Source organism: Aeromonas sp. 600282 (genome assembly GCF_049175755.1).
In the GTDB taxonomy this organism is placed as follows: Bacteria; Pseudomonadota; Gammaproteobacteria; order Enterobacterales; family Aeromonadaceae; genus Aeromonas; species Aeromonas veronii_A.
In genome coordinates this window covers 173,015-230,685 of the sequence record NZ_JAAKVR010000004.1, presented here as the reverse complement: position 1 = coordinate 230,685, position 57,671 = coordinate 173,015, and the positions used below count along the sequence as shown (strand labels likewise).

Below are 57,671 nucleotides of genomic sequence, written 5' to 3'. Positions count from 1 at the left end.
TTCGTCGATGCCGATCTCGCGCTCGCGCACCACGTCGGCAGTCAGGTCGGCCGGGAAGCCGTAAGTGTCATAGAGCTTGAACACCACTTCACCCGGAATAACCTTGGCATCGCCCAGGTTGGCCAGAGCGTCTTCCAGCAGCAGCAGACCGCGATCCAGCGTGCGGACGAACTGCTCCTCTTCGATGCGCAGCACGCGCTCGACCAGCGGCAGCTGGGCGATCAGCTCGGCAGCGACATCCTTCATCTGCACTGCCAGCTCGGCAGCCAGTTTGTAGAAGAAGACATCGGTAGCGCCCAGCTTGCGACCGTGACGCACGGCGCGGCGGATGATGCGGCGCAGCACATAGCCACGACCTTCGTTGGACGGCATCACGCCATCTGCCACCAGGAAGGCGCAGGAGCGGATGTGGTCAGCGATGACGCGCAGGGACTGGTTGCTCAGATCGGTAGTGCCGACAATCTCGGCCGCTTTCTTGATCAGCGCCTGGAAGATGTCGATTTCGTAGTTGGAGTGCACACCCTGCATGATGGCGGAGATACGCTCCAGACCCATGCCGGTATCCACGGACGGACGCGGCAGCGGCTCCATGGTGCCGTCAGCCTGACGGTTGAACTGCATGAACACCACGTTCCAGATCTCGATGAAACGGTCGCCATCCTCTTCCGGTGAGCCGGGACGGCCACCCCAGATGTGATCGCCGTGGTCATAGAAGATCTCGGTGCAGGGACCGCACGGGCCGGTGTCACCCATCGCCCAGAAGTTGTCGGAAGCGTAAGGGGCACCCTTGTTGTCACCGATGCGCACGATGCGATCGGCCGGGACACCGACCTCTTTTTCCCAGATATCGAAAGCTTCATCATCAGTCGCGTAGACGGTCACCAGCAGGCGATCTTTCGGCAGTTGCAGCACCTCGGTCAGGAAGCCCCATGCAAACTTGATGGCATCCTGTTTGAAGTAGTCACCGAAGCTGAAGTTGCCCAGCATTTCGAAGAAGGTGTGGTGACGAGCGGTATAGCCGACGTTTTCCAGATCGTTGTGCTTACCACCGGCACGCACGCAACGCTGGGAAGTCGTCGCGCGATTGTAGGCACGCTTGTCTGCGCCAAGGAACACGTCCTTGAACTGGTTCATACCCGCGTTGGTAAACAACAGGGTCGGGTCGTTATGCGGTACCAGCGAGCTGGAGGAGACAACCTGGTGCCCCTGGGAACGGAAATACTCGAGAAACGCAGCGCGAATCTCTGACGTGGACATATACATGGAAAATCCTGCTTGATTCGAATACGGACTTTTAACCGCATTAATGTAAGTTTTCTGCGGGGTAAAGTAAAACGGACAGGGCCGCCACGGGCGAAAAAGCGCACATAAACGGGCCAGAAAAGAGCGGCACTGCTCACAGTGGCTTTTTTCACTGTCGAGAGGCAAAAAAGCAGCGCATAAAGAGGAATGAGATGAACAAAAGACGGCTTTTTCGGAATTGCGCTCGCAACCTACTGAGCCGGCAGGAAAAACCGGCCACAAGGAGAGGTGAAACGACTGTTGCCACGCAGTGGCGTTACTCCTCCCGCTCCTGCAGGGCCGAGATGGCATAACGGGCCTGATCCTGGGTAAAGCCGCGCCCCAGCAGATATTTGAGCCACTTCATCCGCAGCTTGAAATCGGCCAGATCGGCAATTTTTGCCCGTCGCTCCAGCAGTTCGAAGGCAAGCTCGAACCAGTCCAGCTCCGGCTGCTCAAAGGCGGCATCGATCTGGCCATCGTTCAGTCCCTTGCGACGCAGGTCGAAACGGATCTTGAGCGGGCCATGTCCCTTGGCGGCACCGGCCCGCACCGCCATGGCACCATATCGCTCGTCATTGACCCAGTTGTAACCGCGGCAGTAGTCGACCACCGCCTCGATCACCTCTTCCTGATAGCCCTGCTGGCGCAAGCGTCTGGCCAGCTCCGACTCGGCACTCTCGCGGCGGGCCAGACTGCGCATGGCATAGCCGCGGGCAGCGGCCAGCTGTTCGGCAAAGGTCGGCTCGGCGGGCTCGAGCGGTTCGGTCACGGATTCATCTACCATCATAAATAACAAGGCCGGGTATCTACCCGGCCTTCCTTTGTTCCTTATTCGAACTCTTGTTCGCTTTCGGCATCGAACTCTTCTGCCTCAACCGGTGCAGCCTTGTCATCGACAGGTACGGCACCGGAGAGCAGCAGCTCGCGCAGTTTGGCTTCCACTTCGCCAGCCAGCGCCTTGTTCTCGGCGAACAGCTTCATCACGTTGGCCTTGCCCTGACCAATCTTCTCGCCGTTGTAGCTGTACCAGGCGCCCGCCTTGTCGATCAGCTTGTGCTTGACGCCGAGATCCACCAGCTCGCCCTCTTTGGAGATGCCGGCACCGTAGAAGATCTGGAATTCGGCCTGCTTGAAGGGAGGTGCCACCTTGTTCTTCACTACCTTGACGCGGGTCTCGTTACCGACCACTTCGTCGCCTTCCTTGATGGCGCCGGTACGACGGATATCCAGACGCACGGAGGCGTAGAACTTGAGTGCGTTACCACCGGTAGTGGTCTCCGGGCTGCCGAACATGACGCCAATCTTCATCCGGATCTGGTTAATGAAGATGCACAGGCAGTTGGCGTTTTTGATGTTGGCGGTCAGCTTGCGCAGCGCCTGGGACATCAGACGAGCCTGCAGGCCAACGTGGGAGTCACCCATCTCGCCTTCGATTTCCGCTTTCGGAGTCAGGGCCGCCACGGAGTCGACGATGATGACGTCAACGGCGTTGGAGCGCACCAGCATGTCGCAGATCTCCAGCGCCTGTTCACCGGTATCCGGCTGGGAGATGAGCAGGTCGTCGACGTTGACGCCCAGCTTGGCGGCATAGATGGGATCCAGCGCGTGCTCCGCATCGACGAAGGCACAGGTCTTGCCCTTCTTCTGGGCTTCGGCGATCACCTGCAGGGTGAGGGTGGTTTTACCGGAAGATTCCGGGCCGTAGATCTCGACGATACGACCGCACGGCAGACCACCGATCCCCAGCGCCACGTCCAGAGAGAGGGAGCCGGTGGAGATGGCTTCGATATCCATGGTCTTGCTGTCGCCCAGACGCATGATGGAGCCTTTGCCGAACTGCTTTTCAATCTGACCCAGCGCAGCCGCCAGTGCCTTCTGTTTGTTCTGATCCATGCCAATCTCCGCTGGAAATCGTGAGTAAAAAATGAAGTTGGGCTAAGTATACTGTCTATTCATACAGTATCAAGCCCAATTTATCTGAGCAGGGCCAACAGACCCGACAAGGCCTGTCTCACCGCCTGCTGGCGCACCTGCCGGCGATCCCCGTCGAAGCGGGCCAGCAGAGAGTGGTGGCGGCCATTGCTGTCGGCCCAGGCGAACCAGACGGTGCCGACCGGCTTGCCCTCGGTCGCACCGCCGGGGCCGGCGATGCCGCTGATGGCAACGCTGATGGAGGCAGACGAGTGCGCCAGCGCGCCGCGGGCCATCTCCAGCACCACCGCCTCGCTCACCGCGCCGTGCCGCTCAAGGCTCTCGCGGCTCACCCCCAGCATCTGCTGCTTGGCCTCGTTGGTGTAGGTGACAAAGCCGCGATCGAACCAGCCGGAGCTACCCGCGATGTCGGTGATGGCCGTAGCCACTCCACCGCCGGTACAGGATTCGGCGGTCGCAGCCAGCCAGCCCCGTTGACCAAGGGCCCGCCCCAGCTCGATGGCGAGGTGCTCTATCTCTGCGTCCAGTTTCATCACAGCTCCTTCTGATTCGTGGAAAGGGCACATTATGCGATCCCGCCGCAGCCCCTCGCAACTGAGCTGATTGTCACAAGGCTGATGACTCGCATCAGCCAAATGGTGGTGTGAGCCAACCTCCCCCGGCGCGGCGCTTATGTGTAGAATGGCGCCATCAAGCTCAAGGCTCATCACCGCAGACCCGGGCCCGCAGAGGCCCCTTCTGGAATAGAACATGACCGCACAACACCAAGCTACTGGCGCCGCGCCAAGCGCCAATCTCAGCGCCCACACGCCCATGATGCAGCAGTACCTTGCCCTCAAGGCCGAGAACCCGGAGATCCTGCTGTTCTACCGGATGGGCGACTTCTACGAGCTGTTCTATGACGATGCCCGCAAGGCCTCCCAATTGCTCGATATCTCCCTGACCAAGCGCGGCCAGTCGGCCGGCAGCCCCATCCCGATGGCGGGGGTGCCCTATCACGCTATCGAAGGGTATCTGGCCAAGTTGGTGCAGCTCGGCGAATCCGCCGCCATCTGCGAACAGGTGGGGGATCCCGCCACCAGCAAGGGGCCGGTGGAGCGCAAGGTCATTCGCATCATCACCCCGGGCACCGTCTCCGACGAGGCTTTGCTCAGCGAGCGACAGGACAACCTGATCGCCGCCGTCTACCACGATGGCCGCCGCTTCGGCTACGGCACCATGGATATCAGCTCCGGCCGCTTCTTCATCAATCAGTTCGAGAAAGAAGAGACCCTGCTGGCAGAGCTGCAGCGCACCAATCCGGCCGAGCTGCTCTATCCAGAATCCTTCGAGTTTCTGCACCATATCGAGGGTCGCCGCGGCCTGCGTCGCCGCCCGGAGTGGGAGTTTGAGCTGGGCACCGCCCGCAAGCTGCTCTGCCAGCAGTTCGGCACCCAGGATCTGGTGGGATTTGGCGTCGACAAGAGCGAGACCGCCCTGTGCGCCGCTGGCTGCCTGATGCAGTACGTCAAGGACACCCAGCGCACCGCCCTGCCCCACATCCGCAACGTACGCCTTGAACAGCCAGATCATGCGGTCATCATGGATGCCGCCACCCGCCGCAATCTGGAGCTGACCCAGAATCTGGCCGGTGGCTATGAAAATACCCTGGCCGAGGTGCTGGATCGTACCGCCACCCCTATGGGCAGCCGCCTGCTCAAGCGCTGGATCCACCAGCCGATCCGCGATCGGGTGATCCTGAAAGGTCGCCAGAGCACCATCAAGGAGCTCATCGAGCAAAACCTCTACGACGAGTTGGGCAACCTGCTGCGTCAGGTGGGTGATGTGGAGCGGGTACTGGCCCGTCTCGCCCTGCGCTCGGCGCGCCCGCGCGACCTCACCCGCCTGCGTCAGGCTTTCGCCCAGTTGCCCGAATTGCAGCGCCTGCTGGCGGATAACGAACACGAAGCGGTGCAGCAGCTGCGCGAGCGGGCCAGCACCTTCCCCGAGCTGCTCGACCTGCTGGAGCGTGCGGTGATGGAGGTGCCGCCGGTGCTGATCCGCGATGGTGGCGTGATCCGTGACGGCTTCAATCAGGAGCTGGACGAGCTGCGGGATCTGGCCAACGGCGCCACCGCCAGCCTCGCCCGCATCGAGGAGCGGGAGAAGCTGCTGACCGGTATCAACACTCTAAAGGTGGGTTACAACAAAGTGCACGGCTTCTATATCGAGGTGAGCCGCGCCAACAGCCATCTGGTGCCGGCCCACTACATCCGCCGCCAGACCCTCAAGAACAACGAACGCTACATCATCGATGAGCTGAAGAAGTACGAGGACAAGGTACTCACCGCCCAGTCCCAGGCGCTGGCGCTGGAAAAACGGCTCTACGAAGAGCTGCTCGATGCCCTGCTGCCCCACCTCGGCGATCTGCAGGATTCCGCCGCCGCACTGGCGGAGCTGGACGTACTGGCCAACCTGGCCGAGCGGGCCGAGACCCTCGACTATCGCTGCCCGACCCTCATCGATGAGGATCAGATCCTGATCGAGGCGGGCCGCCATCCGGTGGTTGAGCAGGTAATGACAGATCCCTTTATCGCCAACCCCATCCGGCTGGAGCGGGAGCGGCGGATGCTGATCATCACGGGTCCCAACATGGGCGGTAAATCGACCTACATGCGCCAGACCGCGCTGATCGTGCTACTGGCCCATATCGGCGCCTTCGTCCCCGCCGACAGCGCCCGCATCGGCCCCATCGACCGTATCTTCACCCGCATCGGGGCGTCAGACGATCTCGCCTCCGGCCGCTCCACCTTTATGGTGGAGATGACCGAGACTGCCAATATCCTCAACAACGCCACCGCCCGCAGTCTGGTGCTGATGGACGAAATTGGCCGCGGCACCAGCACCTACGACGGCCTCTCGCTGGCGTGGGCCTGTGCCGAACAGCTGGCGAGCAAGATTGGCGCCTACACCCTGTTCGCTACCCACTACTTCGAGCTGACCCGCTTGCCCGAGCTGATGAGCGGGCTGGCCAACGTCCACCTCGATGCGGTGGAGCACGGCGACACCATCGCCTTTATGCACGCGGTGCAGGAAGGGGCGGCCAGCCGCTCCTACGGTCTGCAAGTGGCGGCGCTGGCTGGGGTACCGAAATCGGTGATCCAGCAGGCCCGCCACAAGCTGCATGAGCTGGAGAGCGCCACTCCGGTGGCCGCCGGTGAAAGCCGCCCGGCACCGGTGGCCCTCGCCCCGCAGCCTCATCCGGTGGTGGAAGAACTGGAAGCGGTGCGCCCGGACGAGCTCACCCCGCGCCAGGCACTGGACCTGCTCTATCGCCTCAAGCAGATGCTGTGAACAACCGCTGCGGCTCAGGTATGAAACAACTGGCCTGACGCTGTCATCATCAACAAAAGAGCCGCCCATCGGGCGGCTCTTTGCATCGTCTTTTTATAGAACCGTCAATCTATACTGGGCGCTGCCGCGATATGGGTCGCCTCTGACTGGTGGTCACCCTCCTTGATCCAGGCATCCAGCAAGGTATAAGCCACAGCCAGCACCACGGGGCCGATAAACAGACCGATGATCCCCATCGCCAGCAGGCCGCCGATAACCCCCACCAGAATGAGAATGAGGGGCAGATTGGCACCGCGTTTGATCAGGAAGGGACGCAGGAAGTTGTCCATTGTGCCGGCGATCAGCGACCAGACCAGCAGGAAGGTGCCCCAGGTAGTATCACCGCTCCAGTAGAGATAACCGACACAGGAGATCAGCACCGGAAAGGGACCTATCTGGGCGACGATGAGCAGGAACATTACCACCACCAGAACCATGGTGTAGGGGATGCCAGCGATCCACAGCCCCACCCCGGCCACCGAGGATTGCACCAGCGCAGTAACCACCACCCCCATGGCCACGGCGCGGATCGCCTGGGAAGCCAGCACGGTCGCATTGTCACCGCGATCCCCGGCCAGCCGGTGGGCAAAGCGGCGAATGCCGGTCGCCACCACTTCACCGGAGTGATAGAGCAGACCACAGATACCGACCGTCAGCAGGAAGTGGACCAGCAGCATGCCCAGATTACCGGCCTGAGCAGCCAGCCAGCGCGCCGTCTGGCCGAAGTAGGGCGCCAGTTTGGCAAACAGCACCTGACCACCGCTCGCCAGAATTTGCTGCCAGAAGTCATAGAGCTTGCCGCCCACCAGCGGGATCTGCTGCAACCAGAGCAGCTCGGGCGGAGGCGACTGGCTGATATTGGTCCCCAGTTCGATCAGCATGGGGGCTTTCTCCGCCACATTGGCCAGTGTCATAAAGAGCGGAATGACAAACATCAGCAATAGCACCAGGCTCATAAAGAGAGCGGCCAGCGCACGCTTGCCCCACAGCAACCGCTGCACCATCAACATCAGTGGCCAGGTAGCGATGGTGATCATGGTGGCCCACACCAGTGCGGGCAGGAAGGGGCGCAGCACCATAAAGCAGGAGATGATCAGGAGGCTGAGAAACAGCACCCCCAAGGTTATCTTGGCCAAATCCACTTTTTTCATATTCATAGAGTTCCCCTTGCAGGGCGTCCGCCCCTGGGTCGTGAGTCTTGTTTCAAGAGAGAGAGTATCCACCAGAGGCCGACGCTCAACCAGAGCCCCAGCCCGAAAAAGAGCACAAACTGTCCGAGCAGTATGATCAACGAGCTACTGGTTAGCAGCGGCAACAGCCACAGGCCGGCACCGTTCAGCAAGCCGCCCGCCAGCACGACGCCCCCTGTAAGCAGCGGGGGATAACCAGCACGAACGAGGGCAGCCTTTCCCCCGAGCCAGAGGCCCAGCGCTACCAGCCCGATACCGGTCAGATGGGCCGATTGGGTCATTCCCCCGAGCGCCAGCGCCGCGGCAATCAGCAGCAACCAGCCTGCCCCACCCCCATCGGTACGCCAGCAGGGACAAGCAGCCAGCAGTATGGCACCCATCAGCAGCCCCGCCGCTACGTCAGAGATAAAGTGCACCCCGAGCCAGACCCGCGCCAGACCTGTGGTCAGCGCCAGCAGCAGCGCCAGCGAATAGGCCAGCCCGCGCCGGGCAGGCCAGAGCCAGCCAAGCAGCGCCCCCCAGAACAGCAAGGCCGAGGCGGTATGGCCGCTCGGCATGCCAAAGCCTTGGGCACTCTGGGTTGCCAGTTCAGGTTGCAGATGGAAGGGGCGCGGCCAGCCGATCCCCTCCTTGCTTGCCTGCACCAGCAGCCCGAGCCAGAGCATGGCGAAAAGCAACTGGCGCAGCCGCGGCCACCCCAGCAGCGGGAGCAGCAAAGGTATCAGGGCAAGCTGAAAGCCGCCTGAACCAAACAGATTGCTGACCGACAGCCACCAGACATCGGGCCCCAGCCACTGTTGCAGACGCATCATCAGCGGGATCTCGGCCTGATGCAGCGCATTGCCCTGCGCCACAAAATCGGCCTGCCAGCGCACCTCGCTCTCGGGCACCTGAGCAAGCTGGGATTGCAGCAAGTCGAGCTGATCCGGGAAACGGCGCTGCTCGCGGGGGAGCTTGTCCACCGCGATCAAGCGGGCGTTGAGGATCTCCCCACCCAGATTGGGAGCTTTCAGCAGCGAGACAAAATCGGAATCTTGCTGGGCGACGATGGGTTCCAGCGTGCGACAAGCGAAGATAACCGCTCGCTGCCAGCGACCCAACTCCTGCACCACCTCCCCCCGCAAGCCGGTCTCCTCAAAGAGTTCGCGCAGTGCCGCCTGCTGCGGACTCTCACCGCCATCGATATAGCCACCGCTCAGGCTATAGCGGGAGGAGATGCGATCCTGCACCAGCAGCAGTTGATCCTGATGGCGGATGGCGCAGGCCGCCGCCGAGGGAGCCGCCGGTTCGGCGCTCAGGGCTGGCAGAGCGGCAAACCACGCCAACAAGAGTAAAAAGAGGGTTCTCGACATCAATTTGCTTTCCCTATGCACAATGGCGACAAGCCTCCCAGAAATCAGATAGTTGGGCAACGGTAGCGGCCGGATCGCCGCCGTTCCCGCTGCGCTGGCGGTGCACGGATGATTGCGATGAAGCAGGGCACTCCCTACTATTGGCGGCTATCTTCAATTTCATGCAGCAAACGCTGGAGCCCTCCATGAGACAGTTCGGCTTTTTCCTCGGCATCGCCATCGGTGTCATTTTGATCCTGTTCGGCAGCATCGTCATCTTCCAGGCGCTTCCTGCCGCACTGGATGTACTGGAGATGCCAAGCCGCATCCCGTTCGTGCGCGAGGTCTACACCTGGCTGATGACCAGCGCCAACGGCCTCACCGCCCAGCTGGAGCAGAACTTCCTGGAAGCGTTCCAGACAGTGCTCAAGCTGATCCTGCTCATCACCTTCATGTGGGTCTGCGTCAAGCTGGTCAACATGGGGGTGCTGATTATCCGCGCCGGGGTTGATCTGATCCGCACAGCCATAGCCCACAGCGAAGGCCCCCACGACCAGAAGAAGCCGGATCAGCACGATCACTTCTGACTCTGACATGGTTGATGGATGTGAACGCAGCCGCCCCCAACCGGGGCGGCTGCTTTATATGCGCGGTATGGAGGCCCCTCCCAGTCCCCATGAATCCCCGATAAAGCACCGACTTTCCCTTGTGAATCAGCAAACTGCCCATATGTTGCATCACCTTGACATGGTTTGCGCCCCGCGCGGCGGCGGCCCGGTTTCTATCCCGAGCCCGTGCTCTGGTATAATCGACCACCTCTTTTCCCCGTTATGGAGCCTGTTCATGCCCAATCATGCAGAAAGTGCCCTCGAGGTTCGTCTCGACAAGTGGTTGTGGGCGGCCCGTTTCTACAAGACCCGCTCCATTGCGCGGGATCAGATAGACGGGGGCAAGGTGCACTACAATGGTCATCGCAGCAAACCGGGCAAACAGGTGGAAGTGGGTGCACTGATTCGCTTCTGGCAGGGGCAGGACGAACGCGAAGTGCGGGTGCTGGCCTTGAGCGAGCAGCGCAAATCGGCACCGCTGGCCCAGCAGCTCTATGAAGAGACCGCCGAGAGCCTGAAAAAGCGGGCCGAGAACAGCGAGGCGCGCCGCTTCAACAGCCAGTTTGCCCCCAGCCCCGAGCGCCGCCCCGACAAGCAGGAGCGACGCCAGTTGCTCAAGGTCAAACAGTACTGACCGACCCCGATTTGATACCGGGCTGGCATCAACCCCAGCCCGCCCGATTTACCTCACCGAAAAGCCAGGAATACATGATGAGCAACCAAGATCTGCTGTATCGCTATCTGTTTGAAGAGTACGAAGTGCGTGGCGAGCTGGTCCAGCTGGATCACACCTACCGCCACGTAGTGGAAGCCCAGAACTACCCGGTGCAGGTGCAAAAACTGCTGGGCGAGCTGCTGGTCGCCACCAGCCTGCTGACCGCCACCCTCAAGTTTGAAGGCTCCATCACAGTGCAACTGCAGGGCGATGGCCCGGTGCGTCTGGCCGTGATCAACGGTGACAACAACCAGCAGCTGCGCGGCGTGGCCCGCTATGAAGGCGAGCTGCCGAGCGATGGCAAGCTGCAGAGCCTGATCGGCAACGGCCAGCTGATCATCACCATCACCCCGGAGCAGGGCGAGCGCTATCAGGGCATCATCGCGCTGGACGCCGATACCCTGGCGGGCTGCCTGGAGCACTACTTCGCCCGCTCCGAACAGCTGGCCACCAAGCTGTGGATCCGCACCGGTTACCACGAGGGCGAACCGCGCGCCGCCGGCATCATGCTGCAGGAGCTGCCCGCCCAGAGCGAGGATCACAGCAACGACTTCGATCACCTGACCCAGCTCACCAGCACCATCAAGGATGAAGAGCTGTTCGGCCTGCAGGCAGAAGAGATCCTCTACCGTCTCTACCATCAGGACAAGGTGCGGGTGTTCGATCCGCAGGCGGTCGAGTTCCGCTGCACCTGCTCCCGCGAGCGCTGCGAAGGGGCCCTGTTGCAGATAGAAAAGGAAGAGGTCATGGAGATGGTGCAGGAGCTCGGCAAGATCGACATGCACTGTGATTATTGCGGCGCCCAGTACCAATTTAATGGGATCGATGTCGAAACCCTGTTCAGCAGGGCTCCCGGCAATGATGCAAACCAGTTACACTAATTAAAGGCGGGCAAAACCCGCCTTTAACTTTAATAACAAAAAAATACCCTATTTTATAAAGTTTGATGGCGATCGCTAAACTCTACCACCTAAGTGATAGGATGACCGTCAGATAGAACCCTACCAACCTCTGAACCCAGGAGAATACAATGACAATCGTGGCAGAACCCACCCTGGCCCAACAATTAGGACTGGACCAGTACGGCATCAAAAACAGCCAAGAAATCGTTCGCAACCCCTCTTACGAACAGCTTTTCGCCGAAGAGACACGCCCTGACCTGGAAGGGTTCGAGCGCGGTGTGGTGACCGAGCTGGGCGCCGTCAACGTAAACACCGGTATCTTCACCGGTCGCTCCCCGAAAGATAAATATATCGTCAAAGATGCCACTACCCAGGATACTGTGTGGTGGTCTGACCAGGGTAAAAACGATAACAAAGCCATTACCCCGGAAGTGTGGTCACATCTGAAAGGGCTGGTCACCAAACAGCTCTCCGGCAAGCGCCTGTTTGTAGTCGACGGTTTCTGCGGTGCCAACCCGGATACCCGCCTGGCCGTGCGCATCATCACCGAGGTGGCCTGGCAGGCACACTTCGTGAAAAACATGTTCATCCGTCCGAGCGATGAAGAGCTGAAAACCTTCAAGCCTGACTTCGTGGTGATGAACGGTGCCAAGTGCACCAACCCGAACTGGAAGGAGCAGGGTCTCAACTCCGAGAACTTTGTTGCCTTCAACATGACCGAGAAGATGCAGCTCATCGGTGGCACCTGGTACGGTGGCGAGATGAAGAAGGGCATGTTCTCCATGATGAACTACTTCCTGCCCCTGCGCGGCATTGCCTCCATGCACTGCTCCGCCAACGTGGGTCAGGACGGCGACGTCGCCATCTTCTTCGGCCTCTCCGGCACCGGCAAGACCACCCTCTCCACCGATCCCAAGCGTCAGCTGATCGGCGATGACGAGCATGGCTGGGATGATCACGGCGTGTTCAACTTCGAAGGAGGCTGCTACGCCAAGACCATCAAGCTCTCCGAAGAGGCGGAGCCGGACATCTACCACGCTATCCGTCGCGATGCGCTGCTGGAGAACGTGACCGTTGCTGCCGATGGCACCATCGACTTCGATGATGGCTCCAAGACCGAGAACACCCGCGTCTCCTACCCCATCTATCACATCGACAACATCGTCAAGCCGGTCTCCAAGGCAGGTCACGCCACCAAAGTGATCTTCCTGACTGCCGACGCCTTCGGCGTACTGCCCCCGGTCTCCAAGCTGACCAAGGAGCAGACCAAGTACCACTTCCTGTCTGGCTTCACCGCCAAACTGGCCGGTACCGAGCGCGGCATCACCGAGCCGACTCCGACCTTCTCCTCCTGCTTCGGCGCAGCCTTCCTCTCCCTGCACCCGACCAAGTACGGTCAGGAGCTGGTGAAACGGATGGAAGCGGCAGGGGCAGAGGCCTATCTGGTCAACACCGGCTGGAACGGCACCGGCAAGCGCATCTCCATCAAGGATACCCGCGCCATCATCGACGCCATCCTGGATGGCTCCATCGAGAAGGCCGAGACCAAGGTGCTGCCAATCTTCAATCTGGAGATCCCGACCGCGCTGCACGATGTGAACCCGGCGATCCTCGACCCGCGCGACACTTACGCCGACAAGGCCGAGTGGGATGCCAAGGCCGTCGATCTGGCAGGGCGCTTCATCAAGAACTTCGAGCGCTTCACCGACAACGATGAAGGCAAACGTCTGGTTGCGGCAGGCCCGCAGCTGTAACAGGCTCGCTTCGTATCAGTGACATCATGCCGGTCAACCACGCTGACCGGCATTTTTGTTTTTGTGGAGCCCCGAACGCCGCCATCGGCCCCGTTAAAGGGGCCAAAACCTTGCCTTTGCCCATTGTGACAGGTTAGATTCAGCCAAACTTTATACAATATACAATTCTGTAACGCCCAATCGTGACCCGACCATGACCCCACCCTACAAGACCCGAACCCAGATGGTGATGGAAAACCTCCGTGGCCGGATCCTCCGTGGGGAGTTCCCCGCTGGCGCCCCCTTGCGTCAGGATGCCATTGCCAAAGAGCTGGCCGTGAGCCGCATTCCGGTGCGCGAAGCCCTGATGCAGCTGGAAGCGCAGGGGCTGGTGAAGTTCGAAGCCCATCGCGGCGCCGTGGTCACCATGCTGGACGCCTCGGCCATCGAAGAGCTCTTTTATTTGCGAGCGCTGCTGGAAGCCGATACCCTGTTTCACGCCGTCGACAAGATGACGGAAGCCACCTTCGCGCAAGCGGAGGCCATCCTCGCCCAGTTTGATCACGCCCTGGAGTCAGGCACCCAGATCGAACATTGGGCCGAGTTGAACCACAGCTTTCACGCCACCCTCTATCAGGCAGCCGGTCGCCCCCAGGCACTTGAACTGATCGCCCAGATCAATCTGAGCTGTGACCGCTATGTCCGCTTCGAGCTGCTCTTTGCCAGCGACGGCGTGGACAAGGCGGAGCGTGAACACGCCCAATTGCTGGAACTGTGCCGCGCCCGGCGCAAGCACGAGGCGGTGGTGCTGCTCAGGCAGCATATCGAAGCAGCGGGCCAGTCGATCAAGCGGATCCTGGCCAGCGGCCATAAAAACTGAACACTCATATAGCAACCATCTGGCACTAACGACATGAATAATTTCGAGATAATTGAAACCCGCGTCGCCCAAGTCAGGGCCGAGCTGGCCATGCAGGAGTTGGACGCCTTTATCGTCCCCCACGATGATGAGCACCTCGGCGAGTACATCCCCGCCTATGCCGAGCGGCTTGACTGGATCACCGGTTTCAACGGCTCTGCCGGAGTCGCCATCATCATGGCCCAGCGAGCAGCCCTCTTTGTCGATGGTCGCTATACGGTGCAGGCGCGGATGCAAACTCCCGCCGAACTGTTCGAATTCCTCCACCTCGTTGAAAATCCCCATGTGCAGTGGCTGGCCGAGCAGCTGCCGTCAGGCTCCCGGGTTGGCTTCGATGCCCGTCTGCACAGCCTGACCTGGTACAAGAATGCCAAGGCCGTGCTGGCCGACCGCGGTATCGAGCTGATCCGCGTCGAGCAGAACCCCATCGACCTGAACTGGAGCGATCGCCCGGAGCCGACCAAGAGCCCGGTCATCCTCTACAGCGAGGAGCTGGCGGGCCAGTCCAGCCAGTCCAAACGTGAACAGCTGGCGGCCGACCTGCGCAAGCGCGGGCTGGATGCGGTGCTGCTGACCCAGGCCGAGCCCATCAACTGGCTGCTCAACCTGCGCGGCCGCGATATCGACCGGCTGCCGGTGGTGCTGGGCTTTGCGGTGCTCTACGCCAACACCAGCATGGATTTCTTCGTCGATACCGACAAAATTGACTGCTTCGCCTTCACCCAACACGTAGGGCAGGATGTCTCCGTCTACCCCATCGACAAGCTGGGTGACGTGCTGCAGCGCATCGGTGAAGATCAGCAGAAGGTGCTGGCCGATCCGGACAGCGCCAACGCCTGGACCCAGCTCGTCATGGAAGAGGCGGGCGCCATTCTGGTGGCAGGGCAGGACCCCACCATGCTGCCGAAAGCGTGCAAGAACGAGATCGAGCTGACCGGTATGCGTGCCGCTCACCTGCGTGATGGCGTGGCAATGACCCGCTTCCTCGCCTGGCTGGATCGGCTGGTCGCCTCCGGCGAGTTCGAGGGTGTGGATGAAGGCACCCTGGCCGATCAGGTGGAAGCGTTCCGCCGCGAGCAGGAGCACTACGTCGAGCCGAGCTTCGACACCATCTCGGCACTCGGCCCAAACGCCGCCATGTGCCACTACCACCACACCAACGGCACTCCCCGTGCGTTTGGTCAGGACAGCCTCTATCTGCTCGACTCCGGTGGCCAATACATGGATGGCACCACCGACATCACCCGCACCATCAAGGTGGGTGAGGTGAGCGACGAGCAGAAAGCGATGTTTACCCGCGTATTGCAGGGCCATATCGCGCTGGATCAGGCCCGCTTCCCGCGCGGCACCGCCGGAATCCAGCTCGACGTGCTGGCCCGCATGCCGCTGTGGCAAGCCGGTTACAACTACGACCACGGCACCGGTCACGGCGTCGGCCACTTCCTGAGCGTCCACGAAGGGCCCCAGCGCATCGCCCCGAAAGGGAACATGGTGGCGCTGCAACCGGGCATGGTGCTCTCCAACGAGCCGGGCTACTACCGCGAAGATGGTTTTGGCATCCGCTGCGAAAACCTGGTGGTGGTGAGCGAGCTGGAGCAGATCGGCGAACTGCCAATGCTGGGCTTCGAGCGTCTGACCTATGTACCGTTCGATACCCGCCTGATCGACCGCAGCCTGCTGAGCCCGGCCGAATTCCGCTGGATCAACGAATACCACGTTGAGGTGTTCCGCCGCCTGAGCCCGCTGCTCGAGGGTGAGGATCTCGCCTGGCTGGAGCAGGCAACCAGCCTCATCTGATGACACAGGGCCTGCGGGCCCTGTTTTTTATCCCCCATTTGACCTGTATCAACACCCCAAGCGAGCTGGTCAGGAGAATGGCGGCCATGAAAAGTCATCATGCCAGCCCAGCCCGGGGCTCACACGCCGCAGCCAGCAAAAAGGCGAGTGACCACCCCAGACTCATGCGCGAGCAGCAGACGGTCAGCGCCATGATCCGCCTCTACTGCCAGCACCATCATCAGGATCCCCACTGCTGTCACTGTCGCCAGTTGCGGGATTTCGCCCATCAGCGCCTGCGTCGCTGCCGTTATGGCCACGGCCACAAACCCACCTGCGCCAACTGCAATATCCACTGCTACGCCCCGGCGATGCGCAAACAGATCCAGCAGGTGATGAAGTGGAGCGGCCCGCGCATGTTGCTGCGCCACCCCTGGCTCACCCTTCGCCACCTGCTCGACGGCTTTCGCAAGGCTCCCAAACTGCCCCACAGCAGACCGCTGCCGCCATAACCGCCAATCCCTTGCATCCGGCAGGGGATGACCACTACCCTATGACTCCTTTTCTGCCGTTGGCCCCAAGGTCAGCGGCATTGCTGATCCGTTTGCTGCCGATGGAGTCCTGATGCACCACAACCCGCCCCTGCTACGCACCGCCACCCACAATGACATGCACGCCATCTGGCAGATCGATGCCAAAGTCTTTGGTGAAGATGTCTATCCCGCCTTCTTCTTCCGTCAGGCGATGGATTTATGGCCCGAGTTGTTGCTGGTGGCCGAATACGAGGGGCAACTGGTGGGTTATGTGCTGGGTGGCTTTGGTCAGGAGCGGTCGCAAGGCTGGGTGCTCTCGCTGGCGGTGCTGCCCGAGGCGCGCGGTTTCGGCCTCGCGGAGCGGATGATGCGCCAGATGGAGGCCAACCAGCAGGCGCTGCAGATCAGCGAACTGCGGCTCACGGTCGATCCGGCCAATCCGGCCCAGCGCCTCTACTACCGTCTTGGCTATCAACTGGTTGAAGAGGTCGCCGACTACTTCGGCCCCGGCGAGGATCGGCTTGTGCTGGTTAAAACCCTCTCCGGTACAGCTGCGATTCAAGGATAAAACCGGTTACAGAACGCATAATTGGTTACATTTTGCCGATTTCATGTCCCGCTTGCTTGGAGTAAAGTTCAATTCATCAAACTGATTGTTTGAATTCTATTCAGCCTTGGAGGCCCATCATGTTGAAACGTATGACCCTTATTGCCCTGCTGGCCGCCACTACCGTCACCGGTTGCGCCAACAGCGATGTCTACTCTGGCGATGTCTACACCAAAGACCGTGCCAAACAGGTACAAACCGTCAGCTATGGCACCATCATCTCCACCCGCCCGGTGAAGATCCAGGCTGATGAAAACTCCCTGCTCGGCACTATTGGCGGCGCCGTGGTCGGCGGCCTGCTGGGCAGCACCATAGGCGGCGGCACCGGCCGTGATATCGCCACAGCAGGTGGTGCCATTGCCGGCGCGGCAGCCGGCAAGGCCGCTGGCGACAAACTCAACCAGGTCGACGGGGTCGAGCTGGAGATCAAGAAAGAGAACGGCGAAGCCATCGTGGTGGTGCAGAAAGCCAGCCCCACCTTCGTGCCGGGCGCGCGGGTACGCATGACCCAGGGCAATGGCAGCATCAACGTGGCCGTAGTGAATTAAGCGTGTGAACCAAGGTTTCGCCACCCTCGAGCCATAAAAAAACCGCCGATTCCGGCGGTTTTTTGTTGTCTGACGTTCTGGATTACATGCTGTAAGCCTTCTCGCCGTGGGAGGTGACATCCAGCCCTTCCCGCTCGGCATCGCCATTGACCCTCAGCCCGATCAGCATGTCGACCGCCTTGAAGGCAATCGCCGCCACGGCACCGGACCAGAGCAGGGTGACACCGACCCCGATGGCCTGGATCTTCACCTGAGTCAGGATGGAGTAGCCCTCGGCAACCTGATTGGTGACATAGTCCCACACCCCGGTGCCGCCCAGATCCGGGCTGGCAAAGACGCCGGTCAGCAGGGCGCCGAGAATGCCGCACACCCCGTGCAGACCGAAGACATCCAGGCTGTCATCGGCCCCCAGCAGACGCTTGAGACCGTGGACGCCCCACAGACCGGCCACACCACTGACAAGACCCATCACCAGCGCGCCACCGACACCGACAAACCCGGCCGCAGGGGTGATCATCACCAGACCGGACACCGCTCCGGACGCCGCACCCAGCAGGGAGGGACGCCCCTTCATCACCCACTCGGCCAACGTCCATGACAGAGCTGCCGCAGCCGGTGCCACCCAGGTGTTGATAAAGGCGAGCGCAGCCACCCCGTTGGCTTCCAGCGCGGAGCCCGCGTTGAAACCGAACCAGCCGAACCAGAGCAGGGAGGCGCCGATCATGGTCATGGTCAGGCTGTGGGGGGTCATGGGATCACGACCGTAGCCCAGACGCTTGCCCACCAGATAGGCCCCCACCAGACCCGCCACGGCGGCGTTGATGTGCACCACGGTGCCGCCAGCAAAGTCCAGCGCACCATGCTGGAACAGATACCCGGCAGTTGCGGTCGCGGTTGCTGCGGCTTCGGCGCTGGTATAGGCATCCGGACCCGCCCAATACCACACCATATGAGCCAGCGGGATATAGGCGAAGGTGAACCAGATCACCGAGAAGAGCAGCACGGCGGCAAACTTGATGCGCTCGGCAAACGCTCCCACGATAAGGCCGCAGGTGATGGCGGCAAAGGCCCCCTGGAACACCACATAGATCAGCTCGCTGATCCCGACACCCTTGCTGAAGGTGGCGGCGATGGAGTCAGGGGTCACCCCCTTGAGCAGCACCTTGCTGAAGGAGCCGTAGAAATTGCCCCCCTCGGTAAAGGCCAGTGAATAACCGTAAATTACCCAGAGCACGCAGATAAGGCAGAACAGGGTAAAGACCTGCATCAGCACGCTCAGCATATTCTTGGCCCGCACCAGACCACCGTAGAAGAGGGCCAGACCGGGGATCGACATCAGGATCACCAGGGCCGCCGAGAGCAGCATCCAGGTGTTGTCACCCTTGTTGATTGTCATGGCGGCAACCGGTGCCACCGCCGCCTGTACCTGAGCGACCTCTTCGGCCCAACTTGGGGTAACCAGCAAGGCAGGCAACATCGTCAGACCCGCCATCATCCATTTTTTGACCATAGAGCACTCTCCTTCCCTGTCGTACCGGTACAAGACCGGCTCCGTTTCCCTGATTGAATCTGTGGCGAACCGCAAGGTGTTGCTGCAACCCGCCAGAATCACACCCGCGCCCGGCACGGGGATGCCTCTTGCCACTTCCTCATCACTGCGTCTGCCGCCGATGAGCGCAAGAGACCGTCTGACATGTAAAAAGCATAAAGTGGGCCATAATTTTAAATCCTTAAAAATCATTAAATTAACTATCTCAGCCATCGTTAACGCACCAAAATGGCGCACGCTCTGCGCTAACCGGTACTGAACCGCCCTGTCACAGGGCAGGCGATACTTCACGCACCAGAAGTGCGCAAACCCTGAACCAGCCCACAAGCTGAAGCCCTCTATATCGCGCGCTGCAGGCCAACTCGTTTACACTGGCAGACCAGCCGTTTCTGTTATCCGACTACGGCATACCATTACGCAGCGCCTTGTTTGCAACGTGATGGCGGGCCCAATCCGAGGAACACCATGCAGTTTGATCGTCTCGATATCAGCCTCTCCCACTACCATCAGCTCGATCGGGAGCATCGTTCCCACATCTTGTTGCTGGGGGGATTGATGCTGGCCATCATGACCCTTCATCTGTTGCTGCTGCCCCACTTCCCCTACGAACGCTTTTACGCCGTCAGCTTTGGCTTCGAGGTGATCAACTGGCTCACCATGCTGTTCCTGTTCTGGGTGGTGCAGTGCGCCCACCTGCCCACCCACACCTACCGCATGCTCTCCTGCGGTCTGATGTTGTGGATCATGGGGGCCACCGCCGACATCATGGATGAGCTGGTGGCGCAGCCGCTCTGGCTCGCCATCTATGCCGAGGATCTGCTGCGCTCCAGCGGCATCCTGCTCAGCAGCATCGGCATCCTGAGCACCATGCACCACCTCTTTCACATCAATACCCAGCTCAGACAACAGGCGCTGTTCGACGATCTGACCAAGCTGCCAAACCGGCGCTACTTTCATCAGCAGCTGTTTCTGGAACAAGGGATTTGCCACGCCCTCATCCTGCTGGATCTGGATCACTTCAAGCGGATCAATGACAACTACGGCCACGATATCGGGGATCGGGTGTTGCAGCAGTTTGGCGAGCTGTTGCAACAGCACTGCCCGCCCGGTGCGCTGGCGGCCCGTGTCGGGGGTGAAGAGTTTGCCCTGCTGCTGCCCGTCGCCCACGAAGCCGAGCTGCAGCAACTGGCCAACACCCTGCTCACTGCGACCCGCACCATAGCCCCCGACCCGACCCATACCATGACGGTCAGTCTGGGAGTGGGAGTCCGCGAGCCCAAGGAACCGGCAGTCTCGCTGTTCAAGCGGGTGGATCAGGCGCTTTATGGCGCCAAGGAGGCGGGCAGAAACTGCGCGGTATGGGCGACGCCGACTAATAAAGAGGCGTGAAGAGCTGCCGGTTGATTACCGATCACGGCGGAACATTGCTGCTGAAACAGGGGCCCCTGTTTCATGGGGAAAATCCCCCGTCTAAAAGCGGAAGGTAAGACCGATATTGGCCTGCCACTGGGTCACCAGCTCCCCGCGCACCTTGAACACGCACTGCTCCGGGTTGCAGAGAAACTGGTTGTTGTCGTTGACCAGCGAGCCATAACCGCGCACCTCGGCCCGCAGGGCCAGATGCTCGGCGAGGCGCGGTTGCACCCCGAGCGCCAGCGACATGGAAGGGGTCACCTCGCTGTCGTAAGCGGCAAAGCGGGTCACCCCGATCCCGGCGCCGATATAGGGCGCCATCAGGTTGTCAGAGAGGGTCAAAGCACCGGCAAAGTGCAGGATGTCCACCGTCAGGCGATCCGGCTGGTCGGGAGAGAGGGTGGTGGACTGATGGCTGTAGAGCAGCTCGATCATGCCCGGATCATCCACCTCCTTGCTGATAAAGAGACCCCAACTGCCGGAGCCCTGCCCCAGCAGTGAATCGAGCGAGGCCGAGCGCGAGACCGGCTGCACCACCTCGTCACTCTTCTCGAAGTCGATGGCTGAGCTGTAGCCGAAAAACGGCGTCACCTGCCAACCGGATGTGGTTGCTGCCTCACTACTCCAGACCTGCCCGAGTGGCAGCAACAGCCCCATCATCGCTATCCCGGCTCTCTTCATCATCCCCTGCTCCCTGTGTGATTGTGCAGAAAGCATACCAGAGGCATCCTGCGCTCATCCTAAATGGCAGCTGTACCGGTTCACTTTCATGGGGGGGATCACACTCATCGATGGCGCGGCAAAGCAGTACCATTGTGGCCTTGCCGTACTCCCCGCCACCATTCATCGACGGTTAACCTCTGCCACGTATGCTGGCGCCAAAGCGGGTCACAAGGACCTGTCATCACCACTCAGAAGGACATCAGGGAATGGTTGCCGCGCAACTTCACGACCCCCAGACCACCCTCGCGGATACCCTGCGGGCCACCGCGCACGCCATCGACGAAAGCCACATCAGCCTGCGCCAGATGCTGGAGCTGGTGGGCGAACAGGGCATGCTGCTGTTTTGCGTGCTGCTCACCGTCCCCTTTCTGTTGCCGGTCTCCATTCCCGGGGTCAGCACCCCGTTTGGCCTCTTGATCCTCTTTATCGGCATCGGTATCACCCTCAACCGGGTGCCCTGGCTGCCCGCCATCCTGATGGAACGCCGCTTCGCCGCCGACCAGCTCAAGCCGACCCTGCACAAGGGTGCGGATCTGCTGGCCCGTGTCGATCGCGTTATCCGCCCGCGCCTGCTGGTGCTGACCGGCAGCAGCACGGTCAACCGCTGCAACGGTCTGCTGATCATGCTGGCCGCCCTGCTGCTGATGCTGCCCCTGGGCGCCATCCCCTTCACCAATGCCATGCCCGCCTGGGCCATCCTGCTGCTCTGCACCGGCATGTTGCAGCGGGACGGTCTGTTCGTTGCCAGCGGCTATCTGCTGGTAAGTGCGACCCTGGTCTGGTTCAGCGTGCTGGCCATCGGCTTGCTGATGGCGGGCCAGAGCGCCACCGGCCTGCTCGGCTAACCCCGATGCACAGAAAAAGGGCGACCAGATGGTCGCCCTTTTGGATTTGTGCGGGATACCGCCCGGTCAAAGCAGATCGTAGATAAGGGCCGAGATGGCAAGCAGCCCCATCACCAACACAAAAAGGGTACTCGGCCCGCGATAACGCTTGAGTGCGGGCAAGCGATAGATGGAGCAGGCCGGCAGCAGAAACAGGATCACCGCGATCAGCGGGCCACTGACGCGCTCGATGATGTCGAGCACATTGGGGTTCAGATAGGTGATGAGGGCGGTCACCATAAACAGGATCACCGACGACACCCGGGCGATGGTCGACTCCTTGAGAGAGAGCCCCAGCCCCTGACAGGCACCGCTCACCATGCTCACCGTCCCCTCGCTAACCCCCATGGAGGTGCCGAGGAAGGATTTGGACATGGCCAGAATGGCGATAAGCGGCCCCACATAGGCGATCAGCGGATTGGAAAACTTGTTCGCCAGCGCCGACAGCACGGAGATATTGTCGGTGCGGGCCAGCGCCATCTCGGCCTGACTCAGGCTCATCACGCAGCTCACCACGAAGAAGAGCACGCTACCGCAAATCAGCATACTGCTGCACTTGATGATCCGCTTGGCACGCAGGTCGGCACTCTCCTGACAGCGCTTTTTCTGCGCCGCACTGAAGGAGGAGATAATGGGCGCATGGCTGAAAGAGAACACCATCACCGGCACGATCAGCCAGAGGGATTTCCAGAACGCCGGGTCACGCCACTCCACTGCCTGACTCTCTGTGAAATAGGAGAGGCTCCACTGGGGCAGCAGATAGATGGAGAGGCCAATCAGAAAGGCGACCATCGGCAGAGCCAGCACGCTGATGGCCGACACCACGATCTGTTTGCCGGCCAGCAGGATCAGATGCAGACCCAGCATCACCCCCAGCACCAGCAAGCCGCGGGGAAGCGCGGCATCCCCCAGCTGATGTACCACGAAGCTCTGGATCGCATTGGTGATGGAGATGCTGTAAACCAGAATGATGGGGTAGAAGGCCATCAGATAGACCAGCATCAGCAGCTTGCCCGCCCTGGCACCGAAGTGCTCCTCCACCACATGGGTGATATCCCCCTCCTTATGGGAACTGGAGAGCACAAAGCGGCTCAATGCCCGGTGGGAATAATAAGAAAGCGGAAAAGCCAGCAATAATATAAACAGCAAAATAACCGGGGAATTACTGCCAACAGTAATAGGGAGAAATAACGTACCGGCACCAACAGCAGTGGCATATAAGCCCATGGTCCATACCGAATCGCTTTTCTCCCATTTCAATTTTGAAACAGGGTGACTCTTTTCAGCAATAGAAACACTCATTGCAATATATACCTTATTAGTCTGTCATCATTATTTTTATTGGCCCGAATAACAGGCTGGCGATATGTCATGGCAGATCGCCCTGTTCGTGAAAGAACAACGCCGCCAGTAGCCAACAGGGCCACCGGAGGGAAACGGAGCTGCCACGCTACCATCGTTGAAATCGCCAACCTGGTCAAGGTTAATAATTCATGACCGTTTGAATCGGATTGTTTCAAAAGACAATGAAATGTGTCACATTCGTCATCCAGAACCAGATCCAAACCCTTTTGATAACATACCGATAAAACCTCATCCTGTTGCCCAACAACACAAATAAGACCAGCGATCAGGCCGATAATATTAACACCTTAAGCTGTGGAATATCAGTGAAATAATACGGCCAACTTTTCTACTAATTGACAGTGATGTCAGCCAATTTATTTATGGCAAAAGGAAAGGTGATGTCTGCCAATAACAGGACCAATCAGCTCAGCGTGCCGGGCAGTGTGCCACCCGGTTGCGCCCTGCCCGCTTGGCCTGATAGAGCCACTCGTCGGCCCGGGCCAGCGCCTGATTGATCTCCTCCTCCGGCTGCACCAGGGTTGTGCCCAGACTGACCGTGATGGCGACCGGATCGGCAGGCAATGCTTCGACAGCGGCACGGATCTGCTCCGCCATCTGTAGCAAACCGGCCTCATCGATCCGTGGCAACAGGATCAAAAACTCCTCGCCGCCGCTGCGCACAAAGAGATCGTCCGCCCGCAACAGGGCATCGATGCAGCCACTGAATCGCTGCAAGGCCCGATCTCCCTGCTGATGGCCGTAGTGATCGTTGATCTGCTTGAAGTGATCGATGTCGAGCATGATAAGGCCACAGGGCGCCTCCCCTGTCCGCAGCGGCTGGCAGTGCTCGAAGAAGAAGCGGCGGTTGTAGAGACCGGTCAGCTGATCGGTCTCGCTCTGGCGCTGCAGTCGCTGCTGCAACTCGTACTGGCGGGTAATATTGCGAGTCACCCAGGCCACCGCCCGCTTGCCGTCATAGAGGGAGGGCAGCGGGGCAATCTTGCCCTCGAAGCGTTGTACCCCCTGCGGCCCGACGGCGGCATTGATCCCCCCCACCTCGGCTGCTGATAGCTCATACTCCACCACCCGCACCTGACCGCTCGCCAGTGACTCGGCAACCTGTGCCTTGACCCACATGGCCATCTCGGGTGGCAGCACATCGGCCAGTTGCTTGCCCGCCAGCGGATTGCCATCGTGATAGGATTGCTGCTCCATGCCGCCGATATATTCCACGTAATAACCATCTTCACTGAGGATGAAGATGGGATCTGGCAGTTGGGCCATCACTTCATAAAGCTGGGTTACCGAAAGCGCCACGGAGACTCCTGTACGTTAGGGTCAAACAGGGGGGAGATATTCTGCCTTAAAAGGACTCACTCGCCCTCATCGGCAACGGAGAAAAATCTGCCGTCATAGCCAACAATCCTTTACATCTAGCAGCATGCAGACGTCTCGGCCAGCAAGGATTGCCTGCGCCCACCGCCGCTCTGACTTGCGACCGTTCGCAGTGGCGGATGGCCCCTCCCTCGCTCAATGATATCTCATTGTTTCAACTCACAAGTTCATTTACGCTGGCCGTCACGAGTCCAGTTTTCACCTCATCAGCCATCAGGAACGCCAGCCCCCCCGCAACCGCAGGGGCTGTACCACGGAAAAGGAATCGCCAGATGAAAAACGCCATCGTTACCGCCCGCTTCGACGCTATCAGTACCGAAGGGGAACAGCTCACCCTCAAGATCGCCATCAAGGCCCCCGAGCCGGATCCCAAGTCCGCCAGCGGTGACTGGCGCTGCAAGGTGAAGCTGGCGGGGCTGAGCGACAAAACCTTTATCTACGGCATCGACAGCCTGCAGGCCCTGAGCCTCGCCATCAAGTTTGTCGAGACCGAACTGCGCGCCTTCTCCGATGCGGGCTGGCAATTCTATCTGCCAGGCTGCCCCGATCACCCCATCGACATGAGCGCCTGCTACTTCCCGGCGCTCTAGCCCGGCCAACCCAAGGAGCCCGGATGCACGGACCCGACCCCGCCAATCCCCACCCCATGAATGGCTTCCCCCAGGTGTGTTTTATCAAGAACACCATCAAGGGGCCCAATATCGAGGTGGGTGACTACACCTATTACGACGACCCGGAGGATTCGGCGGGCTTCGAGCGCAACGTTCTCTACCACTTTCCCTTCATCGGCGACAAGCTCATCATCGGCAAGTTCTGCGCCATCGCCCGCGGGGTGAAGTTCATCATGAACGGCGCCAACCACCAGACCTCCGGCTTCTCCACCTACCCTTTCTTTATCTTCGGCAACGGCTGGGAGCATGCCGCACCCGCCCCGGGCAGCCTCCCCTACAAGGGGGATACCGTCATCGGCAACGATGTCTGGATTGGCTATGAGGCTCTGATCATGCCGGGGGTAAAGGTCGGCAACGGCGCCATTATCGCCGCCCGCTCCGTGGTCACCGGTGACGTGCCCGCCTACGCCGTGGTCGGCGGCAATCCCGCCAGGATGATCCGCTACCGCTTCGACGACGACACCATAGCCCGTCTCAACGCCATCGCCTGGTGGGACTGGCCGGTGGAGCAGATCAGCCGCAACCTGCCGCTCATCAGCGGCGGCGAGATAGCCGCGCTGGAAGCGGCAATCCGCTAGAGACAAGCCCCATCAGGCATAGGGCCAGAAATGAGAAGAGGGTTGAGCGCACAGGCACTCAACCCTCTTTTTGATTGGTCGCAGACCGCTCAGTGGCTGGCGGAGCGACTACCGCTCCAGATCAGCTCGCCGCTGCGCAGCTCCATCAGGGTCATCGACAACCGATAACGGCTCCCCTCTGTCACCAGATCCCCGTAGAGCATGTAGCCGGCGCCGGTCTGACGGCCAAGCCGCACAAGGGAGGCCGGGTTCATCCTGCCCTGCTGATACTCAAGCTGGCCGGTGATGGCTGCCACCTGCCCTTGGTCGACAAAGTGAAAACCGCTCTTGCTCTGGATGAGCTTGCTCATGGCCGCCGCCATGGCGCGGGTGTCCACCGGCTCGCCGGTGCCGTTCTGGGGCGGGGTGAGCAGCAGCACCGGCTGACCGGTTTGCGCAAGCTCCCGCACCTCGGGGGCCTGCACAAAGAGATCGGCCATGGCCTGCGCCAGTCCGGTCGGCGCCACCGGCTTGGGCTGAACGTCCCCGCTATCCGGTTTGGTCACCGGCTTGTCCGGCTGGCTCACTGGCTGATCGGGTTCACTGACAGGAGCCTGAGTACCACCGTAGGGATTGACCGCACAACCGCCCAGCAGCAGGGCCCCCACCATCAACAAGGAACGCAGCTTCATCTTTTCTCTCCGCCAGAAATCCGTAAACGGGCATCAACACATGCCCGCATGGCGGAGCCCCTGCCCCGCATCCTCCTTATGCTAGGGACAAACCCCGGCGGGGTCGATACGCCCACCACCACAGGGCGACAGAGACTGGCGAACCTGGGCCCACGAAAAAGCTGGCACGGCTCCACCCGATTCCGTTAGGGTAGTGTCGGTAAAACATCAACAGTAACGCAGCGGTAAGCCCGGCGCACAACACGTCGCAACCCGACAGAGATCATCACACTCAAGCAGGAAGCACTATGCAACTCACCCCACCCCAACCGCCTCAGGATGATGAGATCGAAGCGCTGCGCATTGGTCTCTCTGGCTTCAACACGGGTCACGCCGGCACCCATCTGCGCGAGCGGATCGCCAGCTTTATCAAGGATAGAGAGGGCAAGGTACACGGCGGCATCATCGCCGACATCAAGTGGGGCTGGCTGCACGTCGACTGGCTCTGGATCGACGAACGCATCCGCCGCGATGGCTGGGGCGGCCGCCTGCTCGGCGCCATGGAGCAGTACGCCCAAAGCAAGGGCATCAGCAACTACCATCTGGAAACCACCAGTTTTCAGGCCCTCCCCTTCTACCAGAAGCAGGGTTACGAAGTCTTTGGCCAGCTGCCCGATATGCCGCCGGGGCATATCAGTTACTTTCTGAAAAAGCAGTCATAAGCCGATGAGCGGCCGCAACAGCCCTGCAATAGACAAGGCACCGGATAGCTGGAGTCTCTCCTTCTACAGGCGCCTTGCCTTGCTCTTTGCACTGCTTGCAACCAGCTCCAGCACCCTTGCCCTGTCACTACACGATCTGGATCCGGCATTTGAGCGATGTGAAGCGATCAAGTCACAACACTGCGCCACACTACCCGCGAAAAGCGACCCCTTCTGGTCACTGGAGAAAGCACAGCAGGCGACCGTGCTGATCTATCTGCATGAGAAAAGCATGGAGCGCTGCACCGCAGCAGAAGTCGATGCGCTGGCGCTCAAGGCGTTCCATCAGGCGGTAGAGGGAAACCGCAGTTTTCTCGACACCTTGATCAAGGCGAGAGCCACCACGCTCACTCCCGCCCGGCAAGCTCAGTTGCAGCAAGTCGGCCAAGCAGAACTGGATAGATTGGCCGAGATGAAGGAATTTGCTCAGCCCTTCTCGCTAACCGAGTACCTCAAACAACTCTGAAGCAGAAGAAATAACAAAGGTTTTTATGAAGGGAGAGGTCACAGCCGAATAAGGCACAACATTGTTAGAGTGTTTGATCTCACATCACGGGAAAGAAAGGCTTCATACAAAGCCTCCAACGCGATAGACTGACCTATAAGATTTGCATTCAACAATATATTTTTACTAGAGAATCTAATATGGGTGAGTTTTCTAAACGAGTTGGAGATGTAGGTGAGGATATAGTGGTTGACATCCTGAGTTTAATGGGATGGAAAGATGTCGCAAGAAATATACAGCTTCCTTGTTGCACAAAATCACATGAAAAACAGACTCACGGAATCGACTCTTTATACCTCTATACATCCCCATTAGAATCGAATTCAGTTGAAAATGTAGTCATATCATCAAAATACTCTAGCCATCCATATAAGGCAGTCCCATCAACATTTAAGGACCATTTCAAAGATATAGCAAACACAATTGAATGCTATTCGAAATCGTCTGTAAAAAGTGAATATAACAAGTCATTTGGGCGCAGCATGCGGAAAAATGACATAGGTGTTCTCTTTTATTTCAACAATGATACATCACCTGAAAACCAAGAAATCATTAGCCAAATATCAAACCTTAGAATCGACAAAGACATTAAATACAAATTAATTCATGTAATTGACAATAAACGAGCATCATTTTTGTTCAATGCGTTAACTTATATGAAGAGGGTTTATCATGACAAAGTCGAATTCTACTACCCCTCTACTTCTCTCAATATTTCTTCACCAGATAAAAAATATCGATCATCAATAATGCCTGTTGAATTTATAACTGCACCAATAATTCCTATTGTAATAGATGTTAGTGGTGATGAAGAGCAATTAGCGCTGTGCCTACTAACTAATGAAAACATTACAGAAGAGTCATTGGAGCTTTTGATAAGTTGTGCTAGAGAAATTTCACAAGACCTAACTAAAAACATCATTCTCATATTCCCTCACTACAACATTCTTAATCACAAAGAGTTAATCGAGAGGGCAAAGATATCTTTATTAAGTGATGGTGTGCGCTTAAACATTGACGTTAAATCTTTCAATACTAGCTATTCCGGGTGAGAGCATGAATAACAGACAATTTATTCCAGCAGGTGAACATTTAAAAGCTCTCATATCGCAATCAAAAGTATCAGAAGCTGATATAAATAGCGTTCTAAGAGGGAGAGGTGTTTTTTCTCACTCTACGGAAAAAAGTGATACCGCACCACTTTTGATAAAAACAATCATCAGCCCACGGGAATTTGAACAGCTAAAAAGTAAAGTTACATCTCGGGAAAGCTCTCCAAAAACAATTTTTAGAAATCTAGAGTGGAGTTCTGAAGACACTTTAATTGATGCTTTACATGGTGCAATAGATGTCGACAGCATAGTTCCCGAACAATTTGTAAACTATGAAATAGATGAGTTTTCTGATTTTTATTCATCAGAAAACCCTGATTTTGTTCTTTTAGACTTTGGGATTAAGAGAACTGATTTATTAGATGAGTGGGATAATCAAGAAAAATACTTCAAAGGCCAACTTGAGTTAAAGAAGGTTAATGGTGAAAATATCTCTGTGAACATAACCATGACACATACATCACCAGAAACAAAACAAGTTGCAAACTCTATTCTTAAAGCCGCAGAGGTCCACTTAAGGAATAATCACTACATCAGTGAATCAGCAAAAATAACTGAGGTTAGATTCAATCACTTCACAAATGAAAATCGAATTTCATTTCTTAGTGCAATTGCTCGCAAGCAGACAGAATATGAGTTTTTCTATAAAGAAATTGTGGACTTCCAATTTAAGCCAGATATAACAAAAGAACCAGATCAACAAATCGAATGGTTACAAAAGAATATTGATGAGCTATCAGTAAAAGGTGATCTGGAGAAAACAATATTCTTCAATGAAAAGTTACATAAAAACATGAAGGCTTTTAAATTGGTTGCAAATTATTCAATTTCATTTTCATCATATAGTGGAACATGTAAAGTGTCTTTTGAGTTTCCAGGATATGCGAAAAAAGGTGATGATTTCGCAGAATTAGTTGTGGACTTTAAAGCTTTTAAACTGACAGGTGCTTCACAAACAGAAATAAAAGAAGTCAAGAATCTAATAATGAAAAACATAGAGAAGGTAAAAACAGCAGAATTCCTATCACTTAAACAAGAGCTCTTGTGACCATTGTCATAATTTAGACACTAACATTTTTGGCCAGTGCATATCTAATGCAGAGTGTCGAGCAAGCGGCACCGAGCCATGAATAGTCCATCGCCGCGTGCTGTCGGATAATCCCGTATGTTGGGCTTCGCTACGCTCAGCGCCAACCTACCACAGATGTAGGTTGCGGCTGAGCTTGCGAAGCCCAACGTTTACCGCGAATAGCTATTGTGTTCCTGCATCACTCTCCCCGATCTGCGTATGGCAAAGGGAAATCACCCTCTATCTCCCCAAAAACGGCTCCCAATCCTTGAACACCGGCTGCAACCCCGCCTGCCGCACGGCGGCGGCGACTTCACCGACCGGACGGTCGTCGTGGATGGCGAACTGCTCCAGCTCCTCTTTATCCCCTTCGGCATAGCCCCCCGGCTGGGTGCGCGACTCGGCCGACATCTGGGTGATACCAAGGCGCACCGCGCCATTGCGAAAGGTGGCTGACTCGCGGGTGGAGAGCGACAAGTCCAGCGTGGGCGAGAAGAGGCGCCAAGCGCAGATAAGCTGGGCCAATTGGCGATCCGACATGACCACGGCAGGCTCCAGCCCGCCGGTGCAGGGGCGCAGGCGCGGGAAGGAGAGCGAGTAGCGGCTCTGCCAGTGATGGCGCTCAAGCCAGCTCAGATGCTCGGCGACAAAGTAGCTGTCGGTGCGCCAATCCGAGGAGAGACCGATCAGCGCCCCCAACCCGATTTTGTCGATACCGGCGCGGCCCAGCCGATCCGGCGTGGCGAGGCGCCATGCGATGTCCCGCTTGTTGCCGCGCAGATGGTGGCGGGCGTAGGTGGGGGCGTGGTAGGTCTCCTGATAGACCATGACGGCATCGAGGCCGAGGGTTTTCAGCTCGGCATATTCGGCCTGCGAGAGGGGCTGCACCTCCATCCCTACCGTGCTGAAGTGGCGGCGGATGATGGGCATCACCTCGCGAAAATAGGCGAGCCCCACCTTGTGCTCGTGCTCGCCGGTCACCAGCAGCACGCTGTCGAAACCGCGCGCCTTGATGGCCAGACACTCACGCTCAATCTCCTCTGCATTCAAGGTCTTGCGCTTGAGGCGGTTACTCATGGAGAAGCCGCAGTAGGTGCAGTCGTTGGCGCACAGGTTCGACAGATAGAGCGGCACATAGAAGCCGATGGTGTTGCCAAAGCGCTGGCGGGTCAGCCGCTCGGCCTCGGCCGCCATCTGCGGCAGATAGGCTTCGGCGGCCGGCGAGATCAGCGCCATAAAATCGCTTAGGGTGCGGCGCGATGCACTCAGCGCCCGCGCCACATCGGCGGCAGTTTTGGCGCGGATCTGCATGCCGATATCGTCCCACTCCAGCTCCTGCCATCGGTCGAGAAAGGAAGGCTCCTTAGCCCTCACCCCCGGCGCCCTCACCCCCAGCCCCTCTCCCAGAGGGAGAGGGGGGCAAACCTCTGGCTGCCCTTGGGGCAAGGGGGAGATGTTCATGGTCGCCCCTGTTTCATGACTCATAAAGCCCCCAGAAAATCGGTGAGCGGGCTGGAGGCTTGGGCCTGCAGGACGCGCGCGCCAAGGCCAGCTTCATAGGCGCTGCGACCGGCGGTGCAGGCCAGCGCAAAGGCGCGGCCCATGGCGACCGGGTCGCCGCTCACCGCGATGGCGGTGTTGACCAGCACGGCATCGGCGCCCAGCTCAAAGGCAGCGGCGGCGTGGCTTGGTGCACCTATGCCCGCGTCCACTACCACGGGCACATTGGCCTGCTCGACGATGATGGAGAGAAACTCCCGGGTCACCAGCCCCTGATTGGAGCCGATGGGTGCCCCGAGCGGCATCACGGCGGCGCAGCCCACCTCTTCCAGCCGCTTGCAGAGCACGGGGTCGGCGCCGCAGTAGGGCAGCACCACAAAGCCCTCTTTCACCAGCTGCTCGGCGGCTTTCAGCGTCTCGATGGGATCGGGCAAGAGATAACGGGGATCGGGGTGGATCTCCAGCTTCAGCCAGTTCGTCCCCAGCGCCTCGCGGGCGAGATGGGCGGCAAATACCGCCTCGGCGGCGGTCTTGGCGCCGGAGGTGTTGGGCAGCAGCTTGACCCCGAGTTGCAGCAAGGGGCTCAGGATATCGTCGTGGGCCTTGCCCGGTTCGAGCCGCTTGATGGCCATGGTGACCAGTTGGGAGCCACTCGCCTCGATGGCTGCGGCCATCAGATCCGGGCGGGCAAACTTGCCGGTGCCGGTAAAGAGGCGCGAAGAGAAGGTGTGATCGGCAATTTTGAGCATGTCAGCCTCCCGCCACAGTAGTAAGAAAAGATGAAGTTCCGCCGCAAGGCAGAGCACGCGAAGATGGGACTGCGAGCATCATGGGTCAGCCTCCCGCGATGGCGGTGAAGAGGTGAAGTTCGTCCCCGTCATTGAGACGGGTTTCGGCCCAGCGGCCACGGGGCAGCACGGCGCCGTTAAGGGCCACCGCCACTCCCTGTGGATTAACGTCTTGCACCGCCAGCAGGTCGGCCACGCTATGCCCTGCCGTCAGCGGCTGGGCTTTATCGTTGAGTCGAATGGTAAGGATCATGGGGTGATCTCCTTATCGTGTGTCGGGCATCGGCGCTGTCCGCAGACCGGGCAATCGGGATCGGGGGCCAGAGTGAGGGTCTGCCACTGATGGGCCAAAGCATCGAAACGGCGCAATGTGCCGGCGACCGGGCTTGGCATCCCTAACAGCAGTTTCAATGCCTCCAGCGCCTGCAAGGAGCCCATTACCCCGACCAGCGGGCCAGTGACGCCACTGGTCTCGCAGCTCTGGGAGAGCTTGGTATCCAGCGGATAGAGGCAGGCGTAGCAGGCGTGATCGCTGCTGGTGCGCGCCATCAACTGCCCCTGCCAACCCACCGCGGCGGCGGAGATCCAGGGCTTGTCCTGAGCCACGCAGGCGGCGTTGATGGCCTGGCGGGTGGCGAGGTTATCGCAGCAGTCGATCACCAGATCTACCTCGGCCACAAACTCCGGCAGGCTGGCGGCATCGAGCCGCTGGTTGATGGCAATCAGCTCCACCAGCGGGTTGTGGGCGGCCAAGCGCTCGCGGGCCAGCTCCGCCTTGGAGTGGTTGACCGCCTCGCTATCGAACAGGATCTGGCGCGGCAAGTTGCTGGAATCCACCGTATCGCCATCGGCCAGCCACAAGGTGCCCACACCGGCCCCAGCCAGATAGAGGGCGAGCGGCGAGCCGAGCCCGCCGAGGCCGACGATCAGCACCGATTGATCCTTGAGCCGCGCCTGCCCCGCCTCCCCCACTTCCGCCAGCATCAGCTGGCGGCCGTATCGCAAATACTCTTTGTCACTAAGAGAAGCGGCATCAGAGCGCATGTTCCACCTCCCTTATGGCAGAAGCCGAGCGTGGCTCATCCCCCGCCCCCACGGCCGCGAGCAGCCGTTCGGTCGCCCCCTGCCAGTCATCGCTGGCCGTGATGGCCGAGACCAGCGCGATACTGCCGACCCCGCTAGCCTTGACCGCCGCCACCCGCTCCTCGCTGATGCCGCCGATGGCCACCGTCGGCCAGTCGCACATCAGGGCGCGGTAGCGATGCAGCCGCACCAGCCCCTGCGGGCGAGACGGCATCGCCTTGGTGTTAGTCGGGAAGATATGACCCAGCGCGATATAGGAGGGGGCCAGCTCGCGGGCCCGCATCAGCTCGAAGTAGCCGTGGGTGGAGATGCCAAGGCGCAGCCCGGCCGCCTGAATGGCGGCGAGATCGGCGGTCTCCATATCCTCCTGCCCCAGATGCACGCCCCAGGCACCCGCCTCGATGGCCTGCTGCCAGTAGTCGTTGATAAAGAGCCGCGCCCCATGGCGGCGACCGAGCGCTACCGCATCACGAATGGCCGGCGCCACCTCTGCGGCGGGCAGATCCTTGATCCGCAGCTGGATGGTTTTGACCCCCTGCCCCAGCAGGCGGCGCAGCCACTTGACCGAGTCCACCACCGGATAGAGGCCGAGGTTGTGTTCGGTCGGCGCGAAGGGACCCTGCGGCAGGCGGGCACTGCTCACTTCATAAAGAGCGAAGCGGCGATCGAGGGTTGAGCCCGCCAAGACGGCGCGGGGGAAGTGAGCAAGATCGGCAGGCCAGCCAAGATGGGCGATGGGGCCCGGGCCTGCCCCCACCCCCTGCGCCGCCGCCAACCCCTGTTGCAGGTAGGCACGCGCCAGGGTGATGGCGTCCTCCACCGGATAATCCTGCGCCACCACGGCGGCGATGGCGCTGGCGTAGCAGCAACCGGTACCGTGACCGTGGCGGGTATTCAGGCGCGGCGCCGCCAGCCAGAATTCGCGGGTCTCATCCTGGTAGTAGTCGAGGCAGAGATCGCCGCTCCAGCCCAGATGGCCGCCCTTGACCAGCACGGCACGGGCGCCGAGTTCGCGCAGCCGCTGGGCAGCGAAGCGCACCAGCACAGGGCTGGTCGCAGGAATGCCGGTCAGGGCTTCCAGTTCGGGGCCGTTGGGGGTGATGAGCGACAGACGTGGTAACAGCTGCTCGCGCACCGCTTCCAACATATTGGGCTCCGCCATCGGAGTGCCGGTGCTGGCGATGGCCACCGGGTCGTAGACTACGAAGGGAGCCTCGATGGCTGCCAGTCGACGGGCCAGCACCTCGACGTGAAGCCGGGTTGGCAGCAGGCCGATCTTGATGGCGGCGGGCGGCAGATCGACACCGAGGGCGTCGATCTGGGCGGTGAAGGTCTGCATCAGCACGGGGTCGACCATCTTCACCGCCACCGAGTTCTGGGCGGTAATGGCGGAGATGACCGAGCAGCCGTGCACGCCAAGGTCGTGCAATGTGTGCAAGTCGGCCTGAATGCCGGCGCCACCGCCGGAGTCTGAACCGGCGATGGTCCAGACCACGGGGCGGGCCTGCGTCACGGCGGACAGATCGGCGGGGCTGACGGCCCCGCTTGCGCTGCTCACGCCTCCTCCCCTGCGGCCTGTTTCAGCGCCGCCGCCTGATGATAGATCTCGCCGCCGGTCTCCTTGAAGGTCTCCGCCATGCGGGCCATGCCGCTCTCCACCTGAGCCACCACCTGCTCCTGCTGGCCATCCATGCCGACCAGCTTGATCTCCACCGCTTCAAGCTTTGCTGCGTAATCGCGCACATCCTGAGTGATCTTCATGGAGCAGAACTTGGGCCCACACATGGAGCAGAAGTGGGCCACCTTGCCGGACTCCTGAGGCAGGGTCTCGTCGTGGTAGGCGCGAGCGGTGTCGGGGTCGAGCGCCAGATTGAACTGATCCTCCCAGCGGAACTCGAATCGCGCCTTGGACATGGCGTTGTCGCGGATCTGGGCACCCGGATGCCCCTTGGCCAGATCGGCGGCGTGGGCGGCGATCTTGTAGGTAATCAACCCCTGCTTCACATCCTCCTTGTTGGGCAGCCCCAGATGCTCCTTGGGGGTGACGTAGCAGAGCATGGCGCAGCCGTACCAGCCGATGAGCGCCGCACCAATGCCGGAGGTGAAGTGATCGTAACCCGGGGCGATGTCGGTGGTGAGCGGGCCCAGCGTATAGAACGGCGCCTCGTGGCAGTGCTCCAGCTGCTCGGTCATGTTGCGCTCGATCATGTGCATCGGCACGTGACCCGGCCCCTCGATCATCACCTGTACGTCGTACTCCCACGCGATCTTGGTCAGCTCGCCCAGGGTGCGCAGCTCGGCGAACTGAGCCTCGTCGTTGGCGTCATAGACGGAGCCCGGGCGTAGACCGTCGCCCAGCGACAGCGCCACGTCATAAGCGGCGCAGATCTCGCAAATTTCTCGGAAGTGCTGGTAGAGGAAGTTCTCCTTGTGGTGGGAGAGGCACCACTTGGCCATGATGCTGCCGCCGCGCGAGACGATGCCGGTGAGGCGCTTGGCGGTCATCGGCACGAAACGCAGCAAGACGCCGGCGTGGATGGTGAAGTAGTCCACCCCCTGCTCGGCCTGCTCCAGCAGGGTGTCGCGGAACAGCTCCCAGGTGAGATCCTCGGCGATGCCGTTGGTCTTCTCCAGCGCCTGATAGATGGGCACGGTACCGATGGGCACCGGGCTGTTGCGCAGGATCCACTCGCGGGTCTCGTGGATGTAACGGCCGGTGGAGAGATCCATCACGGTGTCGGCACCCCAGCGGGTGGACCAGACTAGCTTTTCGACTTCCTCTTCGATGCTAGAGGTGACCGCCGAGTTGCCGATGTTGGCGTTGATCTTCACCAGGAAATTGCGGCCGATGATCATCGGCTCCGCTTCCGGGTGGTTGATGTTGCTGGGGATGATGGCGCGACCGGCGGCCACCTCATCACGCACAAACTCGGGGGTAATGTTCTGGGGCAAACGGGCACCAAAATCGCGGCCCGGATGCTGGGTGCGCAAGAGCTCGGAGCGCACCCGCTCACGCCCCATGTTCTCGCGAATAGCGATAAATTCCATCTCGGGGGTGACGATACCGGCGCGGGCGTAGTGGAGCTGGGTGACCCGGCGACCCGGCTTGGCACGGCGCGGCTTTGGCAGATGTTCGAAGCGCAGGTGATCCAGCCCCTCGTCGGCCAGCCGCTCCTGAGTGAAGGTGGAGCTGAGCCCCGGCAGCTCGTCGGTGTCATCCCGCTCCAGCACCCAGTTTTCCCGCAGGCGCGGCAGGCCACGGCGCACATCGATGGCGACCCCCTCCTCCCCGTAACGGCCAGAGGTGTCGTAGACCGGCACCGGTTCGTTGGGCTCGAACCGGGGATCTTCTTTGGTGCCGCCGACGAAGGTGTCGGCCAGCTGGATCTCCCGCAGAGGCACCCGGATATCGGCGCGGGAGCCTTCGATAAAGATGCGGCGGGAGTTGGGGTGAGCCATCCCCTTGAGGCTGTCGATAAAGGCCTGAGCGCTGGAACGCTGCTCGCGGCGGCTGGATTTATTGGTATCAGATACAGAAGTAGACATAGCAAAACTCACATTAACTGGTTGAAGTTATGGGTATTTGCTTGTCTGGAGTTCGAGGAGAAGATGAACTTGCGGCGGGGTGTTTATGTCAGGAGGGAGTGCGCGCGGGATGGATCTCCGCGCTGCTGTACTGCCCCTTCCCGCTCTCTGCACGCTGTGGGCAAGGCGCCCCACGTGCTGGACAATCGGACGGGACAGACTCCCTCCTGTGCGCCCTGACCCATCAAGGGTGATCCCTTCGATGAGCGGAAGAGGCTTGTCCCTCCTCCGGCGCGGTAACCCGCAAGTTACCCTTGTTCCCTTCGCAGGTTTTAACCTGATCAGGTTCCACGGATCCCGAATTAACGGTCTCAGCTTCGCGTCGTTCGACGGTCAGCACTCCGACAAGATGGCGCCAGTATAAGGGGGAAAATCTAAAGCACAAGCCGTTAACAATCTGGCCAACACGCCTCTTGCAACAAATGAGTGAACAATGTCTCGATCACGGGACCACCCCAAACAGAGGTCAAACCTGCGTTGGCATCCCCTTGGCACGCTACAGGTTCCCACTGTGATCATTCAGGGACAAGAGGAGAAAAAGAGGGAAAATCGAGGGGCGCAGGGCAAACAGAAACAGGCCCCTATGAAAGGGACCTGCGAGGGAGGTTATTGAACCGGCACTATGGTCAGGGATACATTGCCAAACCCTTCGTTGGCAAGGGCCTCGCTGTCCAGATCCACACCGGTAAGCGCCACCTCATCAGCAGAGGCACTGCGCAGCTGGGCAGACTTCGCGGAACGGGTCTGGGGCTGACCGATTTCGATATCGCCGGCAAACTGGCTCTCGGCATAGAAGTCACCGGTCACTGCCGAACGGATCGGGCGCAGCACACGACCCAGGTTATTCTGCATGGTCGACAAACCATACTCGCTGATGGTCCAGTTCCAGTCCCACCACTTCACTTCACCCGGGATATAACGCTTGTCCCACTGATAGCGGATGCTGCTCGCCTTGTCGCGGAACGGGCCGACGGCAAAGGTGTGCTCCCAGGTCGGACGATTCTCCGGATGGGTATACCAGGCATTGCCGCCCCAACGCAGGAAGCCCTTCATGGTCAGGTCATAATTGACCTCGGCCTTGAACTCGTAGGGGTATGAGATATTGGACTTGTAGAGGGCAACCCGCACCGGCAGGCTGGAGTGAGGCGGCACCGTGGGACGCGCTTCAACCGAGACGGTCTCGGTGGTTGAGCCTCCTTTCTGGGAGGCCCAGCTCTGGCTCGCTGCAATCTCGATGGCCAGTTCGGTTTCCCCCACCAACGGCCACTGAAACTTGTTCTTGGTGGTCACCTTCTCGCTCAGGCTGTAGGTGTCGGTCTTCGACCAGTTGGTGGCCTTGTCGTACTTCAGGGTCACCACCACCTGCTGGGGCAGGTCGGTGTAGTTGGTCGCATTGGCCGTGATGGTCTTGACCAGCTGCTTGCCGCTCTCGGTGACCTGACCATGGCTGAAGGAGTCGGGTTCCAGGGTATATGAGAAGTTGCTTACCTTGATGGAGCTCTTCTCCCCGCAACGATATCCGGAGCAGCCGCCGTCATTATTTCCCTTTATTAGCCAGCCATCGCCAACCCGGGTAACATCCATATCCTCCCCGACATAGGGGCTATGATTTCCACCCACCCAAGCGTATCCCAAATAATGAGCGAGATAGCTGACTGGTTTGATAAAATAATCATTGTCGTGGACAAGCCGCCATTGCACATCGACCTCATCACCCGCCGGAATATTCCAGTCAGAGAGTGTTGGTATTTCTCCGGAAACCGGTGAGTTGGGATAACACCAGGTTTCTCCGGCAGTGCCCTGTTTGATTTCGCCATTATATCCCGGCCCCATAATCACCCAGCGATCCGCCAGCCCGGTGATCTGCCACTGCCCCATGCGGCTGACCAGATTACCCTTGATACTCATGGCTTCATCGCGGGTCAGAGGACGGTAACCACTGGCACAGACGCCCGTGCCAAGACCCGCCCACTTGACCTGATCAGGGTAGACAGGTTCAGCCGCCTGCACCTGAGCGAGCATCAATGAAGACGCCAAAAACGCCAGATTGGCGGTAATTATTCTATTCATCATTTATCCCTCTTTCAGACATACGATAATTGTTATTGTGTAGAAATATCCTTTTTCATTTGACAGGTATGGACTCCGACAAAACCTGACACAAATAAAATAAACCACCAAAAAACATCCATGACAAACAAAATAATGGTGATACAGGAAAATAATTAGAGCGATGACTTTATTGAGGAATAAATCATAACTATTGTGACAGTCATTATTTAATGGCTGCCACAATATGGTGAAGCTATATTAAATAAGAAGATGCTGAATTACTCTTCCGGATTGATCACTTCAATTCCCTGCAATATTCCATCCGCCGAACGGATCAATACCAGCTCGATCCCGGCATGCAGATCGGCGGCCGAACCGTTGACCCAGCGCACCTGCGGATTGAGTGGCACTGTGCCCAGGGTGGCCAGCGTGAGCTGCCGGTCATCGAAGGATTGCAGGCGATCTTGCGCCCGCTGCCAGGGTTGATTGGCCAGCGGTGCTCTGGCGGCCAGCAGCTCAATCCGGGTGGCAACGCCATCTGCCACCAGCAGGGCGAGCTGGTCGCCGGGTTTGAGTGGCTGCTGCCAAATCTCCCCCTGCCGCCAGATGGCGGCACTGCCCTGCTCCACCTCGGCACCCTGAAATTGCAGGCGGATGCCGTCGCTGTGCTCAAGCTCCACCAGCCACAATTCGTCGGCTCCCGCCTGCGCCGCCCAGAGCGGCAGACCCAGCATCCATGCACACCACTTCCTCGATTGTTCCATCTTCGTTCGTCCCTGAACAAAAAGCCCATGCTGGACAAGCATGGGCTTCATTCGGGAGCATTTCTAATCGGAACGCAGAGATCGGATCAGTCATCCTCGCGGCAGCGGCTCAGGCGCATGCCGTCAAACTTGCATTCCAGCTCGAGCCAGCGCCCTTCGAACGGCGCCAGACTGTTATCCGAGGTGGTGTAGCCCCAGATCCGCCCCCCTTCGACCGGCCCCTCCAGATCCATCTCGTCCTTGTCATCTTCGTCGAGGGCTTCGACCTTGCGCACATAGCGCACGCCGTTCTCCACCACCCCCTTCATCTCGACCCAGGTACCGCCGAGATCATCCTCGTTGAGCCAATCCTTGAAGCGGGTCTGGTCGTCGATCACGAACGGCATGCCGTTGACCATCAACTGGCCAAGCTGCCAGGTGGTGCGGCCGGTCAGTTTGAATTCGGTCGCCTGTGAGGTGCCAAGTGGCAACAAGATCAGCAACAGGAGGGCGCAGAGAGACTTCTTCATCAGGGATCCTCGGGGTTACACTGGCAAACAGGATGCCGAATCCGGTGTGAAAAGAGCGTGAAACGCTCGCCAACCAGGAGAGCAAAGCATGAAGATTTTGGTAGTAGAAGACAATCCTCAGGTGGCGGAAACCATCATGGATTATCTGGAGCTGGCCGGTCACCGCCTCGATTGTGCCTATCACGGTCAGGCGGCGCTGCAACTGCTGGAGGATCAGCGTTTCGACGTCATCATCATGGATGTGATGATGCCGCGCCTCGATGGCCTCAGCACAGTGGCGCGCCTGCGCGAGCAGGGGATTGCCACTCCCGTGCTGTTTCTCACCGCCCGCGACAGCCTGGAGGACAAGCTGGCGGGCTTCAAGGCGGGAGGGGATGACTATCTGGTCAAGCCGTTCGCCATGGAGGAGCTGGAGGTGCGACTGCAAGCCCTCAGCCTGCGCGGCCCGCGCGGCGATGTGGGGGCCATCAGCTTTGGCGATCTGACGGTCGATGTCGCCAGCGGCCGCGCCACCCGCGCCGGTGAGCCCCTCAAGCTCGGCAAGATCCCGTTCCGGATCCTCGCCCTGCTGGCCCGCCGCGCCCCCGCCATCGTCAGCCGTCAGGAGGTGCTCGACACCGTCTGGGGGGATGAGGAGCCCGACTCCGATGCCCTGCGCAGCCACATCTACGCCCTGCGCAACGCGCTCGACAAACCCTTCCCCACTTCCATGCTGGAGACCCTGCACGGCCAGGGCTACCGACTGGTGAGCGCATGAGCCTGCCGAGCCTGCGCCGCCGCCTGATCATGGCGCTCGGCGGCGCCGGGGTGGTGCTGCTGATCCTGCTCTCTGGCCTGATGCTGGTGGCCGAGGACAAGATGGAGGAGCTGAGCCTGCGCCACTGGCTGGAAGCCGAAGTGACCCGCTACAGCGATGACTGGCTGCGACTCGGCCCGGCTGCGGCGGCTCCGAGCCCCAGACAGTTCTCCAGCTACTGGACCGAGGCGGGCCGCTTGCCGAAATGGCTGAAGCCCTACCAGACTCCCGGCTTTTTCGAGCATCAGCTGGGCAAGGAGGACAAACACTTTCTGGTGGCCCGTCACCCCTCCGGTGAGGGACTGCTCTATCTGGTGTTCAATGACGACGCCGATGACTACCTCGACCCCTACGAGGACAAGCTGCATCTGGCCACCCGACTGATCGGGGTGACCCTGCTGCTCGCCTGCCTCGGCTTCGGCATCTGGCTGGTACGCCATATCACAGGGCCGCTGCAACGGCTGCAACAGAGGGTCGCCCACCTCACCCCGGATCAGGCGGATTTCGAACCCGACGCCCCCTGGCAGGAGCTGCGGGATATCGAGCTGGCACTGTTGGCCGGTAAACAGGAGGTGAGCGCGGTATTCGCCCGCGAGCAGGAGTTCAGTCGCTTCGCCAGCCACGAGCTGCGCACCCCCAACATGGTGATCCAGGGCTCGGCCGCCCTGCTCGGCAAGGTGACGGATCTGCCCGCGCCAGCTGCCCGCGCCACCACCCGCATCCGCGCCGCCGCCGACGAGATGGCGCTGCTCACCGAGACCTTCCTGCTGCTGGGCCGCAAGGAGGCAGTGGAGCGACCGCTGCAGCAGGTGACCCCGCTGATCCGTCAGGAGCTGGCCCGCCTCGCTCCGCTGTTGCAGCGGGAGGCCCTCGATATCCGGCTTAATCTGGATGAGAGCAGCGAAGTAAACGCCCCCCTCTCCCTGCTCGCCATCGCCCTCGGCAACCTGCTGAAAAATGCCCTGAGCTATGCCGAGGGACATATCGACATCGAGCTGTGTGGCCCGGTGCTCACCATCAGCAACCCGACGGCGGCGGCGCCGGATCAGATCCTCGGCTACGGCTGCGGCCTCACCATCATCCAGCGCATCTGCGAGAAGCTGGGCTGGCAAATCGACACCCGGCTGGAGGATGGTGTATTTAGCGCCCGATTGGCGATGATCACTGCCGAACAGTTCCCTCTCCCTTTGGGAGAGGGTTAGGGTGAGGGCGCAGTGGCACCGCCAACCCACCAGCCAGATAGCAACAAGGCGCCCGAGGGCGCCCTGTTGCTATCTGACAGATGCAAGCCTGAGGCTCACTCCGCCGGTTTGTTCTTGCGGCTCGCCTTGAGTTCGAGGAACTCGATGATCTTGCCAGCCACATCCTTGCCGGAGGCGGCTTCCACCCCTTGCAGGCCGGGGGAGGAGTTGACCTCCAGCACCAGCGGGCCACGGGCGCTACGCAGGATATCCACCCCCGCTACATCCAGCCCCATGATCTTGGCGGCCTGCACCGCGGTGGCTCGCTCTTCCGGGGTGATCTTGATCGCCTCGGCGGTGCCGCCACGGTGCAGGTTGGAGCGAAACTCCCCCGGCTGGGCCTGACGGCGCATGGCGGCAACCACCTTGCCGTTGACCACCAGACAGCGGATATCGGCGCCATTGGCCTCGCGAATATACTCCTGCACCAGAATGTTGTTGTTGGTCTGGATAAAGGCTTCGATCACGCTTTCGGCGGCCTTCTGAGTCTCGCAGAGCACCACACCAATCCCCTGGGTTCCCTCCAGCAGCTTCACCACCAGCGGCGCCCCACCCACCATGGTGATGAGGTCGGGCACGTCGTGGGTGCTGTGGGCATAGCCGGTGATGGGCAGGCCGATGCCGTGGCGGGAGAGCAGTTGCATCGCCCGCAGCTTATCGCGGGAACGGCTGATGGCCACCGAGCTGTTGAGGGCCATGGTGTTCATCATCTCGAACTGGCGCAGCACGGCGGTGCCGTAGGCGGTAATGCTGGCACCGATCCGCGGGATCACGGCGTCATAACTTCCCAGCTCCCCACCCTCGTAGTGAATGGAGGGGTTGTGGGAAGCGATATTCATATAGCAGCGCAGGGTGTCGAGCACCTCTACCTGATGACCGCGCGCCTGTGCCACCTCGACCAGACGGCGGGTGGAGTAGTTTTTCGGCTCACGGGATAAAATGGCGATCTTCATGACAATTCCGCTAGAAGGCTGTGCCTGGGCAGGATGGGGCGGGAGAGTATAAGGTGCCACAGCGCCAAGACAACGCCAATTGTTTATCCTGACAACAAGACAAACCACACCAAACCGCACGCTACCACATCACTGTGACCAACAGGTTAAACGGCGGCTCTGCGCAGATTGTTCAACCCGAGCAAGGATGCCGCCGTTTCTCGTTAAAGATCAACCGATGTCACGCGGGAGTCAGTTCAGGTTGGGCCCCAGCCAGCGCTCGGCCTCGGCCAGCGTCATCCCCTTGCGGGCGGCGTAATCTTCCACCTGATCTTGCTGGATCTGCGCCACCGCGAAGTATTTGCTCTCGGGGTGGGAGAAGTACCAGCCCGACACCGCCGCCCCCGGCCACATGGCGTAGGATTCGGTCAGCTGCATGCCGATAGCCTGCTCCACCTCCAGCAGTTCCCAGATGCTCCCCTTCTCGGTGTGCTCCGGGCAGGCCGGATAACCGGGGGCCGGGCGGATGCCCTGATAGTTTTCGCGGATCAGCTCCTCGTTGCTGAGGGCCTCGTCGGGAGCATAACCCCAATGAACCTTGCGCACCTGCTCGTGCAGATACTCGGCAAAGGCTTCGGCCAGACGGTCGCACACCGCCTGAATAAGGATGGCGTTGTAGTCATCGTGCTGCGCCTTGTAGGCCTTGGCGATGGCCTCCTCACCGATGCCGCCGGTCACCGCGAAGGCGCCGATCCAGTCGGGCTTGCCGCTCTCTTTCGGCGCCACATAGTCCGCCAGACAGTAGTTGGGGAAGCCCTGCTTCTCGCTCTGCTGGCGCAGGTGATGCAGCACCTTGATGACCTCGGTGCGCGACTCGTCGCTGTAGACCTCGATGCTGTCCCCTACCGCGTTGGCCGGGAACAGGCCGACCACCCCGGCGCAGCGCACGCTCTGATCTTTTTCCAGCTGATCCAGCATGGCGTTGGCGTCGGCAAACAGCTTGGTCGCCTCCTCGCCGATGATCTCGTCCTCGAGGATGCGCGGATACTTGCCCGCCAGCTCCCAGCTGAGGAAGAACGGCGTCCAGTCGATGTAGGGACGCAGCACCGAAATGGCCACATCTTCGAACTTCTGCACCCCGAGCTCGCGGGGCTTGGGCGGCTGATAGCCAACCCAGTCCAGCTGATGCCGGTTGGCGCGGGCATGAGCCAAACTGACCGGGCGGGAGCGCGGCTGCTTGCGGGCATGCTGATCCCGGGCGCTCTCGTACTCCTTGTCGATGCGGGCGACAAACGCCTCCTTCAGATCCGGACTGAGCAGGCTCTGGGCCACCCCCACCGCGCGGGAGGCGTTGGAGACATAGACCACAGGCTCCGAGTAGTTCTGCTCGATCTTCACCGCAGTGTGGGCCTTGGAGGTGGTGGCACCGCCGATCAGCAGCGGCAGCTTGAAGCCCTGACGCTCCATCTCTTTGGCCACGTGCACCATCTCGTCCAGGGACGGGGTAATGAGGCCCGACAACCCGATGATATCGGCGCCGACCTCCCGCGCAGTCTTGAGAATGGTCTCGCAGGAGACCATTACCCCGAGGTCGACAATCTCGAAGTTGTTGCACTGCAGCACCACCCCGACGATGTTCTTGCCGATGTCGTGCACATCCCCTTTCACGGTCGCCAGCACGATTTTGCCATTGCTGGAGCCACCCGACTTTTCCGCCTCGATATAGGGCTGCAGATAGGCCACCGCCCGCTTCATCACCCGCGCCGATTTCACCACCTGCGGCAGGAACATCTTGCCCGCGCCGAACAGGTCGCCGACCACGTTCATGCCATCCATCAACGGCCCTTCGATGACGTGCAGCGGCTTCTCGGCGCCAGCGCGTGCCTCTTCGGTATCCTCTTCGATAAAGTCGGTGATCCCCTTGACCAGTGCGTGCTCCAGCCGCTTGCCTACCGGCCAGCTGCGCCACTCCTGATCCCGCGGATCCTCAGCCTGGGCACCGGCACCGCGATACTTCTCGGCGATGGCCAGCAGCGCCTCGGTGGCATTGTCATTGAGGTTGAGCACCACAGCCTCGACCTTCTCTTTCAGCTCCGCCGGAATGTCTTCATAGATGGCGAGCTGACCGGCGTTGACGATCCCCATGTCCATGCCGTTTTTGATGGCGTGGTAGAGGAAGACGGCGTGAATGGCTTCGCGCACCGGCTCGTTGCCGCGAAACGAAAACGAGACGTTGGAGACGCCGCCGGAGATCATGGCGTGGGGCAGGTGCGTCTTGATGTCCTTCACCGCCTCGATGAAGTCCACCGCGTAGTTGTTGTGCTCATCGATGCCGGTCGCTACCGCGAAGATGTTGGGATCGAAGATGATGTCTTCCGGCGGGAAACCGACCTGATCCACCAGGATCCGGTAGGCACGCTGGCAGATCTCGAACTTGCGGGCGCGGGTATCGGCCTGACCCGCTTCATCGAACGCCATCACGATGACGGCGGCGCCGTAGCGACGCAGCAATCTGGCCTGCTGGATGAACTTCTCCTCCCCCTCTTTCATGGAGATGGAGTTGACCACCGGCTTGCCCTGCACGCACTTGAGGCCCGCTTCCAGCACCTCCCACTTGGAGGAGTCGATCATCACAGGCACCCGGGCGATATCGGGCTCACCGGCGATGAGGTTGAGGAAGCGCACCATGGCCGCTTCGGCGTCCAGCATCCCCTCGTCCATGTTGATGTCGATGATCTGGGCGCCGTTCTCCACCTGCTGCTTGGCAACATCGAGCGCCTCGTCGTAGAGCCCCTCCTTGATCAGCCGCTTGAACTTGGCCGAACCGGTAACGTTGGTGCGCTCACCCACGTTCACGAACATGGATTCAGGGGTGATGATCAGCGGCTCAAGACCCGACAGGCGGCAGGCTACCGGCAGCTCAGGCAGCACACGCGGCTTGATGCCCGCCACGGCGTCGGCCATGGCGCGAATATGGGTCGGGGTGGTGCCGCAGCAGCCGCCGACCATGTTGAGGAAGCCGCTTTGGGCCCACTCGCGGATATGCGCCGCCATCTCGACGGCATCGAGGTCGTACTCACCGAACGCGTTGGGCAGACCGGCGTTGGGGTGGGCACTGACATGGGTCTCGCTGATGCGCGACAGCTCTTCCACATACTGGCGCAGCTCGTCTGGCCCGAGCGCACAGTTGAGACCGAACGAGATAGGTTTGACGTGACGCAGCGAATGGTAGAAGGCTTCGGTGGTCTGGCCGGAGAGGGTACGGCCGGAGGCATCGGTAATGGTGCCGGAGATCATCACCGGCAGGCTGTAGCCCAGCGCCTCGAACACCCCTTCCACCGCGAAGGCGGCGGCCTTGGCGTTGAGGGTATCGAAGATGGTCTCGATCAGGATGATGTCGGCGCCACCCTCGATCAGCGCGTGGGTCGACTCGGTATAGGCGGCCACCAGCTGGTCATAGGTGACGTTGCGCTTGCCGGGATCGTTCACATCCGGCGAGATGGAGGCGGTGCGGTTGGTGGGGCCCAACACCCCTGCTACAAAACGCGGCTTGGCGGGATCTTTTGCCGTCCACTCGTCGGCCACGGCGCGGGCCAGACGGGCGGCTTCCCGGTTGATCTCGGCCGAGAACTCTTCCATCTCGTAATCGGCCATGGCGATGCGAGTGGCGTTGAAGGTGTTGGTCTCGAGAATGTCGGCCCCGGCAGCGCAATACTGCTCGTGGATCTCGCGGATCACCGCCGGACGGGTCAGCACCAGCAGATCGTTGTTGCCCTTGATGTCGGTATGCCAGTCGGCAAACCGCTCACCCCGATAATCCGCCTCCCCGAGTTTGTAGCCCTGGATCATGGTGCCCATGGCCCCGTCGATGATCAGGATCCGCTCCCTGAGGCAGGCTTCCAGCTTCTTTGTTACGTCCGACTGCTTGCTCGGCTCTCTGCTCGACATTACGTTCGACACCGCGTGTTCCTCTTACATCCATGCAACTGCGTAAACAGCATCCTAACAGCAAACAAATAAAATGGAAATCTAGCCGTCTATCAGTCCAAATGCGCCACCATATACTCATTTATGGGTAATGAGTAACATAGGGCCCGAGAGTAACCTATGCCCGTCCTGCATAGGGATACGTGCTTGCTGTCTACCAACGAGAAAAAAATAACTATGAGCGTCTACTACACACTCTGTTTTCTGGCAGCGTTGGCGATTTTTATCGCCTTTGCCAACCAGTATGTTGTGAAGATCCAGACCACCATCGCCATTACTGCGGGCTCCATGCTGATCTCCGCACTGCTGGTGCTGTTTGGCAAACTGGGCTGGTTCAACCTGGAACCTCTTGCCGTCAAGACCATGGAGAGCATCGACTTCCAGAACTTCCTGCTGAAGGGGATTCTGGGCTTCCTGCTGTTCGCCGGTGGCCTCGGCATCAACCTCAAGGCGCTGCGTAGCCAGAAGTGGGAGATCACCATTCTGGCCATCATTGCCACCCTGCTCTCCACCTTCCTCATCGGCTACGGCTTCTGGTTTATCGCCAAGCTGCTGGGCTGGGAGTTGCCGCTGGTCTACTGCATGCTGTTCGGCGCGCTGATCTCCCCCACTGACCCGATTGCCGTACTGGCCATCGTCAAGAAGATGAAGGCGCCACCCCAGATCGCCATCCAGATCGAAGGGGAATCCCTGTTCAACGATGGTGTTGGCCTCGTCATCTTCGCTACCGTGTTTGCCGTCGCCTTTGGTGGTGTCGAGCCCACCTTCGGTAGCGTGGCCGGTCTGTTCCTGCACGAGGCCCTCGGCGGCATTCTGTTCGGCGCCGTGCTGGGCCTTATCGCCCACGTGATGATCAGCGCCACCGATGACGGTTCATTGGAGCTGCTGCTGACCCTCTGCATCCCGACCGCCGGTTTTGCCTTTGCCAACATGATCGGCGTCTCCGGCGCACTGGCCATGGTGGTCACCGGCATCATGATCGGCAACTGGACCCGTCACTCCGGCTTTTCCGAGCAGAGCAGCCACCACCTGGATCACTTCTGGGAGTTGATGGACCAGTTTCTCAACGCCCTGCTGTTCCTGCTGATCGGTCTGGCGCTGGTACTGCTGGATCTCGCCTGGCGTGACTGGATCCTGCTGGTCATTGCGGTGCCGCTCTGCCTGGGTGCCCGCTTTATCAGCGTGTCGCTGCCCTATGTGGCTTTCCGCCGATTCCGCAATTACAACACCTTCTCGGTACGGATCCTCACTTGGGGTGGCCTGCGCGGTGGTCTGGCCATGGCGATGGCGCTGGCACTCCCCTCCGGCGTCATGATGATCCCGGAACATGGCGTCGATCTGCGGGAGGTCATCCTGGTGATGACCTACTCGGTGGTGATGTTCTCCATCGTGGTGCAAGGCATGACCATCACCCCGATGATCACGGCCGCCAAGAAGGCCTGTGGCGACTACTGAGTCGGCCCACTGTGCTGATTGCAGAATGAGAGAGGGCTCCCGTCGGGAGCCCTCTTTTTATGGCGGATAGTTGCGAATATTTGCTGCTGATAGCGCCTTGATTACACAGAGGAAAAGCGTACTGACTTCAACATCGGCAAATTATTGTTTGCTTTTTATTCATTTCGAGGAGAGAATGCGCGCCGGCTAGTTAATCAGCCCTGTTTATGTTTATCCTGCAATGCTTCACCTCACGATGAATCCTGCCAGTACCCGCATAACCTTCTTCTGATTTACTCGCCTTGAGAACCGTCAGGCTGTCTGCCTGCGTTGCCCGGCTCTCACGGTGCAGACCCGATCTGCCCACCCAATTTGATTTATGCATCAGCATATTCCTTGAAAGTGCAGACGCCCCTTAACCGGGCTGGGTATTCCTGCGCGCTTGTCGTTCACCCAATCGACCGCGCCCATTGACCTGACATTTGCCAATACAAGGAGCAAACACCTAATTTATATAGAGAAATACCATGATGAAAGCAGTACAAACACACAAGCCCCTGCGTCGCAGCAAACCCATCAACCTGCCTGTGCAAGAGCACGACAATGATGCGTTTCTGATCCAGTTCAGCACCCGCTTCAGCGGCGGTTTCGCCATCTCCTGTGATGGTATCGCTGGCGAGTTCTCCATCGAAGACCTCAACTGATCCTGCCTGCCCTCCGGCAGCGTCCGATGCAGACAGGCCGCAACTCACGGCGGCCTCTTTGCTTATCCCCCTCCGCCATCATCTGGTGATAGTACACCCCGTATCGTCTCTGCTCCTTCCCTTAGCCTCTTTATCTCATTCGCCTTGCAAACCACCAATGTGCCACTCCGATCACAAATCGCAGTAAAGCGAACCGCAAGAGGTAGCTGACATACCGAGTTGTCGTTATAAGAGAGCCCCTTATCTCCGGAGTATGAACAAGGCAATCAGATGGCCACCATCAGACAGGTCGCAACCCTCGCCAAGGTCTCGACGGCAACCGTCTCAAGAGTGATCAATAACTCTGCCCATGTTGAACCGGCGACCAGGGAACGGGTAGAGAAAGCAATGCGTGCGCTCGACTATCGACGCGACATGGCGGCAGTGGCTCTGGCAAAACGCAGCGGCAATATGCTCGGCCTGTTGACCGGCAATCTGGCCGATCCCTTCTTTGCCAGACTGGCCCGCGGAGTAGAAGCCATCAGCCGGCAGCACGGCTTTCGGTTGATGGTCTGTAGCGGGTCCCATCAAAGCGAGCAGGAGCAGTATGGGCTCGAGTTTCTGATCAATCAGGGCTGCGAAGCCATCGTTGCCCATACCACTCGCCTCTCTGACGAACTGCTGCTCCGTTACGCCTCACACATGCCAGCACTCATTCCCATCAATCGCTATCTGCCCGAGCTGGCTCACCGCAGTGTCTGGCTGGACAACCGGGCAGGCACCCGAGCCGCCGTCGACCATCTGGTGGCTCAAGGTCATCGCCGGATCGGCTTCATCACCTGTGATTTGCCCATCGCCGATCGGCAGCTCCGCCTGGAGGGATATGAGCAAGGAATGGCTCACTATCATCTGGCACTCAAACCACAGTGGGTTATCAGCCAGCCCTTTACCGAGGAGGGGGGCGAACAGGCGGCGGCGCGCTTGCTTGCTGAGTGCCCCGAGGTAACCGCCGTGCTCACTTTCAACGATGTGATGGCGGCAGGCATGATGTCGCACCTGAGAAAATGCGGGCGACGGATCCCTGAAGACCTGTCGATTATCGGGTTCGATGACATCATGCTGGCCCGCTACCTCTACCCGACACTGACCACTCTGCACTACCCCATTGAGACCATGGCCAAACGGGCTGCCGAGCTGGCCATCACCCGACTGCAACAGCAGGACCCGGGCCCGGAGATCCATGAGTTCACCCCTGCACTGGTCATTCGCGAGTCGGTTATGCCCCTGACGCAACCTCCCCTTCTGCGACCATGATCACGTTCCAGAACACCATGTAACCGGTTACATGGCTGGCGTGCAAGGCTCACATTTCCACCAGGCTGCTCGCCCCACAATGGCGCCATGTTCTGAAGCGATGGATCAACTGTGATGAAACAAGAGAGAAAGACCCTGACCCTGGGGCTTGCCACATTACCCATTCTGGTGATGCTGGGGCTCCTGATCGTTGGCTATGTTCTGATGGGATTGCGCATTGAGCCACTGCTCCTGCTGTCCGCCATCTTCACAGCACTGCTCGCCTGCTGGCAGGGATATAGCTGGGACGAGATCATCCAGTCCATCGTCCAGAAGCTGGCCAAGGCGATGCCGGTCATTCTGATCCTGGTCTGTGTGGGTGGATTGATTGGCAGCTGGATGTTCAGCGGCACCATCCCTTACATGGTCTATTGGGGGCTCAAGCTGATCAGTCCGCAATACATTCTCATTGCGGCCTTCTTCATCACCAGTCTGGTCTCGGTCTGTACCGGTACCTCCTGGGGCTCAGCGGGCACCGTCGGGGTAGCCCTGATGGGGGTTGCGCACGGTCTGGATGTTTCGCTGGCAGCGGCAGCCGGGGCGGTGGTGTCAGGCGCCTATTTCGGCGACAAGATCTCTCCTCTCTCCGATTCGACCAACTTCGCCGCCATTGTGGCCGATACCACCCTCTACGCCCATATCCAGCACCTGCTCTGGACCACGCTGCCCAGCTTCCTGCTGGCTGCCGGCGTCTTCTTCGTCGCCGGTTTTTCAGTCATCGGTGAAGAGGTGGCCACACCGGAGAAGGTCATCACCATCCTGTCCACACTGGAGCAGCTCTACCACTTCAATCCTCTCCTGCTGCTGCCCCCGCTGATTGTGCTGTGGGGGGCGATCGCCAAGAAGCCCACTATTCCCTTGATGCTGCTGGCCAGCGCCATCGCCATTATCCTCGGGATTACGTTGCAGGGATTGCCGCTACAGTCCGGTTTCAATGCCCTGATCGACGGCTTCAACCTCACCATGTTCACCCCACTGGGTCATGACGTCAGCCAGCTGCTCCCCGATATCCCCCGCCTACTCAATCGCGGTGGCATGTTCTCGATGATGAGCACCATTCTGCTGGTCTTCTGCGCCTTCTCCTTTGCCGGTGTACTGACCCTGACGGGGGCGCTCAACCTCATCATCAATCGCCTGCTGACCCTTATTCACTCCACTGGCCAGTTGATCGCCTCGACCATTGCCACCACCCTGCTGGTCACCGGTGCCACCAGTGACGGCAAGCTGGCCCTGCTCATCCCGGGCGAGCTGTTTCAGGACGCCTACCGTCGCATGGGGCTGGATACCAAGAACCTCTCCCGCACCATAGAGGATGCGGGCACCGTGATTGAGCCCCTGATCCCCTGGACGGCTGCTGGTGTCTATATGGCGGGCACCCTTGGCATCCCGACGCTCGATTACCTCCCCTGGGCCATCCAGTGCTATGCCGCCCTTTTCTTTGCCCTGGGCTACGGCTTTACCGGTATTGGCATCGCCCATGCAGACCGGAAAGAGGTGACAGGGGAGCCGCGGACCATGACAGTGGCGGAGGAGCGATAAGATGCCGGAGCACAACTTTGACCAAGTGATTGATCGCCACAATACCAACTCCATCAAGTGGGACTGTATGCCCCAGTACCTTGGCATCGACGGCAGCGATCTGCTACCCATGTGGGTATCCGATTTCGACTTTGCCTGTCCACCAACCGTGCAGCAGGCACTGCAACGGCGGGTCGCCCACGGCGTATTCGGATACAGCGAGCGACGGGATGACTACTTCAGCGCCATACAACAGTGGTTTGCCCGGCGCCATCAGATCACCATAGAACGGGAGTGGATCCACTCCGTCGAGGGGGTGATCCCCGGCATCTCGCTGCTACTGCAAATGCTGACACAACCCGCAGAAGGGATTGTTGTCCAGGGCCCCTGTTATGGTTCCTTTGCCAAGATCATCGCGCTGAACGAGCGACGACTGCTAGATAACCCGTTGCTGCGAAAAGGGAATCGCTACGAGATGGATCTGCCGCAGCTGGCACGTCTCTTCATGGTGGAGCGCCCCGCCATGATGATCCTCTGCAATCCCCACAACCCGACCGGCAGGAGCTGGACGTTCACCGAGCTCTATGAACTGGCGACCCTGTGCCAGCAGCACGGCGTGACGCTGGTATCAGACGAGATCTGGGCCGATCTGCAACTGGCTGGCCATCGGCACACCTCGGTGCTCTCCCTGCCGCCCCATTTGCTGCCCAACATGGTGGTGGCGACCTCTGCCAGCAAGAGCTTCGGTCTCTCCTCGCTGCGCATCTCCAACTTCATCATCCCGGATCCTGCGCTGCGCCAGCGCTTCAAACAGCGTCTCGATGCCCATGGTCTGGATGTATTCAATGCGCTCTCCATGGAGGCTGCCACTGCGGCCTATCAGCACGGCGAGGCATGGCTAAACGGACTGCTCGCCTATCTGACAGATAATCGCCACTGGTTTGCCGAGCAGCTGGCAACCCGGTTGCCCCGTCTGCAACTGATGGAGGCCGATGCCACCTATCTGGCCTGGATCGATTGCCGCCAGCTGGAGCTGGATGACGATGAGCTGAAACAGCGGCTTATCGAAGAGGCGAGAGTTGTCCCGTCGATGGGGATCGGCTTTGGCAAAGGGGGGCAGGGCTTTATTCGCCTCAATCTGGGCTGCCCGCGCAGCTATCTGGAACAAGCACTCACCGGACTGGAGCGGCTGGTGTCCAGATGACATCGCAGAGCAGGGGACAACAGGGGTAGAGCATGCAACTCCGCTGTCTCCTGCATACCCCAACTGTGAGTTCACCGGCAGTTTCCCGCTCTGGTGCACCACAAGATGCAATAACGGAACGACCGCCACAGGCAGAGACTCGGAATGGTGATACAAACAGGGTCTCTTCAATCCACCTGATAACGATGCCTGCATGATGACGAAGCTTGAACGCCCCTACTTTTCCAGCGTGCACGAGACCGATGAGGGGCTAAGCAGCCCCCTCTCGCTCTACTCCGTTTATGAGGCGATCGATGTGGAACTGCGGGCTCCCCACGAGATGGCCGGTTACCACTGGCATGGCCAGGTGGAAGTCAACATCCCGTTCGATGGCGATGTGGAGTACACCATGAATGGCCAATCCTTTACCCTGGCGGCAGGGCATGCAGGGTTGTTCTGGGCGGCCATTCCCCATCAGCTGACCCGTATCGGCCACTGCTCGCAAATGGGCCTCATCAATATACCGATCCATCTGTTTCTCTCCTGGCCCATCAATCGGGAGCTGCTGAATCAGGTCACCCATGGCGGCGTACTGCAGTCGCGATCAGCCATGCTGGTGAGCGAGTTTGAACTGACCCGCTGGGTCACGGAAAGCCGGATGGATGACCCTGGCCGTCAGCAACTGGTTGCCGACGAGATCTGCCTGATGTTGCGGCGCCTAGGGCTGGATGGCTGGAGCCGCCTGCTCGCCAACCACAGCAATCAGGGGACGACGACGGGTGCCTCGAAACACTCCCAGTTCCATGTGCAGCAGATGCTCGAGTACATTGCCGCCCACCATGATGCCCCGCTCACCACCAGGGAGCTGGCCGATCATGTTGGGTTGCACCCCAACTACGCCATGGGGCTGTTTCAGAAGGTGATGCAGATGAGCATCAAGCAGTACGTCACCGCGATGCGGATCAACCATGCCAGAGCCCTGCTCAGCGATACCGACCGCACCATCCTCGATGTCGCACTGACGGCAGGTTTCAACTCCAGCAGCCGCTTCTATGAGACCTTCCAGCGTTATCTGGGGCTGACACCGAGTCGCTACCGCCAACTGAGTCGGGAACGGGCCAACTCTTCGCAGTAAATTCCCAAATAAAAAAGGGGCTCACGCCCCCCTGACTCAATCTCTCACCGCTTAGCGGGACGGTACCGATACATTCACTCGTCCACCCGGCGGCACAGTCACCTCGACCGCACTCACAGTGACTCCGTTGAGGCGCTGCATACGCGCCTTGCGCAGCTTGCCATCCACCAGCAGGAATCCGTGGTTGCCCGGGAAGCGGGCCTCCCAGAACAGCGCGCGCGGCCCCGTGTTGCCCAACTTGCTGGCGGTAACGCCCTCATGGCGCAGTGACAACCGGTGGGCCCCGACCGGCAGTTGCTCGATGGCTACCCAGTCGATGAAAGCGGGCAATCGGGACAGGGTTGCCACCCGGTGCGCGGCCGCATCCGGCTCAACCCCCATCATCCCCTCCACGGTCTGCGACACCAGCGTAAAGGAGATCTCCGGATAGTCGCCATTGGTGCCCTGACTAGGCCGCTCATGGGGGAAATTTCGCTTGGCCAGAATGTAGCGCATCCAGCGCCACGCCTCCTCGTTGCGCTGATAGGGGAAATAGGTATCCGGCAGATAGGTGTAGGCCTCGATGTTGGCGGGTGCCTGTGGTGTCGAGCCGATCCCCTCGCCCACCATCTCGCTGATAAAGTCGAGATAGCGGTCATTGCGCGGCCCCGGCTCAGATAGCCGCTTCATCGGAATAAACCAGCTGTTCTCCTTGCCAAAATCGTTGCGCTTGCTGAGATTGCTGTCGAGTATGCGGGCATAGTGGCCCTGCTCATCCCCGGCAACCCGGCTCCACTCCTCGTTGAAGTAGCGCTTCAGCAGCACCGCCTTGCGCTGCCAGACTTGCGCCGCCCGCTTTTCACCGCGAGCCTGCAGCATAGCGGCATAAGCCAGCGTCGCCTGATACTGGGAGCCAATGGCATCGGCTGCCTCTATCGGGTGCTCGCCCCGCTCGTTGTAGGTGCAGGATCCCTGGAAAATACCTCCCTTGCCCTCGGCGATCCCGTTGGGGTGCTGCTCATCATGCAGCGCGATGAAGTCGGTCAGCACCTTGCCGTAAAAGGACCACAGCTCGGGATCCTCGATATAGCGGCGATCGCCGCTCCAGAGGTAGGCGTGGTAAGCCTTCTCCACCAACTCGAACTGGGCGGGCACCTCGCGCACGAACCAGCTCTCGTCCTTGTAGTCGATGGTGTGGGGAGAGCCATCAAAGTTGAAGGCCCAGAGGGTATACCACTTGCGCGCGTCGGTGGCATTGCGAGCAAACACCTTGAACATCGAAAAGTTCTCGGCGCGCCAGCCAGCAATCTCGGCACCGGCAACCTGATGGGCAAAGTCGCGTCCGTAAAAGGCCGTGCGATCGTAATAGCCGGCCCAGTAGGAGGGGATGTAGTCATGCAGGCCGGTGCCATCCCCCTCCGGGTGGTACTCGTCCTTGTTGGTGACGCCACGCTGGCCGGTCATGATGAACTGCGCCGTTTTGGCGGCCGCCCAGTTGAATCCTTCCGCCAGTTCGGTGCTGGAAGAGCTGAGATGCACGGCCGGTTGCGATGCTGCCTCCACTCCGGCGGCGACCGCCGGCTGCGCACAGAGGGTAGCGATGCCTGCCGCCATCATGGCGCATGAGAGACGGGCCCGGCGACTCATTGGATATCCCATGTTCAACTCCTTTGATGATGAACGCCGACCCCAAGGTCGCCGTTATAGGTGAAAGAGATCAGCTGGCCGCCGCCTGCGCCTGCTTGGCCTCGATACTTTCGGATTCATATTTGCACATCAGATGATCTACCACCTTGCTCTGGTAGTGGCCGTTGAGCTTGTAGAAGCGGAAGTAAACAAACAGGGTCAGGGCAAAGAAGATGGCCGGCAGCACCACCATGATGGCCTGCATGCCGAAGAGGGTTTCGGCACTCTGCACCGCATTGGGGACATAACCGACCAGAGTCAACATGACACCGATGAAGAAGCCGGCGAAGGCCGAGCCAGCCTTGACCACCATGGTCTGCACCGAGTAAGCGATGCTCTCGTTGCGGGTGCCAAGCTTGTACTCGCCATAGTCGACCGTGTCGGCGACCATGATCACCTGTAGCACCCAGAACAGGGCGGTACCTATGTGGAGCAGGATGCCGGAGAGGATGATCAGCGCGACATTCTGGGGAGCAATGAAACCGATATACATCAGCATCAGGCAGCTCGTTATGGGGCAGAGTGAGGCCAACGCCCAGAGCACCCGCCGCGAGATGAAGCGGGCCAGCCGCGGGAAGATCATCAGGGTGATCAGGTTGGCGATGCCCCCGTACATCATGAAGCTGGGAAAGAGGGACTCCTGACCAATCACATAGGTAAAGTAGTAGATGGCGAAGGCGGTGATGGTGTTGTTCGCCACGTTGTAGCAGAGCGCCATAAACAGCACGCTGGTGAGCTGATCGTTGCGGAAAATAAGCTTGACCGAATCCATGATGGTGGTGCGCTGCTGACTGACAGTGGGGGTCGCGGCCGAGCTGTAGCGCTCCTTCACATTGCGCAGGGTGACCAGGGTCGAGACAAGAAAGAAGGCGACCAGGATGAAGGTGAACATCAGAAAACCGTGGGCCTTGTCCCCCTGGCCAAAATAGTCCACTACCTTGAGGCCGATGGCACCGGTAATAAGCCAGGAGAGACTGGCAAAGAAGCGGGGATAGGGAACCAGTGCCTCGCGCTCGTGCTTGTCGATGGTCAACGTTGGCACCAGCGACCAGAAGGGGATATCCATCAGGGTATAGGTCATGCCCCACAGGATGTAGGTGATGGCCACATAGACGAGCAGGGCCGTCCCTTCGAAATAGTGGGCACTGAACACCATCACCAGGGCGATGGAGTTGACCACTGTACCTATCAGTATCCAGGGTTTGAACTTGCCCCAACGGCTGCGGGTATTGTCGACAATCCACCCCATGATGGGGTCATTGACCGCATCCCAAATCCTGGCAATCAGAAAGATGGTGCCGACGAAGGCAGCCGACACCCCCACCACATCCGTGTAATAGAACATCAGGTACATGT

50 protein-coding genes and 1 riboswitch (2 of these 51 running past the window's edge) are annotated in these 57,671 nt (G+C 59.7%); of the genes, 26 read left to right on the top strand and 24 right to left on the bottom strand.

Features of this window, described 5'->3' with window-relative positions; all coding sequences use genetic code 11:
- From alaS to pncC, 4 genes are all read right to left on the bottom strand, one after another.
- Positions 1-1,263 carry the beginning of an alanine--tRNA ligase gene (alaS, locus tag G5137_RS06610; RefSeq protein WP_421255097.1) on the bottom strand. Its footprint begins 1,362 nt before the window's first position, so the window shows 1,263 of its 2,625 coding nt (coding positions 1-1,263); it begins with the start codon at positions 1,261-1,263; its stop codon lies beyond the left edge, outside the window.
- 295 nt (positions 1,264-1,558) lie between these two features.
- Complete coding sequence (locus G5137_RS06605; protein WP_215802118.1) at positions 1,559-2,068, bottom strand: regulatory protein RecX; 510 nt, start codon at positions 2,066-2,068, stop codon at positions 1,559-1,561.
- A gap of 44 nt (positions 2,069-2,112) precedes the next feature.
- Positions 2,113-3,177 (bottom strand): recombinase RecA, encoded by a 1,065-nt coding sequence (gene recA, locus G5137_RS06600; protein WP_104016529.1) that lies wholly within the window; start codon positions 3,175-3,177, stop codon positions 2,113-2,115.
- Positions 3,178-3,257: 80 nt separating this feature from the next.
- Positions 3,258-3,749: a nicotinamide-nucleotide amidase gene (gene pncC, locus G5137_RS06595; RefSeq protein WP_033115928.1), complete on the bottom strand. Its 492-nt coding sequence runs from the start codon at positions 3,747-3,749 to the stop codon at positions 3,258-3,260.
- 217 nt (positions 3,750-3,966) lie between these two features.
- Here pncC and mutS point away from each other — a divergent pair, with 217 nt between their 5' ends.
- Positions 3,967-6,549, top strand: a complete 2,583-nt coding sequence (gene mutS, locus G5137_RS06590) for a DNA mismatch repair protein MutS (RefSeq protein WP_421255096.1) — start codon at positions 3,967-3,969, stop codon at positions 6,547-6,549.
- Between the two features lie 104 nt (positions 6,550-6,653).
- Here the strand turns inward: mutS and ydiK are convergent, their stop codons facing one another.
- Together ydiK and G5137_RS06580 are read right to left on the bottom strand one after the other, a co-directional pair.
- A complete protein-coding gene (ydiK, locus tag G5137_RS06585) occupies positions 6,654-7,745 on the bottom strand; it encodes an AI-2E family transporter YdiK (protein WP_216952793.1) in 1,092 nt (363 codons plus the stop codon).
- Entirely contained in the window at positions 7,742-9,130 is a 1,389-nt protein-coding gene (locus tag G5137_RS06580; protein ID WP_421255095.1) for a bifunctional NUDIX hydrolase/phosphatase PAP2 family protein, read from the bottom strand. The genes ydiK and G5137_RS06580 overlap by 4 nt, the downstream gene beginning before the upstream one ends.
- 185 nt (positions 9,131-9,315) lie before the next feature.
- On the opposite strand from G5137_RS06580, the gene G5137_RS06575 reads away from it, so the two are divergent.
- From G5137_RS06575 to G5137_RS06535, 9 genes are all read left to right on the top strand, one after another.
- A complete protein-coding gene (locus G5137_RS06575; RefSeq protein WP_005340143.1) occupies positions 9,316-9,696 on the top strand; it encodes a hypothetical protein in 381 nt (126 codons plus the stop codon).
- 256 nt (positions 9,697-9,952) lie between these two features.
- Complete coding sequence (gene hslR, locus G5137_RS06570; protein ID WP_421255094.1) at positions 9,953-10,351, top strand: ribosome-associated heat shock protein Hsp15; 399 nt, start codon at positions 9,953-9,955, stop codon at positions 10,349-10,351.
- A gap of 77 nt (positions 10,352-10,428) precedes the next feature.
- Complete coding sequence (hslO, locus tag G5137_RS06565) at positions 10,429-11,313, top strand: Hsp33 family molecular chaperone HslO (RefSeq protein WP_019445177.1); 885 nt, start codon at positions 10,429-10,431, stop codon at positions 11,311-11,313.
- Positions 11,314-11,462: 149 nt separating this feature from the next.
- A complete protein-coding gene (gene pckA, locus G5137_RS06560; protein ID WP_005340139.1) occupies positions 11,463-13,088 on the top strand; it encodes a phosphoenolpyruvate carboxykinase (ATP) in 1,626 nt (541 codons plus the stop codon).
- A gap of 193 nt (positions 13,089-13,281) precedes the next feature.
- Complete coding sequence (locus G5137_RS06555) at positions 13,282-13,947, top strand: GntR family transcriptional regulator (RefSeq protein WP_005340138.1); 666 nt, start codon at positions 13,282-13,284, stop codon at positions 13,945-13,947.
- 33 nt (positions 13,948-13,980) lie between these two features.
- Entirely contained in the window at positions 13,981-15,783 is a 1,803-nt protein-coding gene (locus G5137_RS06550) for an aminopeptidase P family protein (protein WP_421255093.1), read from the top strand.
- A gap of 86 nt (positions 15,784-15,869) precedes the next feature.
- Complete coding sequence (locus G5137_RS06545) at positions 15,870-16,274, top strand: nitrous oxide-stimulated promoter family protein (RefSeq protein WP_421255092.1); 405 nt, start codon at positions 15,870-15,872, stop codon at positions 16,272-16,274.
- A gap of 112 nt (positions 16,275-16,386) precedes the next feature.
- Positions 16,387-16,863 (top strand): GNAT family N-acetyltransferase, encoded by a 477-nt coding sequence (locus tag G5137_RS06540; RefSeq protein ID WP_139405189.1) that lies wholly within the window; start codon positions 16,387-16,389, stop codon positions 16,861-16,863.
- Between the two features lie 119 nt (positions 16,864-16,982).
- Positions 16,983-17,450 (top strand): glycine zipper 2TM domain-containing protein, encoded by a 468-nt coding sequence (locus G5137_RS06535; protein ID WP_201952827.1) that lies wholly within the window; start codon positions 16,983-16,985, stop codon positions 17,448-17,450.
- An 82-nt stretch (positions 17,451-17,532) separates the two neighbouring features.
- On the opposite strand, the gene amt is transcribed toward G5137_RS06535, so the two are convergent.
- On the bottom strand, positions 17,533-18,960 hold the full coding sequence (amt, locus tag G5137_RS06530) for an ammonium transporter (RefSeq protein ID WP_103252255.1): 1,428 nt from the start codon (positions 18,958-18,960) through the stop codon (positions 17,533-17,535).
- A gap of 504 nt (positions 18,961-19,464) precedes the next feature.
- On the opposite strand from amt, the gene G5137_RS06525 reads away from it, so the two are divergent.
- Positions 19,465-20,388, top strand: coding sequence for a GGDEF domain-containing protein (locus tag G5137_RS06525; RefSeq protein ID WP_421255091.1), 924 nt, complete (start codon positions 19,465-19,467; stop codon positions 20,386-20,388).
- Between the two features lie 81 nt (positions 20,389-20,469).
- On the opposite strand, the gene G5137_RS06520 is transcribed toward G5137_RS06525, so the two are convergent.
- The gene (locus G5137_RS06520) at positions 20,470-21,093 is read right to left on the bottom strand and encodes an outer membrane beta-barrel protein (RefSeq protein ID WP_421255103.1); all 624 of its coding nucleotides are present in this window, start codon (positions 21,091-21,093) and stop codon (positions 20,470-20,472) included.
- Positions 21,094-21,341: 248 nt separating this feature from the next.
- Between G5137_RS06520 and G5137_RS06515 the strand changes: the two genes are divergently transcribed.
- Positions 21,342-21,980 (top strand): exopolysaccharide biosynthesis protein, encoded by a 639-nt coding sequence (locus G5137_RS06515; RefSeq protein WP_421255090.1) that lies wholly within the window; start codon positions 21,342-21,344, stop codon positions 21,978-21,980.
- Positions 21,981-22,046: 66 nt separating this feature from the next.
- On the opposite strand, the gene G5137_RS06510 is transcribed toward G5137_RS06515, so the two are convergent.
- Together G5137_RS06510 and G5137_RS06505 are read right to left on the bottom strand one after the other, a co-directional pair.
- Positions 22,047-23,321, bottom strand: a complete 1,275-nt coding sequence (locus G5137_RS06510; RefSeq protein WP_421208858.1) for an amino acid permease — start codon at positions 23,319-23,321, stop codon at positions 22,047-22,049.
- A 471-nt stretch (positions 23,322-23,792) separates the two neighbouring features.
- Positions 23,793-24,683 (bottom strand): sensor domain-containing diguanylate cyclase, encoded by an 891-nt coding sequence (locus G5137_RS06505; RefSeq protein WP_159158084.1) that lies wholly within the window; start codon positions 24,681-24,683, stop codon positions 23,793-23,795.
- A gap of 350 nt (positions 24,684-25,033) precedes the next feature.
- Between G5137_RS06505 and G5137_RS06500 the strand changes: the two genes are divergently transcribed.
- Together G5137_RS06500 and G5137_RS06495 are read left to right on the top strand one after the other, a co-directional pair.
- The gene (locus G5137_RS06500; protein ID WP_058056329.1) at positions 25,034-25,351 is read left to right on the top strand and encodes a DUF6968 family protein; all 318 of its coding nucleotides are present in this window, start codon (positions 25,034-25,036) and stop codon (positions 25,349-25,351) included.
- Positions 25,352-25,374: 23 nt separating this feature from the next.
- Positions 25,375-26,010: a Vat family streptogramin A O-acetyltransferase gene (locus tag G5137_RS06495; RefSeq protein ID WP_421255089.1), complete on the top strand. Its 636-nt coding sequence runs from the start codon at positions 25,375-25,377 to the stop codon at positions 26,008-26,010.
- Between the two features lie 89 nt (positions 26,011-26,099).
- On the opposite strand, the gene G5137_RS06490 is transcribed toward G5137_RS06495, so the two are convergent.
- Complete coding sequence (locus tag G5137_RS06490) at positions 26,100-26,681, bottom strand: penicillin-binding protein activator LpoB (protein ID WP_106844168.1); 582 nt, start codon at positions 26,679-26,681, stop codon at positions 26,100-26,102.
- 287 nt (positions 26,682-26,968) lie between these two features.
- Between G5137_RS06490 and G5137_RS06485 the strand changes: the two genes are divergently transcribed.
- From G5137_RS06485 to gapS4b, 4 genes are all read left to right on the top strand, one after another.
- A complete protein-coding gene (locus G5137_RS06485) occupies positions 26,969-27,382 on the top strand; it encodes a GNAT family N-acetyltransferase (protein WP_421255088.1) in 414 nt (137 codons plus the stop codon).
- A gap of 4 nt (positions 27,383-27,386) precedes the next feature.
- Positions 27,387-27,887: a hypothetical protein gene (locus G5137_RS06480; RefSeq protein ID WP_421255087.1), complete on the top strand. Its 501-nt coding sequence runs from the start codon at positions 27,387-27,389 to the stop codon at positions 27,885-27,887.
- 179 nt (positions 27,888-28,066) lie between these two features.
- A complete protein-coding gene (gapS4a, locus tag G5137_RS06475; RefSeq protein ID WP_421255086.1) occupies positions 28,067-28,978 on the top strand; it encodes a GapS4a family protein in 912 nt (303 codons plus the stop codon).
- Between the two features lie 4 nt (positions 28,979-28,982).
- Positions 28,983-30,086 (top strand): GapS4b family protein, encoded by a 1,104-nt coding sequence (gapS4b, locus tag G5137_RS06470; RefSeq protein WP_421255085.1) that lies wholly within the window; start codon positions 28,983-28,985, stop codon positions 30,084-30,086.
- 261 nt (positions 30,087-30,347) lie between these two features.
- On the opposite strand, the gene thiH is transcribed toward gapS4b, so the two are convergent.
- The 9 genes from thiH to G5137_RS06425 all read right to left on the bottom strand — a co-directional run bounded on the left by thiH (position 30,348) and on the right by G5137_RS06425 (position 40,388).
- The gene (gene thiH, locus G5137_RS06465; protein ID WP_421255102.1) at positions 30,348-31,418 is read right to left on the bottom strand and encodes a 2-iminoacetate synthase ThiH; all 1,071 of its coding nucleotides are present in this window, start codon (positions 31,416-31,418) and stop codon (positions 30,348-30,350) included.
- A gap of 170 nt (positions 31,419-31,588) precedes the next feature.
- Complete coding sequence (locus G5137_RS06460; protein WP_421255084.1) at positions 31,589-32,356, bottom strand: thiazole synthase; 768 nt, start codon at positions 32,354-32,356, stop codon at positions 31,589-31,591.
- A gap of 85 nt (positions 32,357-32,441) precedes the next feature.
- Positions 32,442-32,648 (bottom strand): sulfur carrier protein ThiS, encoded by a 207-nt coding sequence (gene thiS, locus G5137_RS06455; RefSeq protein WP_421255083.1) that lies wholly within the window; start codon positions 32,646-32,648, stop codon positions 32,442-32,444.
- Positions 32,645-33,439, bottom strand: a complete 795-nt coding sequence (locus tag G5137_RS06450; protein WP_421255082.1) for a HesA/MoeB/ThiF family protein — start codon at positions 33,437-33,439, stop codon at positions 32,645-32,647. Before G5137_RS06450 ends, thiS begins: the two co-directional genes overlap by 4 nt.
- Positions 33,429-35,036, bottom strand: coding sequence for a thiamine phosphate synthase (thiE, locus tag G5137_RS06445; protein WP_421255081.1), 1,608 nt, complete (start codon positions 35,034-35,036; stop codon positions 33,429-33,431). The genes G5137_RS06450 and thiE overlap by 11 nt, the downstream gene beginning before the upstream one ends.
- The gene (gene thiC / locus G5137_RS06440; protein WP_322112553.1) at positions 35,033-37,024 is read right to left on the bottom strand and encodes a phosphomethylpyrimidine synthase ThiC; all 1,992 of its coding nucleotides are present in this window, start codon (positions 37,022-37,024) and stop codon (positions 35,033-35,035) included. The genes thiE and thiC overlap by 4 nt, the downstream gene beginning before the upstream one ends.
- 280 nt (positions 37,025-37,304) lie before the next feature.
- A riboswitch (TPP riboswitch) is annotated at positions 37,305-37,417 on the bottom strand.
- Between the two features lie 252 nt (positions 37,418-37,669).
- Positions 37,670-39,133 (bottom strand): aerolysin AerA, encoded by a 1,464-nt coding sequence (aerA, locus tag G5137_RS06435; protein WP_236368271.1) that lies wholly within the window; start codon positions 39,131-39,133, stop codon positions 37,670-37,672.
- Positions 39,134-39,393: 260 nt separating this feature from the next.
- Positions 39,394-39,879, bottom strand: a complete 486-nt coding sequence (locus G5137_RS06430) for a hypothetical protein (protein ID WP_323886536.1) — start codon at positions 39,877-39,879, stop codon at positions 39,394-39,396.
- An 86-nt stretch (positions 39,880-39,965) separates the two neighbouring features.
- Complete coding sequence (locus G5137_RS06425; RefSeq protein ID WP_368227066.1) at positions 39,966-40,388, bottom strand: hypothetical protein; 423 nt, start codon at positions 40,386-40,388, stop codon at positions 39,966-39,968.
- An 88-nt stretch (positions 40,389-40,476) separates the two neighbouring features.
- Here G5137_RS06425 and G5137_RS06420 point away from each other — a divergent pair, with 88 nt between their 5' ends.
- Both G5137_RS06420 and G5137_RS06415 read left to right on the top strand, forming a co-directional pair.
- Positions 40,477-41,145, top strand: a complete 669-nt coding sequence (locus G5137_RS06420) for a response regulator transcription factor (protein WP_421255080.1) — start codon at positions 40,477-40,479, stop codon at positions 41,143-41,145.
- A complete protein-coding gene (locus G5137_RS06415) occupies positions 41,142-42,386 on the top strand; it encodes a sensor histidine kinase (protein WP_107682220.1) in 1,245 nt (414 codons plus the stop codon). Before G5137_RS06420 ends, G5137_RS06415 begins: the two co-directional genes overlap by 4 nt.
- Before the next feature lie 95 nt (positions 42,387-42,481).
- On the opposite strand, the gene rimK is transcribed toward G5137_RS06415, so the two are convergent.
- Both rimK and metH read right to left on the bottom strand, forming a co-directional pair.
- On the bottom strand, positions 42,482-43,378 hold the full coding sequence (rimK, locus tag G5137_RS06410; RefSeq protein WP_005340088.1) for a 30S ribosomal protein S6--L-glutamate ligase: 897 nt from the start codon (positions 43,376-43,378) through the stop codon (positions 42,482-42,484).
- A gap of 231 nt (positions 43,379-43,609) precedes the next feature.
- Complete coding sequence (metH, locus tag G5137_RS06405) at positions 43,610-47,305, bottom strand: methionine synthase (protein ID WP_421255101.1); 3,696 nt, start codon at positions 47,303-47,305, stop codon at positions 43,610-43,612.
- A gap of 216 nt (positions 47,306-47,521) precedes the next feature.
- Here metH and G5137_RS06400 point away from each other — a divergent pair, with 216 nt between their 5' ends.
- The 6 genes from G5137_RS06400 to melR all read left to right on the top strand — a co-directional run bounded on the left by G5137_RS06400 (position 47,522) and on the right by melR (position 54,650).
- On the top strand, positions 47,522-48,799 hold the full coding sequence (locus G5137_RS06400) for a cation:proton antiporter (RefSeq protein WP_019446508.1): 1,278 nt from the start codon (positions 47,522-47,524) through the stop codon (positions 48,797-48,799).
- Between the two features lie 506 nt (positions 48,800-49,305).
- Positions 49,306-49,482, top strand: coding sequence for a hypothetical protein (locus G5137_RS06395; protein ID WP_005340085.1), 177 nt, complete (start codon positions 49,306-49,308; stop codon positions 49,480-49,482).
- A 270-nt stretch (positions 49,483-49,752) separates the two neighbouring features.
- Positions 49,753-50,775 (top strand): LacI family DNA-binding transcriptional regulator, encoded by a 1,023-nt coding sequence (locus G5137_RS06390; protein ID WP_216952773.1) that lies wholly within the window; start codon positions 49,753-49,755, stop codon positions 50,773-50,775.
- A gap of 114 nt (positions 50,776-50,889) precedes the next feature.
- The gene (gene nhaC / locus G5137_RS06385; protein ID WP_216952772.1) at positions 50,890-52,353 is read left to right on the top strand and encodes a Na+/H+ antiporter NhaC; all 1,464 of its coding nucleotides are present in this window, start codon (positions 50,890-50,892) and stop codon (positions 52,351-52,353) included.
- 1 nt (position 52,354) lies between these two features.
- Entirely contained in the window at positions 52,355-53,536 is a 1,182-nt protein-coding gene (locus G5137_RS06380; RefSeq protein WP_216952771.1) for a MalY/PatB family protein, read from the top strand.
- Positions 53,537-53,729: 193 nt separating this feature from the next.
- The gene (gene melR / locus G5137_RS06375) at positions 53,730-54,650 is read left to right on the top strand and encodes a transcriptional regulator MelR (protein WP_421172683.1); all 921 of its coding nucleotides are present in this window, start codon (positions 53,730-53,732) and stop codon (positions 54,648-54,650) included.
- Between the two features lie 51 nt (positions 54,651-54,701).
- On the opposite strand, the gene G5137_RS06370 is transcribed toward melR, so the two are convergent.
- Entirely contained in the window at positions 54,702-56,288 is a 1,587-nt protein-coding gene (locus G5137_RS06370; protein ID WP_421255079.1) for a hypothetical protein, read from the bottom strand.
- 58 nt (positions 56,289-56,346) lie between these two features.
- On the bottom strand, positions 56,347-57,671 hold the 3' portion of the coding sequence (gene melB / locus G5137_RS06365) for a melibiose:sodium transporter MelB (RefSeq protein WP_216952768.1). Its footprint extends 76 nt past the window's final position; the window shows 1,325 of its 1,401 coding nt (coding positions 77-1,401); the start codon falls outside the window, past its right edge; its stop codon occupies positions 56,347-56,349.

Bases quoted from the DNA above. Each gene is read 5' to 3' on its own strand.
- G5137_RS06395 (WP_005340085.1), top strand. From the start codon at position 49,306: ATGATGAAAGCAGTACAAACACACAAGCCCCTGCGTCGCAGCAAACCC.
- rimK (WP_005340088.1), bottom strand. From the start codon at position 43,378: ATGAAGATCGCCATTTTATCCCGTGAGCCGAAAAACTACTCCACCCGC.
- G5137_RS06515 (WP_421255090.1), top strand. From the start codon at position 21,342: ATGGTTGCCGCGCAACTTCACGACCCCCAGACCACCCTCGCGGATACC.
- G5137_RS06535 (WP_201952827.1), top strand. From the start codon at position 16,983: ATGTTGAAACGTATGACCCTTATTGCCCTGCTGGCCGCCACTACCGTC.
- G5137_RS06390 (WP_216952773.1), top strand. From the start codon at position 49,753: ATGGCCACCATCAGACAGGTCGCAACCCTCGCCAAGGTCTCGACGGCA.
- hslO (WP_019445177.1), top strand. From the start codon at position 10,429: ATGAGCAACCAAGATCTGCTGTATCGCTATCTGTTTGAAGAGTACGAA.
- G5137_RS06495 (WP_421255089.1), top strand. From the start codon at position 25,375: ATGCACGGACCCGACCCCGCCAATCCCCACCCCATGAATGGCTTCCCC.
- G5137_RS06450 (WP_421255082.1), bottom strand. From the start codon at position 33,439: ATGCGCTCTGATGCCGCTTCTCTTAGTGACAAAGAGTATTTGCGATAC.
- G5137_RS06550 (WP_421255093.1), top strand. From the start codon at position 13,981: ATGAATAATTTCGAGATAATTGAAACCCGCGTCGCCCAAGTCAGGGCC.
- ydiK (WP_216952793.1), bottom strand. From the start codon at position 7,745: ATGAATATGAAAAAAGTGGATTTGGCCAAGATAACCTTGGGGGTGCTG.
- metH (WP_421255101.1), bottom strand. From the start codon at position 47,305: ATGTCGAGCAGAGAGCCGAGCAAGCAGTCGGACGTAACAAAGAAGCTG.
- G5137_RS06420 (WP_421255080.1), top strand. From the start codon at position 40,477: ATGAAGATTTTGGTAGTAGAAGACAATCCTCAGGTGGCGGAAACCATC.
- G5137_RS06380 (WP_216952771.1), top strand. From the start codon at position 52,355: ATGCCGGAGCACAACTTTGACCAAGTGATTGATCGCCACAATACCAAC.
- recA (WP_104016529.1), bottom strand. From the start codon at position 3,177: ATGGATCAGAACAAACAGAAGGCACTGGCGGCTGCGCTGGGTCAGATT.
- G5137_RS06485 (WP_421255088.1), top strand. From the start codon at position 26,969: ATGCAACTCACCCCACCCCAACCGCCTCAGGATGATGAGATCGAAGCG.
- G5137_RS06415 (WP_107682220.1), top strand. From the start codon at position 41,142: ATGAGCCTGCCGAGCCTGCGCCGCCGCCTGATCATGGCGCTCGGCGGC.
- G5137_RS06525 (WP_421255091.1), top strand. From the start codon at position 19,465: ATGCAGTTTGATCGTCTCGATATCAGCCTCTCCCACTACCATCAGCTC.
- G5137_RS06580 (WP_421255095.1), bottom strand. From the start codon at position 9,130: ATGTCGAGAACCCTCTTTTTACTCTTGTTGGCGTGGTTTGCCGCTCTG.
- G5137_RS06555 (WP_005340138.1), top strand. From the start codon at position 13,282: ATGACCCCACCCTACAAGACCCGAACCCAGATGGTGATGGAAAACCTC.
- pckA (WP_005340139.1), top strand. From the start codon at position 11,463: ATGACAATCGTGGCAGAACCCACCCTGGCCCAACAATTAGGACTGGAC.
- aerA (WP_236368271.1), bottom strand. From the start codon at position 39,133: ATGAATAGAATAATTACCGCCAATCTGGCGTTTTTGGCGTCTTCATTG.
- G5137_RS06480 (WP_421255087.1), top strand. From the start codon at position 27,387: ATGAGCGGCCGCAACAGCCCTGCAATAGACAAGGCACCGGATAGCTGG.
- nhaC (WP_216952772.1), top strand. From the start codon at position 50,890: ATGAAACAAGAGAGAAAGACCCTGACCCTGGGGCTTGCCACATTACCC.
- G5137_RS06510 (WP_421208858.1), bottom strand. From the start codon at position 23,321: ATGAGTGTTTCTATTGCTGAAAAGAGTCACCCTGTTTCAAAATTGAAA.
- thiC (WP_322112553.1), bottom strand. From the start codon at position 37,024: ATGTCTACTTCTGTATCTGATACCAATAAATCCAGCCGCCGCGAGCAG.
- hslR (WP_421255094.1), top strand. From the start codon at position 9,953: ATGCCCAATCATGCAGAAAGTGCCCTCGAGGTTCGTCTCGACAAGTGG.
- G5137_RS06575 (WP_005340143.1), top strand. From the start codon at position 9,316: ATGAGACAGTTCGGCTTTTTCCTCGGCATCGCCATCGGTGTCATTTTG.
- G5137_RS06370 (WP_421255079.1), bottom strand. From the start codon at position 56,288: ATGGGATATCCAATGAGTCGCCGGGCCCGTCTCTCATGCGCCATGATG.
- G5137_RS06400 (WP_019446508.1), top strand. From the start codon at position 47,522: ATGAGCGTCTACTACACACTCTGTTTTCTGGCAGCGTTGGCGATTTTT.
- G5137_RS06490 (WP_106844168.1), bottom strand. From the start codon at position 26,681: ATGAAGCTGCGTTCCTTGTTGATGGTGGGGGCCCTGCTGCTGGGCGGT.
- G5137_RS06425 (WP_368227066.1), bottom strand. From the start codon at position 40,388: ATGAAGAAGTCTCTCTGCGCCCTCCTGTTGCTGATCTTGTTGCCACTT.
- melR (WP_421172683.1), top strand. From the start codon at position 53,730: ATGATGACGAAGCTTGAACGCCCCTACTTTTCCAGCGTGCACGAGACC.
- G5137_RS06430 (WP_323886536.1), bottom strand. From the start codon at position 39,879: ATGGAACAATCGAGGAAGTGGTGTGCATGGATGCTGGGTCTGCCGCTC.
- gapS4b (WP_421255085.1), top strand. From the start codon at position 28,983: ATGAATAACAGACAATTTATTCCAGCAGGTGAACATTTAAAAGCTCTC.
- amt (WP_103252255.1), bottom strand. From the start codon at position 18,960: ATGGTCAAAAAATGGATGATGGCGGGTCTGACGATGTTGCCTGCCTTG.
- G5137_RS06545 (WP_421255092.1), top strand. From the start codon at position 15,870: ATGAAAAGTCATCATGCCAGCCCAGCCCGGGGCTCACACGCCGCAGCC.
- mutS (WP_421255096.1), top strand. From the start codon at position 3,967: ATGACCGCACAACACCAAGCTACTGGCGCCGCGCCAAGCGCCAATCTC.
- G5137_RS06460 (WP_421255084.1), bottom strand. From the start codon at position 32,356: ATGCTCAAAATTGCCGATCACACCTTCTCTTCGCGCCTCTTTACCGGC.
- G5137_RS06540 (WP_139405189.1), top strand. From the start codon at position 16,387: ATGCACCACAACCCGCCCCTGCTACGCACCGCCACCCACAATGACATG.
- pncC (WP_033115928.1), bottom strand. From the start codon at position 3,749: ATGAAACTGGACGCAGAGATAGAGCACCTCGCCATCGAGCTGGGGCGG.
- thiH (WP_421255102.1), bottom strand. From the start codon at position 31,418: ATGCAGATCCGCGCCAAAACTGCCGCCGATGTGGCGCGGGCGCTGAGT.
- gapS4a (WP_421255086.1), top strand. From the start codon at position 28,067: ATGGGTGAGTTTTCTAAACGAGTTGGAGATGTAGGTGAGGATATAGTG.
- G5137_RS06500 (WP_058056329.1), top strand. From the start codon at position 25,034: ATGAAAAACGCCATCGTTACCGCCCGCTTCGACGCTATCAGTACCGAA.
- G5137_RS06520 (WP_421255103.1), bottom strand. From the start codon at position 21,093: ATGAAGAGAGCCGGGATAGCGATGATGGGGCTGTTGCTGCCACTCGGG.
- G5137_RS06605 (WP_215802118.1), bottom strand. From the start codon at position 2,068: ATGGTAGATGAATCCGTGACCGAACCGCTCGAGCCCGCCGAGCCGACC.
- thiS (WP_421255083.1), bottom strand. From the start codon at position 32,648: ATGATCCTTACCATTCGACTCAACGATAAAGCCCAGCCGCTGACGGCA.